The organism is Flagellimonas sp., from assembly GCF_965222555.1.
Taxonomy (GTDB): domain Bacteria; phylum Bacteroidota; class Bacteroidia; order Flavobacteriales; family Flavobacteriaceae; genus Flagellimonas.
Genome location: NZ_CBDCUG010000005.1, coordinates 1,383,502 through 1,441,172, shown reverse-complemented (window position 1 = coordinate 1,441,172; position 57,671 = coordinate 1,383,502). Strand labels below are relative to the sequence as shown.

At 39.6% G+C, this 57,671-nt stretch carries 54 protein-coding genes and 1 tRNA gene (2 of these 55 only partly in view); 28 read left to right on the top strand and 27 right to left on the bottom strand.

What is annotated here, in order from left to right:
• The 3 genes from ACOQO1_RS14860 to ACOQO1_RS14850 form a co-directional block, all read right to left on the bottom strand.
• Window positions 1-1,482, bottom strand: partial view of a RagB/SusD family nutrient uptake outer membrane protein gene (locus tag ACOQO1_RS14860; RefSeq protein WP_420603666.1) — the 5' portion only. Its footprint begins 57 nt before the window's first position; 1,482 of the gene's 1,539 nt are visible here — the first part of the coding sequence; its start codon is at window positions 1,480-1,482; the stop codon falls past the left edge of the window.
• A gap of 18 nt (window positions 1,483-1,500) precedes the next feature.
• Entirely contained in the window at window positions 1,501-4,875 is a 3,375-nt protein-coding gene (locus tag ACOQO1_RS14855) for a SusC/RagA family TonB-linked outer membrane protein (RefSeq protein WP_420603665.1), read from the bottom strand.
• A gap of 88 nt (window positions 4,876-4,963) precedes the next feature.
• Window positions 4,964-5,887 (bottom strand): FecR family protein, encoded by a 924-nt coding sequence (locus tag ACOQO1_RS14850; protein WP_420603664.1) that lies wholly within the window; start codon window positions 5,885-5,887, stop codon window positions 4,964-4,966.
• Window positions 5,888-6,266: 379 nt separating this feature from the next.
• Between ACOQO1_RS14850 and ACOQO1_RS14845 the strand changes: the two genes are divergently transcribed.
• The 5 genes from ACOQO1_RS14845 (at window position 6,267) to ACOQO1_RS14825 (ending at window position 11,014) form a co-directional block, all read left to right on the top strand.
• Window positions 6,267-6,851: an RNA polymerase sigma factor gene (locus ACOQO1_RS14845; RefSeq protein ID WP_420603663.1), complete on the top strand. Its 585-nt coding sequence runs from the start codon at window positions 6,267-6,269 to the stop codon at window positions 6,849-6,851.
• An 849-nt stretch (window positions 6,852-7,700) separates the two neighbouring features.
• Window positions 7,701-8,081 carry a helix-turn-helix domain-containing protein gene (locus ACOQO1_RS14840; RefSeq protein ID WP_420603662.1) on the top strand — a complete coding sequence of 127 codons (381 nt, stop codon included), beginning with the start codon at window positions 7,701-7,703 and terminating at the stop codon, window positions 8,079-8,081.
• 94 nt (window positions 8,082-8,175) lie between these two features.
• Complete coding sequence (locus ACOQO1_RS14835) at window positions 8,176-9,870, top strand: serine hydrolase domain-containing protein (RefSeq protein ID WP_420603661.1); 1,695 nt, start codon at window positions 8,176-8,178, stop codon at window positions 9,868-9,870.
• Window positions 9,871-9,940: 70 nt separating this feature from the next.
• Window positions 9,941-10,495, top strand: coding sequence for a hypothetical protein (locus tag ACOQO1_RS14830; protein ID WP_420603660.1), 555 nt, complete (start codon window positions 9,941-9,943; stop codon window positions 10,493-10,495).
• A gap of 12 nt (window positions 10,496-10,507) precedes the next feature.
• Window positions 10,508-11,014, top strand: a complete 507-nt coding sequence (locus ACOQO1_RS14825) for a hypothetical protein (RefSeq protein ID WP_420603659.1) — start codon at window positions 10,508-10,510, stop codon at window positions 11,012-11,014.
• A 97-nt stretch (window positions 11,015-11,111) separates the two neighbouring features.
• Here ACOQO1_RS14825 and ACOQO1_RS14820 read toward each other — a convergent pair whose 3' ends face one another.
• The 5 genes from ACOQO1_RS14820 to ACOQO1_RS14800 form a co-directional block, all read right to left on the bottom strand.
• Complete coding sequence (locus ACOQO1_RS14820) at window positions 11,112-12,257, bottom strand: efflux RND transporter periplasmic adaptor subunit (RefSeq protein WP_420603658.1); 1,146 nt, start codon at window positions 12,255-12,257, stop codon at window positions 11,112-11,114.
• Between the two features lie 10 nt (window positions 12,258-12,267).
• On the bottom strand, window positions 12,268-16,599 hold the full coding sequence (locus ACOQO1_RS14815) for a CusA/CzcA family heavy metal efflux RND transporter (RefSeq protein WP_420603657.1): 4,332 nt from the start codon (window positions 16,597-16,599) through the stop codon (window positions 12,268-12,270).
• 77 nt (window positions 16,600-16,676) lie between these two features.
• Complete coding sequence (locus ACOQO1_RS14810; protein ID WP_420603656.1) at window positions 16,677-17,135, bottom strand: hypothetical protein; 459 nt, start codon at window positions 17,133-17,135, stop codon at window positions 16,677-16,679.
• A gap of 243 nt (window positions 17,136-17,378) precedes the next feature.
• Window positions 17,379-17,455 (bottom strand) — tRNA-Ala (locus ACOQO1_RS14805).
• Between the two features lie 64 nt (window positions 17,456-17,519).
• Complete coding sequence (locus tag ACOQO1_RS14800; RefSeq protein WP_420603655.1) at window positions 17,520-18,314, bottom strand: universal stress protein; 795 nt, start codon at window positions 18,312-18,314, stop codon at window positions 17,520-17,522.
• A 53-nt stretch (window positions 18,315-18,367) separates the two neighbouring features.
• On the opposite strand from ACOQO1_RS14800, the gene ACOQO1_RS14795 reads away from it, so the two are divergent.
• From ACOQO1_RS14795 to ACOQO1_RS14770, 6 genes are all read left to right on the top strand, one after another.
• On the top strand, window positions 18,368-18,868 hold the full coding sequence (locus tag ACOQO1_RS14795; protein WP_420603654.1) for a GNAT family N-acetyltransferase: 501 nt from the start codon (window positions 18,368-18,370) through the stop codon (window positions 18,866-18,868).
• Window positions 18,869-18,880: 12 nt separating this feature from the next.
• The gene (locus ACOQO1_RS14790) at window positions 18,881-20,215 is read left to right on the top strand and encodes an MATE family efflux transporter (protein ID WP_420603653.1); all 1,335 of its coding nucleotides are present in this window, start codon (window positions 18,881-18,883) and stop codon (window positions 20,213-20,215) included.
• A gap of 180 nt (window positions 20,216-20,395) precedes the next feature.
• Window positions 20,396-21,163 carry an enoyl-CoA hydratase/isomerase family protein gene (locus tag ACOQO1_RS14785; protein ID WP_420603652.1) on the top strand — a complete coding sequence of 256 codons (768 nt, stop codon included), beginning with the start codon at window positions 20,396-20,398 and terminating at the stop codon, window positions 21,161-21,163.
• Window positions 21,164-21,332: 169 nt separating this feature from the next.
• Window positions 21,333-21,782 carry a 6-pyruvoyl trahydropterin synthase family protein gene (locus ACOQO1_RS14780; RefSeq protein ID WP_420603651.1) on the top strand — a complete coding sequence of 150 codons (450 nt, stop codon included), beginning with the start codon at window positions 21,333-21,335 and terminating at the stop codon, window positions 21,780-21,782.
• 45 nt (window positions 21,783-21,827) lie between these two features.
• Window positions 21,828-22,595, top strand: coding sequence for a UDP-2,3-diacylglucosamine diphosphatase (locus ACOQO1_RS14775; protein WP_420603650.1), 768 nt, complete (start codon window positions 21,828-21,830; stop codon window positions 22,593-22,595).
• Window positions 22,592-22,936: a cupin domain-containing protein gene (locus ACOQO1_RS14770; protein ID WP_420603649.1), complete on the top strand. Its 345-nt coding sequence runs from the start codon at window positions 22,592-22,594 to the stop codon at window positions 22,934-22,936. The genes ACOQO1_RS14775 and ACOQO1_RS14770 overlap by 4 nt, the downstream gene beginning before the upstream one ends.
• 6 nt (window positions 22,937-22,942) lie before the next feature.
• Here ACOQO1_RS14770 and ACOQO1_RS14765 read toward each other — a convergent pair whose 3' ends face one another.
• The 5 genes from ACOQO1_RS14765 to ACOQO1_RS14745 all read right to left on the bottom strand — a co-directional run bounded on the left by ACOQO1_RS14765 (window position 22,943) and on the right by ACOQO1_RS14745 (window position 28,794).
• Window positions 22,943-24,199 (bottom strand): MFS transporter, encoded by a 1,257-nt coding sequence (locus ACOQO1_RS14765; protein ID WP_420603648.1) that lies wholly within the window; start codon window positions 24,197-24,199, stop codon window positions 22,943-22,945.
• A 6-nt stretch (window positions 24,200-24,205) separates the two neighbouring features.
• Entirely contained in the window at window positions 24,206-25,894 is a 1,689-nt protein-coding gene (gene recJ, locus ACOQO1_RS14760) for a single-stranded-DNA-specific exonuclease RecJ (RefSeq protein ID WP_420603647.1), read from the bottom strand.
• Window positions 25,895-25,951: 57 nt separating this feature from the next.
• Window positions 25,952-26,305 (bottom strand): four helix bundle protein, encoded by a 354-nt coding sequence (locus ACOQO1_RS14755; RefSeq protein ID WP_420603646.1) that lies wholly within the window; start codon window positions 26,303-26,305, stop codon window positions 25,952-25,954.
• A gap of 148 nt (window positions 26,306-26,453) precedes the next feature.
• The gene (locus ACOQO1_RS14750; protein WP_420603645.1) at window positions 26,454-28,367 is read right to left on the bottom strand and encodes a peptide-N-glycosidase F-related protein; all 1,914 of its coding nucleotides are present in this window, start codon (window positions 28,365-28,367) and stop codon (window positions 26,454-26,456) included.
• A 7-nt stretch (window positions 28,368-28,374) separates the two neighbouring features.
• A complete protein-coding gene (locus ACOQO1_RS14745; protein WP_420603644.1) occupies window positions 28,375-28,794 on the bottom strand; it encodes an OsmC family protein in 420 nt (139 codons plus the stop codon).
• A 55-nt stretch (window positions 28,795-28,849) separates the two neighbouring features.
• Here ACOQO1_RS14745 and ACOQO1_RS14740 point away from each other — a divergent pair, with 55 nt between their 5' ends.
• The 3 genes from ACOQO1_RS14740 to ACOQO1_RS14730 all read left to right on the top strand — a co-directional run bounded on the left by ACOQO1_RS14740 (window position 28,850) and on the right by ACOQO1_RS14730 (window position 31,998).
• On the top strand, window positions 28,850-29,452 hold the full coding sequence (locus ACOQO1_RS14740; RefSeq protein ID WP_420603643.1) for a carboxymuconolactone decarboxylase family protein: 603 nt from the start codon (window positions 28,850-28,852) through the stop codon (window positions 29,450-29,452).
• 143 nt (window positions 29,453-29,595) lie between these two features.
• The gene (locus ACOQO1_RS14735) at window positions 29,596-31,125 is read left to right on the top strand and encodes a dienelactone hydrolase family protein (protein WP_420603642.1); all 1,530 of its coding nucleotides are present in this window, start codon (window positions 29,596-29,598) and stop codon (window positions 31,123-31,125) included.
• 303 nt (window positions 31,126-31,428) lie between these two features.
• On the top strand, window positions 31,429-31,998 hold the full coding sequence (locus ACOQO1_RS14730; protein WP_420603641.1) for a DinB family protein: 570 nt from the start codon (window positions 31,429-31,431) through the stop codon (window positions 31,996-31,998).
• A 23-nt stretch (window positions 31,999-32,021) separates the two neighbouring features.
• Here ACOQO1_RS14730 and ACOQO1_RS14725 read toward each other — a convergent pair whose 3' ends face one another.
• Window positions 32,022-32,984: a hypothetical protein gene (locus ACOQO1_RS14725; RefSeq protein WP_420603640.1), complete on the bottom strand. Its 963-nt coding sequence runs from the start codon at window positions 32,982-32,984 to the stop codon at window positions 32,022-32,024.
• Between the two features lie 175 nt (window positions 32,985-33,159).
• Window positions 33,160-34,086, bottom strand: coding sequence for a hypothetical protein (locus tag ACOQO1_RS14720; RefSeq protein WP_420603639.1), 927 nt, complete (start codon window positions 34,084-34,086; stop codon window positions 33,160-33,162).
• A 286-nt stretch (window positions 34,087-34,372) separates the two neighbouring features.
• Between ACOQO1_RS14720 and ACOQO1_RS14715 the strand changes: the two genes are divergently transcribed.
• Window positions 34,373-34,651, top strand: coding sequence for a hypothetical protein (locus ACOQO1_RS14715; protein ID WP_420603638.1), 279 nt, complete (start codon window positions 34,373-34,375; stop codon window positions 34,649-34,651).
• Window positions 34,652-34,787: 136 nt separating this feature from the next.
• Here ACOQO1_RS14715 and ACOQO1_RS14710 read toward each other — a convergent pair whose 3' ends face one another.
• Complete coding sequence (locus ACOQO1_RS14710; protein WP_420603637.1) at window positions 34,788-35,324, bottom strand: GNAT family N-acetyltransferase; 537 nt, start codon at window positions 35,322-35,324, stop codon at window positions 34,788-34,790.
• Window positions 35,325-35,500: 176 nt separating this feature from the next.
• On the opposite strand from ACOQO1_RS14710, the gene ACOQO1_RS14705 reads away from it, so the two are divergent.
• Entirely contained in the window at window positions 35,501-36,085 is a 585-nt protein-coding gene (locus ACOQO1_RS14705; RefSeq protein WP_420603636.1) for a Crp/Fnr family transcriptional regulator, read from the top strand.
• Here the strand turns inward: ACOQO1_RS14705 and ACOQO1_RS14700 are convergent.
• The 8 genes from ACOQO1_RS14700 to ACOQO1_RS14665 all read right to left on the bottom strand — a co-directional run bounded on the left by ACOQO1_RS14700 (window position 36,082) and on the right by ACOQO1_RS14665 (window position 40,918).
• On the bottom strand, window positions 36,082-36,657 hold the full coding sequence (locus ACOQO1_RS14700; protein WP_420603635.1) for a uracil-DNA glycosylase family protein: 576 nt from the start codon (window positions 36,655-36,657) through the stop codon (window positions 36,082-36,084). The genes ACOQO1_RS14705 and ACOQO1_RS14700 overlap by 4 nt on opposite strands.
• 81 nt (window positions 36,658-36,738) lie before the next feature.
• Window positions 36,739-37,203 carry a YHS domain-containing (seleno)protein gene (locus tag ACOQO1_RS14695; RefSeq protein WP_420603634.1) on the bottom strand — a complete coding sequence of 155 codons (465 nt, stop codon included), beginning with the start codon at window positions 37,201-37,203 and terminating at the stop codon, window positions 36,739-36,741.
• A 32-nt stretch (window positions 37,204-37,235) separates the two neighbouring features.
• Window positions 37,236-37,595 carry an SPW repeat domain-containing protein gene (locus tag ACOQO1_RS14690; protein WP_420603633.1) on the bottom strand — a complete coding sequence of 120 codons (360 nt, stop codon included), beginning with the start codon at window positions 37,593-37,595 and terminating at the stop codon, window positions 37,236-37,238.
• 1 nt (window position 37,596) lies between these two features.
• Window positions 37,597-37,950 carry a hypothetical protein gene (locus tag ACOQO1_RS14685; protein ID WP_420603632.1) on the bottom strand — a complete coding sequence of 118 codons (354 nt, stop codon included), beginning with the start codon at window positions 37,948-37,950 and terminating at the stop codon, window positions 37,597-37,599.
• Window positions 37,951-38,043: 93 nt separating this feature from the next.
• Window positions 38,044-39,096, bottom strand: coding sequence for a helix-turn-helix domain-containing protein (locus tag ACOQO1_RS14680; protein WP_420603631.1), 1,053 nt, complete (start codon window positions 39,094-39,096; stop codon window positions 38,044-38,046).
• A 55-nt stretch (window positions 39,097-39,151) separates the two neighbouring features.
• Window positions 39,152-39,823: a 16S rRNA (cytidine(1402)-2'-O)-methyltransferase gene (rsmI, locus tag ACOQO1_RS14675; protein WP_420603630.1), complete on the bottom strand. Its 672-nt coding sequence runs from the start codon at window positions 39,821-39,823 to the stop codon at window positions 39,152-39,154.
• 9 nt (window positions 39,824-39,832) lie between these two features.
• Window positions 39,833-40,189 (bottom strand): DoxX family protein, encoded by a 357-nt coding sequence (locus ACOQO1_RS14670; RefSeq protein ID WP_420603629.1) that lies wholly within the window; start codon window positions 40,187-40,189, stop codon window positions 39,833-39,835.
• A gap of 54 nt (window positions 40,190-40,243) precedes the next feature.
• Window positions 40,244-40,918, bottom strand: a complete 675-nt coding sequence (locus tag ACOQO1_RS14665; RefSeq protein ID WP_420603628.1) for a hypothetical protein — start codon at window positions 40,916-40,918, stop codon at window positions 40,244-40,246.
• 159 nt (window positions 40,919-41,077) lie between these two features.
• Between ACOQO1_RS14665 and ACOQO1_RS14660 the strand changes: the two genes are divergently transcribed.
• The 7 genes from ACOQO1_RS14660 (at window position 41,078) to arfB (ending at window position 48,273) form a co-directional block, all read left to right on the top strand.
• Window positions 41,078-41,722: a thymidine kinase gene (locus ACOQO1_RS14660; RefSeq protein ID WP_097044247.1), complete on the top strand. Its 645-nt coding sequence runs from the start codon at window positions 41,078-41,080 to the stop codon at window positions 41,720-41,722.
• Entirely contained in the window at window positions 41,715-42,821 is a 1,107-nt protein-coding gene (gene alr, locus ACOQO1_RS14655; protein ID WP_420603627.1) for an alanine racemase, read from the top strand. The genes ACOQO1_RS14660 and alr overlap by 8 nt, the downstream gene beginning before the upstream one ends.
• 76 nt (window positions 42,822-42,897) lie before the next feature.
• Window positions 42,898-43,305, top strand: a complete 408-nt coding sequence (mscL, locus tag ACOQO1_RS14650) for a large-conductance mechanosensitive channel protein MscL (RefSeq protein ID WP_420603626.1) — start codon at window positions 42,898-42,900, stop codon at window positions 43,303-43,305.
• Window positions 43,306-43,493: 188 nt separating this feature from the next.
• A complete protein-coding gene (locus ACOQO1_RS14645) occupies window positions 43,494-44,507 on the top strand; it encodes an aspartate-semialdehyde dehydrogenase (protein WP_420603625.1) in 1,014 nt (337 codons plus the stop codon).
• A gap of 171 nt (window positions 44,508-44,678) precedes the next feature.
• On the top strand, window positions 44,679-46,832 hold the full coding sequence (locus ACOQO1_RS14640) for a prolyl oligopeptidase family serine peptidase (RefSeq protein WP_420603624.1): 2,154 nt from the start codon (window positions 44,679-44,681) through the stop codon (window positions 46,830-46,832).
• Window positions 46,833-46,895: 63 nt separating this feature from the next.
• Window positions 46,896-47,891, top strand: coding sequence for a sulfate/molybdate ABC transporter ATP-binding protein (locus tag ACOQO1_RS14635; RefSeq protein WP_420603623.1), 996 nt, complete (start codon window positions 46,896-46,898; stop codon window positions 47,889-47,891).
• Window positions 47,854-48,273 carry an alternative ribosome rescue aminoacyl-tRNA hydrolase ArfB gene (gene arfB, locus ACOQO1_RS14630; RefSeq protein WP_420603622.1) on the top strand — a complete coding sequence of 140 codons (420 nt, stop codon included), beginning with the start codon at window positions 47,854-47,856 and terminating at the stop codon, window positions 48,271-48,273. The genes ACOQO1_RS14635 and arfB overlap by 38 nt, the downstream gene beginning before the upstream one ends.
• A gap of 1 nt (window position 48,274) precedes the next feature.
• On the opposite strand, the gene ACOQO1_RS14625 is transcribed toward arfB, so the two are convergent.
• Genes ACOQO1_RS14625 through ACOQO1_RS14615 form a run of 3 tightly spaced genes read right to left on the bottom strand, consistent with a single transcriptional unit; the run spans window position 48,275 to window position 51,446 of the window.
• Window positions 48,275-48,727 carry a 3-oxoacyl-ACP synthase gene (locus tag ACOQO1_RS14625; protein ID WP_420603621.1) on the bottom strand — a complete coding sequence of 151 codons (453 nt, stop codon included), beginning with the start codon at window positions 48,725-48,727 and terminating at the stop codon, window positions 48,275-48,277.
• A complete protein-coding gene (locus ACOQO1_RS14620) occupies window positions 48,724-50,082 on the bottom strand; it encodes a sensor histidine kinase (RefSeq protein ID WP_420603620.1) in 1,359 nt (452 codons plus the stop codon). The genes ACOQO1_RS14625 and ACOQO1_RS14620 overlap by 4 nt, the downstream gene beginning before the upstream one ends.
• Window positions 50,082-51,446, bottom strand: coding sequence for a sigma-54-dependent transcriptional regulator (locus ACOQO1_RS14615; RefSeq protein ID WP_420603619.1), 1,365 nt, complete (start codon window positions 51,444-51,446; stop codon window positions 50,082-50,084). Before ACOQO1_RS14615 ends, ACOQO1_RS14620 begins: the two co-directional genes overlap by 1 nt.
• Window positions 51,447-51,647: 201 nt before the next feature.
• Between ACOQO1_RS14615 and ACOQO1_RS14610 the strand changes: the two genes are divergently transcribed.
• The 5 genes from ACOQO1_RS14610 to ACOQO1_RS14590 form a co-directional block, all read left to right on the top strand.
• Window positions 51,648-52,988, top strand: coding sequence for a TolC family protein (locus ACOQO1_RS14610; RefSeq protein WP_420603618.1), 1,341 nt, complete (start codon window positions 51,648-51,650; stop codon window positions 52,986-52,988).
• 8 nt (window positions 52,989-52,996) lie between these two features.
• Window positions 52,997-54,247 (top strand): efflux RND transporter periplasmic adaptor subunit, encoded by a 1,251-nt coding sequence (locus tag ACOQO1_RS14605; RefSeq protein ID WP_420603617.1) that lies wholly within the window; start codon window positions 52,997-52,999, stop codon window positions 54,245-54,247.
• Window positions 54,248-54,504: 257 nt separating this feature from the next.
• Window positions 54,505-54,750, top strand: a complete 246-nt coding sequence (locus ACOQO1_RS14600; protein ID WP_420603616.1) for a hypothetical protein — start codon at window positions 54,505-54,507, stop codon at window positions 54,748-54,750.
• A gap of 8 nt (window positions 54,751-54,758) precedes the next feature.
• Window positions 54,759-55,454 carry an ABC transporter ATP-binding protein gene (locus tag ACOQO1_RS14595; protein ID WP_420603615.1) on the top strand — a complete coding sequence of 232 codons (696 nt, stop codon included), beginning with the start codon at window positions 54,759-54,761 and terminating at the stop codon, window positions 55,452-55,454.
• A 41-nt stretch (window positions 55,455-55,495) separates the two neighbouring features.
• Window positions 55,496-57,671 carry the 5' portion of an ABC transporter permease gene (locus ACOQO1_RS14590; protein ID WP_420603614.1) on the top strand. The gene runs 209 nt beyond the window's last position, so the window shows 2,176 of its 2,385 coding nt (coding positions 1-2,176); the start codon lies at window positions 55,496-55,498; its stop codon lies beyond the right edge, outside the window.

Below are 57,671 nucleotides of genomic sequence, written 5' to 3'. Positions count from 1 at the left end.
TATGGGCCATACGTGATAGATGCTGGCATCAAACTGAGGTCTGGCCGGCCATACTTCCTCAACAACAAAAGGAGAATCTGGATCTGATTTGTCAGAATGTATGCGACCATGGAGTGCATTGGGAATTACTGTTGCCGCATCCCCCCATCTTATCAAATCTTCATATCTGCCAAACAATTCGCCAGCAAATTCTGCCCTTCTTTCATATTTAAGGTCTGTCAAGGTAGCTTCGGATATAGATGAAAGCCCTGCTCGCTGTCTTACCTCATTTAAGGCAGCATCACCGTTTTGACCCTGCATAATCTGCGCTTCTGCTTTCATCAACAGGACATGGGAATAGCGCAGCAAAGGAAGGTTCAGATCCGTTGTGGGATGATCTCCATTTCCATTTAAATGTTGGGCGTCTGGATAACTATAGGGCTCCATATATTTTTTAAATTGAAACCCTGTTAAATTGATTGTGGACCAATATCTTCTACTCTCTCCAAAATAGGTGAAGGTATCTCCAAATTTTAGTATAGTGGCTTCCCTTCTAGTATCCCCGGGAAGATATGATTCATACAATTCCAATGTTGGAGCAAAATACCCCCAACCATTATACTTTCCCCAGCCTTTGTTCTCTAAAGATGCTCCAGGGAAAATACTACCACCTTCCTTATTACTAGGTACGGACCACAGATATTCAGGACCCCAGTTGTTTGCAATCTTAAATGCATCCTCAAAAATAGGTTCCAAGGCATTTTTTCCAGAATTTATGACCTGATTACAAGCTTCTACTACTTTACCCCATGATGTGGAATCATATTGCGCATTATGAAGATGAGTTCTTGCCAAATATCCATATGCGGCGTTTTTATGGGGTTTTCCATAATCATCCTGACTGATTTGGTCGAAATAGGGTAATAATTCGGCAGCTTTTGAAAAACTATCGGCCGCAAAAGCATAGCTCTCGCTAACATGTACAGGTCTTTCAATAAAAAACGATTCTGTGTTTTCATCAACAATGGGTATACCTGCCCTTTGATCACCATATATCACCGACAATTGAAAATAAGCGAGCCCTCTCATAAAATAAGCCTGCCCTAGTGCAAAGTTTTTAAGGTCACTACTGATGTCCATATCGGGAACATTAACGATAATATCATTGGCCCTTTTAACCACCTGATAATGCATTGCCCAAATGTCTCTGGTATATGAACCGGACCCATCGGTAAAAAAATTCTTGATGTCCTCAATTTGTCCCTTGGATTTACCTACAACAAAATCATCACTTGGAATTAGGGAATAAAGGTGTATTCCTCTACCATAAATCCCCTGAAAGTCATTCAACAAGTATAATCCATTGGTTGCAGCGATAACGTCCGCTTCCGATTTCCAAAAAGTAGCTAGGGTAGGTGCTCCTTCTGGTTCTAGTTCTAAAAAATCTTTTCCACATCCTATAAGGATGAAAAGCATTGCAAATGCACTTATAACTTTTTTCATAATTGTCTTTTTTCTTGTTTAAAATGATAGATTAAGTCCAAGAGTGAATACCCTGGAAACAGGATATTGGCCACCATCAATTCCTTTATTGGCGACTTCGGGGTCCAAGCCAGAATAATTTGTTATGGTGAACAAATTCTGGGCTGAAGCATAGGCCCTTAACCTATCGAAAATCTTTACTTCTGAAAATGTATATCCTATGACCAGGTTTTTCAACCTTAAATAATCCGTGCTTTCCAACCAAAAGTCAGATGGCCTTAAATTATTATTAGGGTCATTTAATGAAAGTCTAAAATTGGTTCCACTGGTATTTCCCGGATGCCAGGTGTTTATCGCTTCCGCCGATAAGTTTGCCCCCGCAACAGAAGTTTGGGCCGGATAAACCGTGGTAATATTGAACCCATTATAGGCGGTTGACCCACTTACCCCTTGGAAGAAAAAGGAAAAATCAAAATTCTTGTAATTGAAATTTGCATTTAGTCCATAAGTAAAATTGGGAAATGAACTGCCCTTGTACACTTTGTCGTCTCCGTTTATTTCCCCATCTCCATTTTGATCTTTAAACCTAAGGTCACCTGCAACAGCATTGGGTTGCGCTGTATAGGCCGAAGCCTCTGCATCTGACTGAAATATGCCATCCGATTCCAATAAATAGAAAGAAAACAGAGGCTGACCTATTACTGATTCAATGGGAAAATGGGTTGCCACCTGGGTATTGTCCAGAATTGTATTGATTCCGTTGCCCAAGGCTACCAATTCATTGTCTATTTTGGAAATATTTCCTGAAATATTATAGGTAAAATCACCTTCAAACTTTGCATATGACATGGACACTTCTATCCCTTTATTTCGAACCTGCCCGGCATTTACAAACGGAGCATTGCCCACACCGGCAAGTGAACTTATAGGTAATGGAAGAATCAAGTCCTTGGTATCCTTTATAAAATAGTCAACGGAACTGGTAAACCTGCTATTGAACAGGGAGAGATCCAGTCCAAAATTCAACTGCTCCGTAGTTTCCCATGTAATATCCGGGTTGGAAATACCATCCAACGCAAAACCACTTACCGGAGTGGTTGCCCCAAGGATTACCCTAGTCTCGGAGAGTGGCACATTGGTGGGGTAGTTGCTCAAAGAGGAAATATTACCTATTCTTCCCCAGCTAGTACGTATTTTAAGATTGTTAATGGATTTGCTTTCATTGAGAAAATTTTCCTCTGACATTCGCCAGGCCAGTGCCACTGACGGAAATGTACCCCACCTATTGTCGTCTGACAATTTGGAAGTTCCATCTCTCCGTATACTTGCAGTTAGAAGATATTTGTTGTTGAAGGTATAATTTAACCTGCCAAAGTATGATGACAGTCTATTTTCCTCTTTTCCACTTAATGGTTTATCGAATAATGTAGCATTGATCAAAAACCTTGAGCTTGGATCTTCACTGGGGAGGTTTCTTCCGATTATCGAAAATATCTCTCGCGAAAAACTTTGTTGCGTAATACCTCCCAATAAGGTCAGTGCATGAATTTCGTTAAAAGTCTTGTTGTAGGTAAGCGTATTTTCAAAAGACCAATCTTCTTGTTTTATCTCAGCTACTTGAAGACTATTGGTTGTTTTTTGCGTTTTTGAAACTTCGGGCACCCTTGGATCAAACTCTTTAAACGATTCTGTTTTTAAGTTGATTCCAAAACTGGACTTAAACTTTAATCCCTTAGCAACGGTATAATCCAAATATAAATTTCCGAACACATCCGTTACCGGATTGTCAATATCAATCCTTTGCAAGGTAGCAACCGGGTGAATGGTAAGTCCATATCCCGCATCTGGCATATTGGAGTAATTTCCATTTTCATCAAATACCGGCACATGGGGCGGAGCTTTAATGGCTTGCGCAATGATCCCGTTATAATTGGTCTCTCCATTGGTGGCCTGTGTTCCTGTAAATGCACTGTTACCGTTGGTTCTTGTATAGGAAACATTTTCTCCGATCTTTAATTTTTCATTTACCCTGAATTCAGAGTTCATCCTTACACTTATTCGGGTAGCCTCTGTATTTAGTAAAGTTCCTTCCCTTTTGTTAAAACCCAAAGACGAGGAAAAGGTGATTTTTTCATTTCCTCCCCGAACTCCAATATCATAGTTTTGAATCATCCCAGTTCTAAAAATTTCATCTACCCAATTTGTTCTGGTAATCTGTCCATCAGGGTTTTGCGAAGCATCATGGACCGGGTCTCTATTAACACCGGTATTGTCGGCTGCAATGTTATAATATTCTGCCTGTTGTGCTGCATTTAATGCACCTGGTTTGTTCCAAACACTTTGCATGCCGGTATAGGTGTTGAAATCGAATGTCAACTTTCCATCTTTTCCTTTCTTGGTAGTAACCAAAATTACCCCTCCAGCTGCTCTTACTCCATAGATTGCCGTGGCGGAAGCATCTTTTAACACCGTTATTGATTCAATATCGAATGGATTCAACGGGCCTCCATAATAAGGAACACCATCAACCACCCATAAAGGAGATTCATCCGAAGTTGTTCCAACACCCCTGATCCTCACTTTTGGCACACTTGTGGGATCACCTCCATCTGCAACAATGGTAACACCGGCAACATTCCCCTGTAGAGCCTCTTCGGTATTTGTTACCGATCTGTTATCAATGTTTTCAACCTTGGTAATGGCACCGGTCAAATCTTTTTTGGTCACACTTCCATAACCAACAAGTACCACCTCATCCAGTTTGGCAGCATCTGGTTGCAATTGAATATTTATCTCGGACCTTTCTTCAAGAAGAATTTCTTGCGTAGTATACCCTATATAGGAAATCACCAATGTTGCATTACCATCGGCAACTTCAAGGGCAAAGTTTCCATCAAAATCAGATTGCGTACCATTGGTAGTTCCCTTTTCAAGAATGTTTGCCCCTGGCAAAGGCCCTCCATTTTCATCAGTTATGTTCCCGCTAATTTGTAACTGGGTATTTTCCTCTAAGGCCCCATCTTTATCCTTATCTTCTGTACTTTTTGGCTTTCTTTTGACCACAATGGTATTGTTACCGGTAAACTCATAGGTGAAATCAATTGGTGATAGGCAATCGTCCAATAATGTTCTTGTCTTTATAGTTCCCTTTTTCAATAAGATCTCCGGTGCGCTCTTTACCAGATCGTGTCTATAAATAAATTTATAGTTCGCCTGTTTGTTGATAAGCTTGAAGACCTGTTTAACGGTCATCTTTCGGTCCTTGTCTATGGTGATGAAAGCATCCTGGGAGTGGCCGATTTTAGGGCCAAACGCAAATACAATCGCACAACATAAAAAGATAAAGGTTTTCATAATGGTTTTCAGGAGCAGCTTCCCTATACAGGAACACTCCTTGGTTAAATCAAATTCCATAAATTTGTTCTGGTTTAGTTAGACATTGTTTTAATTAAGCTGGTGGAAAAAGGCTAATACTGTCCAAGGTGCTGGCCTTTTCCTTTTTTTATTTGATAAATATTGTTTTTCCTTCTATTTCAAATTTGATTTCACCATCGCTGGTTGCAGCAATGAGTTCCAAAATATCCACAAACGATTTTGTTTTCTCCAATACTCCGGTGAAAATAAAATCCTGATGCTCGGCAGATTCAAAAACCACCTCTACATCATACCATCTGGATAAGACTTTCATCATTTCTCCCAAAGATTCTTCATTGAACGTGAACAATCCGTTTATCCACGAAATTGCCTCCGAAGCATCAACATCCACAACTTCTATTAGGTTAAGGTCGGCGCCAATTCGTGACTGTTGGTTTGGACTCAATACTTTTTTGGCTCCTTCTGTTTCAACTACAATCTTTCCTTCAACCAATGTTGTTTCAATTTGACTATCATCTGTGTAAGCCTTAATATTGAATTCAGTTCCCAAAACACCTATCTCTTGAGCCTTGGTTCTCACATTAAAAGCAGCCCCGTTGTGCTCAGAACTTGGGGACACTTTTAAGTAGGCCTCACCATATAATAATTCTATTTCCCGAGTTTCTCCCTCGATAAATTTTGTTGGATATTTAAGTTTGGAATCAGAGTTTAACCAAACTTCAGTACCATCTGACAGCTGAACAAAAAACTGCCCTCCCTTTGGAATCGTCAAATAATTGAAAAGTAATTTTTCTTTGGTGTTGACTTTTCCACTTTGGGAATTATAAACCAGCTCTTCACCATTGCTGCGAACATTTCCCGTTTGGTAACTTTTCCCTTGACCCAATGCAACCTGATTTCCATTTTCCAAGGTCAATATGGCTCTGTCAGAACCAACTTCTATGGTATTTTTGTTATCAACAACGGTTGTCACAGTAGTATCCTTCAACTTAAAAAGTGACAATCCCATTATTAAAAGTATGGAGGCCGCAGCAGCTATTTGTTTATACATAAGCCTTTTCCTTTTTTTCTCGGAACTTCTGACCTTTTGACTAATTGATTTCTTTGCTTTATTTAAATCGTATTCTCCCATGTAAAGTGTAGTAAGATATTCGGTGCGAACAAAACGGTTGAAAACTTGAATGTTATTTTGGTCCTTTAACCAGGATTCCAAGTTTTCCAGCTCATTTTGATTCGCTTCCCTATTAAGGAATTTCACTATTGTAGTATGAATTTTGGAGTCCTTCACGCTATTGCATTATACTAACATTACGTATGAAAATCTGACACCCCTCTACTTTTTTATTCTTTTTTTTTAGATTTGTTCACCATCCATCCGATTTTTTTGAGAATAATTCAGTTTAACTGTGGATTTTGAAAAGAACTTTTTTTTGGCAAACCGATTACGTTCCGGTGATGCCAAAGCATACGATTTTTTGATGGACTCGTTCTACCAAAAACTTTGCACCTATGCCTATACGTTGGCCAAGGACCATAGCAAAGCTGAAGATATTGTTCAAAATGTATTTGTGGGAATTTGGGTAAACAGAAAGAAAATCAACCCTGATTTTTCCATAAAAAACTATCTGTACAAATCGGTTTATAACGAATTCATTGATCAATACAGAAAGAACAAACCTGTGATCTTTCTGGAAAAAAAATACATGGAAGCTATTGATTTGGTGGTGGAGAAAGAGGAGGGAAATTTAGACGAGTTGATGAAACTGGTCAATATTGAAATCAATAACCTCCCTCAAAAATGCAAGCGTATTTTCCTGTTGAACAAAAAAGAAGGTCTGACCCATATTGAAATTTCAGAATATCTTGGTGTTTCAACAAAAACCGTTGAAGGTCATATGACAAGGGCCTTTAAAATATTGGGAGAAAAACTAGGTGAAAAAATGGCCGCTTTGCTTTTCTTGCTTTTTGATTTAAACCTCGAAGTGTCTTTTTTTCAAAAGCCCACTCGAAAATGACAAAAAAAACCTCACATCTGTGAAGGCCTCTATTTATCATAAGGAGAATGCCGGAGTCAGACCGGTGTTAACCTATTCACAAACTTCATTCATACAAGAAAATAACGCTACCCTGTTTATTCTGCTTGACCCAACCCTTCGAAATATGTAAATGACGATGTCAATTTTTATCTTTGATATATTGACTCTATGTCTTTAGAAAATTACATATTGTTTTTTTTTAGTGCCCTAGGAGTATTCAATGGTCTTGTGCTTACCATTTACTTTTTGGTTATTGCCAAGCCATGGCACATTTCAAATGGTTTTTTTGCTTCATTGCTATTAGTATTATGCATCCGCATCGGGAAGTCTCTGTTTTTTTATTTTAATCCCGATCTGGCGAATACCTACATACAACTGGGAATCTCCGCATGCTTTTTTATTGGTCCACTTTTATACTTCTATAGCCTCTCCATTTTTAAATCTAATAGCTTGGTTTTCAAGTATTGGAAATTTCATTTAACCTTATTGGCCCTGATTATTTGTATTGCTGGGTTTTATTTTCCATATAGACAACATCTGGCATTATGGAAAAATTACTTCATGTATATCGTTTACGTGCAGTGGTTCATTTATATGCTGTTAACAGCGTTTATAATTTTTCCAATAATTCGAAAAAAATGGCTTCAAAATGATCAAATACCAACAATAGACTCCTGGGTAATAAATGTGTTTTTGGGAACCCTTGCTGTTTTCGCAGCTTACGTAACTGGCTTTTATACCAGTTACATTGTTGGTGCTCTCAGTTTTTCGGTAATAACTTACTTGTTACTATTGTTTTTCATATTTAACAAAAACAAGAAATCAGTTTTGTACTTAAGTAGTTTAAAACTGGAAAAGCGTAAAATCCCCAACGAAAGAGCTTCCGAACTATTGACAAAGCTTAAACAGCTAATGGATGACGAAAAGGTATATCTAAATCCAAATTTGAAGTTAGAGGATTTAGCAGAAAGACTTGGCATGTCTGTCCACGGACTATCTTCACTGCTCAATGATACCATGGGAAATCGCTTTACGGAAATGGTCAATAATCACCGTATTGAATTTGCCAAGCAGTTGATGCTTTCAAACAAAAATCTAACGCTTGAGGCAATTGGATATGAGTCTGGATTTAATTCCAAGTCTACCTTCTATAATTCCTTCAAAAAAAGTGTTGGTGTCACTCCTGCCATGTATCTAAAACAACTATAGATCTTTGTTCAAACTTATAAATTGATACTTCTTTGGCTCGGAAAAATTAGCTAAGAGATAAAATATATGGCAACTTGGCATAAAAACTCCAAACATGTCTTTTTATCAAAAATGTCTTTATAGTTTATTCTCAATTGTATTTTTTAGTGGATTGCTAAAGGCACAACATCTCAGCACTCAGCAAAAAGAAAAAATAAATTCCATTTTTGACAGCTACAAAAACGCTCCTGGTTGTGCTGTTGGAATATTTAAAAAAGGAGAGGTAATTTATTCCAACGGATATGGGTTGTCCAATATTACCACTCAAGAAAGCATTACTAATGAAACGGTTTTTGATATTGCTTCTGTATCCAAACAATTTACAGCTGCCTGTATTTTTTTGTTGGAAGCAGAAAGCAAACTTTCGCTCGAAGATGAAATACAGAAATATCTTCCTTCTATTCCAAAATATAATGGACAAACGATTAGGGTAAAACACCTATTAAATCATAGCAGTGGTTTACGAAGTTATTTAAAGCTTCTCTTTGCAAAAGGAATTTCTTGGGATTCTAAATTCACAAATCAAGATGGATTGGAGCTTATGGCCGAACAGCGTGGGTCAAACTTTGAACCCGGAAGCAAATTCTCTTATAGCAACACAGGGTATATGTTATTGGCAAGCATAATAGAGATTGCAAGTGGCAAACCTTACCCGGAATATGCCCAAGAAAAACTATTCAATCCCTTGGGAATGGCCAACACCTATATTGGTCAGACCAAAAAGAAGAAAGAAAAAGCTATTGGGTATATAGAAACCGGTGAGGGCTATCAAGAAGAGCATTATGATAACAACACCGTTGTTGGGGATGGTGGAGTGCATTCCACCATTTTGGACTTTTTCAAATGGAGTGAAAATTTCAAGACCGGAAAGGTTGGGGGGGAATTGCTCATAAAAAAAATGACGACCTCTGGATATTTAAAGAACAACCGCCCAACCAATTATGGCGGAGGACTCTTTTTAGGGGATTATCAAAATACACCAGGCCTATATACCATTGGACATTCCGGCGAATGGGGAAGCTTTAGGTCTTTGTTTTTCAAATTTGTTGAACAAGATATTGCCTTTGTACTGTTAAGCAACAATGCCAATACCAATGTTTGGGCTTTATTAGATCAATTGGTTGGTAATGTAATGCAAATGGAGGTTGAAGAAGCAAGGAACGCCCTAATGACAAATGAAATAAAAAAACCAAAAGAAGCATCCGCAGTTGTAATTGGCAAAAAAGAGCTCTCTACATTTTTAGGCCATTATTTTAACCCGGTTGAAGGAAATACCAGAACCATAGGCATTGAAAACGATACATTGGTTTATCAGCGATCAAATGGAGTTGGAACCAAACTTATCCCTATGGAAAAAAACAGTTTTCATTTCATGGGCATGCCCCATGTAACTGTAAAGTTTGATATGGGTTCCCTACCATACAGCTTGTCTTTGGACATAAATGGTCGTACATCCTTTCAGTTTAATAAATATACCCCACTAGAATACGATTCCAAGGAGATCAAACAATTTACAGGAAACTATTATTCCGATGAATTGGATACAACTTATCAAATAAAAAGTGAAGGGAAACAGCTATTGGTTCTCATAAAGGATTCAGATACAATTACGTTAAACCCGGTAATGAAAAACATATTCAATGAAGTTCACTTTGGATATTTAAAATTTGAAACAAACAAAAAGGGAAGAATAAATGGTTTTACGGTGAATGACGAACTGATCAACAACATTTATTTTGAAAGAATATAATTCATAATGGTTATCTAAAAAGTCCTTTAGGATGTTAGAGAAATTATCATAAAAGTGTAAAAGCTATGCCATGCATGAATTTAGATTACATCTATTGATCCTTATCTTGTTTTGCGCATGCCAACCTCAAAACCATACTAATGAAGGCTGGCAGAAAGTGTATCAAAATGATGCATTGGGAAAAACTACATTTGGAGACAAATCACAATTGATCGATGCTGTTCGATTAGGGTATCCTGTCAGAATAGGATGGGGAAGTACTCAAGTGGAACATGTTACGGATGCATCTTTTATTACCATCATACAAGGCAAGGAGGTTTTTGCACAGATAAATACAATTATTGGTCAAGCCCCTCAAATTCAAGGAGGCTCATTCAAAATTGGATTTAGGGCCCAAAACTACTGGACCAAAATTGCAGGAACCAACGGATATTCTACAAGTCTGGCAACAGACTATTTTAAGGACTCTATCTTAGGAGGGAATTCGGATAACGCTTCGGCAACAACCTGGTATGTTTTCTATCCACGCCATCAATCTAAAATGGAAGCATTGCCCCTTTGGAAAAAAGAATCACCAAACTGGAAAGCATGGAACAATACCAAAGAAAAGGATGCTGCTCCATAAATTCAATTAATTATGAAAAAGATTTTTTATACGCTTTTGGTTTCAATTTTGTTTATTCCCACAAGCTGTCAAAAAAATTGTAATACCCCAGTTTGGGCAGTTGCAATGAAAACCGCTAAAAATGGTGAAATTGTTGAAGGTTCAAAAAAAGTACTAATAAATGCAATACGAAATGGCGCAGACATTAAAATTGGTTGGGGGTCTAAAGGGAAAAACCATACTATTGAACATTTGGCAACACCTATTTGGTTGGCAATCTTAGATGAAAGTGAGGTACTTGCCCATTTATCTCCCCAAGTTTTGTCCAATATTGATTGGGAACATCTTGAAGCCAACTACGAGAAGAAGGAAATGCTTGGGCAGGAATGGCGTGTTGTAATCACCTCAAAGGGTAGTTTTGATGCCATTTGGTACGACAGAAAGCATGATACTTTAATAAAAAGGATTCCCCAACAACATTCCATGACTTGGTTTGTTAGTTCATCTTTGACCAGAACGAGCAAAAGTCTTTACGAATAGTTCACGAATATCCAAGTGGATAACTCTGAAAGCCACAAAAAGTAATTTCTATTATCATTTAATTACAGCAAGTAACCACTCTTTTCAGCAAATGCGATTAATTTCCCAGCAAACTAAAAGCTCCCTTAGTTAAAAATTGTGTGCTCGGACCAAAGCTCTCAATGTTTTCAATAGCTATATACCCATTCGATCTTGATTTTACCGTAACTTCTTGTTTATAAAAATAATATGTGTCTCCTTCCTTTTTATCCAATACCAATACATAAGGGATTTCATCCACTTCGATAACAGTTTCACTGGGTAATGTCTTTGCAGTTTCATAATCAGTATAAATACTTGCCTCTACAAACATCCCTGTTAAAAAATTACTTTCCGATTCATTCTCTAGGTGTCCGTGTACTTTTATCGTTCGGTTTTCCTCTATTGCTGTTCCTACAAGATGTACTTTGGCTTTAAAAGTGTCCGTAGATGCCTCGGGAATTTTAAAATCGATCTCCTGACCTTTTTTCACCTTCATAATATCTTTTTCAAAAACTGATAACTCCAAGTGAATGTGGTCGTTGTCAATAATCTCCAAAATAGACATTGCTGGCGAAACGTAGGTTCCTTTTGTTACATTCATTTTAGTGATACTGCCAGAAATAGGAGCATATATGGTTACCACAGAACTGAAATTGCCTTGTGAGACATTTGAAAGAGAAATATTAAGCATTTGTAGTTGCTTACCCAATCCTGTGTGCTTTGCTACTGCAGTTTTATAATCGCTTTCGGCCTTTAGATAGCTTTTTTGTGAGGTGATGTTTTCTTCGGTCATGGTTTTCTGTCTTTCATATTCAGCCTTTAAATAGGTGAGTTGCCCATTGACCTCCATATATTCCTGTTGCAGGGCCACAAATTCAGGATTTTCAATAGTGACCAGCACCTGACCTTTACGAACCTTATCTCCAATGAGTAAAGGTGTAGTTTTGACATACCCTCCCATAAAAGCATTTACCACTACCCTGTTGCCCGGAGGCACATCAATCATCCCATTTACATTGATTCTGGCAGGTACATTCTTTTCTTCCATGGTTCCCAAAGTCATTCCACTTTGTTCAAATTGAGCTTGTGTCACTTGTATGCGGCTATCTTTTTGTTCTTCGTTTCCTGATTCGATGCCAGTTGATGCTTTATTTTTTCCGCCACAACTGGATAAGGTAAAAACAAGACTTAATGCTACTATTTTATATAGGTTTTGTATCATAACAATGTATTTATAAGGTTAGGAAATTGATGGCAATAACGGTTTGGTTGTACAGTTGGAGTTTTTCCAAATAATCCAATTTTATTTCATAAGCACTTTCCAAGCTCTGGATGAATTGATAAAAGTCGATTTCTCCGTTTCTGAAACTGCCATTGGCCGTTTTTAAAATTTCATCTGAAAGCGCAGTGCCTTCATTCTCATAATAGTCCAGCGTTTTTTGAAGTTGTGCCAGTTCCATTTTGAGTGTATTCCACTTTGCATTCAGTTGAATTACATATTCATTGGACTCAGCTATTGCGACATCTTCCGCAAAACGAGCTGCTTTTATTTGGGATGATTGGCCTCCGAAGAGAATAGGTACTTTAATTCCCAATTGATATCCGGACAAACTTTCATTGAGCTGTGAATTTGTTCCTTGAAAATATTCAAGACCGATATCCGGCAACAACTGTTGTTTTTTAAAACGCCTTTCCGCTTCAAATAAAGAAACCCTGTTTTGATGGTAATTTATTTCAGGACTACCATCTATATCCAATGCTTTTAGCGGGATTTTGAGTACAAGTTCATCCACTATTTGAATGCTGTCCTCTGATTGAATGATTTTATGCAAATTCCTGTATGCAATGGCAACATCCTTCCTTGTCTGTGCATATTTAAGCTGTATTTGTTTTTGTTTGGATGATGCCGTTATTTTTTCCAAATAATTGGTTTCTCCCAACTCAAATCGTCTGGTGGCCACCCTGGAAAAATTGGAATACAGGCTGTCCAATCTTTGATAGACCCGTTCCTTTTCCCTAGCGATTTGATATTCATAATATTTGGCTGTCACTTTTCTTTCCAATCCTTTTTTATGAATGTCATAGGTGCTGGAAACAACATGGTAACGGGCCTTATTTACCTTCCTTTCTGAAAAATATACGGTAGGAAAGCGAAAATCTTGCTGAATACCAAATACCCTAAGCGGCTCATTGTTCAATGCCAAATTGTTCTCGTCAAACTGATAATAAAGTTGTGTCTTATCAAAGTTGAATGCGCTATTGATCAAGGCATCTGACTGTTCCACTTTTAATTCACTTGCTTTCAACGTCGCATTGTTTTCAATGGCTAAAGGAATGAGTTCTTGCAACGTTTTGGGTTGTTGCTGACCTGTTGCGTTCATGGAGAACAATAACGCAAGTATACTCAATCCGGTTATTGCCCCTTTACTGGAAGTGTTATGTTCTTTTTTGTCCGTATTCAAGTAAGCATAGAGAACCGGCAATACCACTAAGGTCAATAATGTGGCGGTTATCAAACCTCCAATTACAACTGTGGCCAAGGGTCGTTGTACCTCAGCACCTGCATTGGTTGAAATTGCCATGGGCAAGAACCCCAACGCAGCTGCCGATGCGGTTAACAACACTGCTCGCAATCTATCTTTTGTGCCTTGTTTTATCAGGGCTTCCATGCTGTCAAAATTTTGTTGTTTTAGTTCTTTAAAGTGTTCTATCAATACAATTCCATTAAGCACAGCAATACCGAACAGGGCAATAAATCCTACCCCTGCGGAAATACTAAACGGTAGATCCCTAATCCATAACAGTAAAACCCCACCCACAGCAGCCAACGGAATCGCTGAATAAATCATTAAAGCTTCTTTTACAGATTTAAAGGCAAAATAGAGTAGTACGAATATTAAGATCAAGGCGATGGGTACCGCTACCATCAATCTTGATTTAGCGCTCTGCAAATTCTCAAACTGACCACCATAGGTAATGGTATAACCTACGGGCAATTTTATATTTGAATCAATTAACTCCTGTATATCATCAACTACGGATTGTAAATCACGATTGCGCACATTGATTCCCACAACAATCCTTCTACGCGTATCATCACGGGAAATTTTTGCAGCTCCCTTTTTATAACTGATATCGGCCAATTCACTTAGCGGAATCTTTCCACCAGCGGGTAAGTCAACATATAGGTTTTTAAGATTGTCAATGTCTTGCCGTTTTTGTTTATCCAATCGAACCACCAAATCGAACCGTTTTTCACCTTCAAAAACACTCCCTGCTGATTTTCCAGCAAATCCCATGGACACCATATCGTTCAACTCCCGAATATTGAGGCCGTATCTAGCAATTTTAGCACGATTATAACGCACACTCATTTCAGGTAATCCGACTATTTTTTCCACAGTGATATCCGCTGCTCCCCTTATATTTTCAATCAAAGTACCTATTTCATTTCCTTTTTTTGCCAGTACCTCCAAATCCTCTCCAAAAACCTTAATGGCAATATCGGCACGCACTCCTGTAATAAGCTCATTGAATCGCATCTCAATAGGCTGGGTAAATTCAACTTCCATTCCGGGAATAACAGCAAGCGCCTCTTTAAACTTGTCCGCCAACTCATCTTTGGATGATGCAGACGTCCATTCGCTTTTTGGTTTAAGCACAATTATGATATCACTTTCTTCCATGGACATGGGATCGGTTGGAACCTCAGCAGCCCCAATGCGCGTGACAACCTGCTTTACTTCTGGAAATTCTTTTAGCAGTATTTTTTCGATTTCTGTGGTGATTTTTACGGTATTGCTCAATGAGGTTCCCGTTTTCAAGACAGGTTGAATCACAAAATCACCTTCGTCCAAAGTCGGTACAAACTCACTGCCCATGGAAGTATATAGATATATTGAAATGGCCAAAAGTGCCGTAGCGATTCCCAGCACCAACCTCTTACTTTGCAATGCCCAATGGATAACAGGATCATATCCTTTATTGATCCATTTCATTAATCGTACTGATATATTTTTATCGGTTACATTGGACGGTTTTAAGAATATGGATGCCACAACAGGGACATAGGTAAAGCAAAAAATCATTGCCCCAATAAGGGCAAAACTGAAGGTCAATGCCATAGGCTTGAACATTTTTCCTTCTACCCCGCTCAATGATAAAATTGGGATAAAAACAATTAAAATAATGAGCTGACCAAAGATGGCCGAGTTCATCATTTTTGAAGCTCCTGAAAAAGTAATCTTATCTTTTAATTCTTGTTGTTCTGTTTTAGTGAAAGTGTTGATCTCATCTCTTTTCCGGGTAATCTGAAAAGCAATGAATTCAACAATAATTACTGCTCCGTCAATGATGATTCCGAAGTCAATAGCACCCAAACTCATTAAGTTGGCATCTACCCCAAACAAGTACATTAGGGACAAGGCAAATAGCAGACATAAAGGAATAACCGATGCTACAACCAACCCTGAACGGAAATTGCCCAATAACAATACCACCACAAAAATTACAATGAGACATCCAAGAATCAAGTTCTCCGTAACCGTAAAAGTTGTTTTTGCAATAAGTTCGCTACGATCAAGAAATGCATTGATATAGACCCCTTCGGGTAATGATTTTGAAATGGAAGCAACACGTTCCTTAACCGCTTCAATAACTTTTTTGGAGTTGGCATTCTTGAGCATCATAACCTGGCCCAGTACTTTTTCACCTTCACCGTTTCCTGTAATGGCTCCAAAACGCGTAGCACTTCCAAAACCTACTTTGGCAACATCTTTTATATAAATGGGAATCCCTGCGTCATTTTTAACGACAATGTTTTTAATATCCTCAAGTGAAGAAACGAGTCCTTCCCCACGAATGAAAAATGCTTGATTTACTTTTTCAATATACCCGCCGCCTGAAACGCTATTGTTCATCTCCAAAGCAGAAAAAACATCATGCGCGGTGATATTCATCGCATTTAGTTTTTCCGTATTGATGGCCACCTCATATTGTTTTAAGAAACCACCCCATGTATTGACCTCAACTACCCCGGGTATTCCAGAAAGCTGCCGTTTCACTATCCAATCTTGTATGGTTCGCAAATCGGTAGCGGTATATTTGTCTTTAAACTCCGGTTTAACATCCAGAATGTATTGGTAGATTTCTCCAAGACCAGTGGTAATAGGGCCCATTTCGGGTGTGCCAAAACCCTTAGGGATTTTTTCTGATGCAGATTTGATTTTTTCGGCTATGAGCTGTCTGGGCAGGTAGGTTCCCATCTTATCTTCAAAAACAATGGTAACAACAGATATTCCAAATTTGGAAATAGAACGAATCTCTTGTACCCCGGGCAAATTTGCCATTTCCAACTCCACGGGATAGGTGATGAACTGTTCCATATCCCGAGTTGATAAATTTCTGGATGTTGTAATCACCTGAACCTGATTGTTGGTTACATCGGGTACCGCACCAATGGGTATTTGTGATAATGAATACAACCCAAATCCTATAATAAAGGTTGTGAACAACAGAACAATAAACTTGTTCTTTATACTGAATTTAATAATATGTGATAGCATTTTTTCATAATATAATCAACGTGAATCGCACCAAGTCAGTGCTATGACCTAGTGCTAAATGAATTATTCTGATTACTTTATGAAAGCCGAGGTGGCTGAAAGAGTCCTTTAGAGTGAAGGGAGGAGGTAGATGCTTGATAATAAAAATCAGCAGCGCTAAATTCTGAAAATTCAGGAGCCTTAAGCTCGGTAATGTATGTGTTTAAGGTAAAATCTGTAAGACAAGAGGTATGTGATTGATGTTGAAATGGGAGCTCTTCATGTTCTTGCTCCTCTTCTTGATGTTCTTTCTCGTGGTCGGCTTTAAGTTTGCCGTAATGTTTGGAAATAAATACTATGACATTGTCTCCATATTGCTCATTATGAAATTGGGCATGTTCTACAAACTCATCAATCTGCACCAAATCATCAAAGTGCAATCCAAAACTTTGCAACAGGACCAAAAAAGATAACGATATTGAAAATAGTTTGTTCACTACCACAAAGTTAACAAATTGGTTGAGCGTTCTAAAGTCGTAACCAAAATTTAAGTTCACTTTAGCAAATAAGATATAAAATGAAAACGTCTAATGGTACTTTCGCAATATGAGGGGGGGGGTAAGTTCCTTTTCTAAAAAATTAAAAATAACTTCCAAAAAACGCAGATAAAATCTACAATGGTTTGATAGATTTTGGCTCTATTTATGGTCAATTTTACTTGACCTTAAAGAAAAGTGTGGGCAAACTGTACCTTCCAACAAACAAAAAAGCCCTCACATCTGTGAAGGCTTCTATTTACTTGGTGGAGAATACCGGAGTCGAACCGGTGACCTCTTGCCTGCCAGGCAAGCGCTCTAGCCAGCTGAGCTAATCCCCCCTTAGAGCGTCGCAAAGGAAAGACATTTTTACAAAGTTTCAAAATGGAACTTTTTAACTTACTGCTACTTTTTAACGCTTAGCACCAATACCGGAATAGGCACAAAAAATTCGGCCTTTGGAATGGTGTTTTTTTCCCAAAGCTTCTTGAAAAAACCTCTTTTTCGTCTAAACACACATAACATATCTGGGTTTTCCTTCTGAAAATATTCCAAAACACCCAAATACGTTGTTGCTTGTTCAGTAATGGTCAGCTTTTCGCTTAAATCCAAAAGTGCTGTGTTTATCTGAAGATCCTCCTCTGAATATCCTGGTCTTTTCACCAATAACAAGCCTATTTTAGATCTAAATTTATCCTTAACGGCAATCAAAGGGTTCAATATCCTGTTTCTTTTTAAAATTCCCGACCCAAAGGCAGTCATTATTTTTTTGATGGGTTTAAATGTCGTTCCTTTTGGAACTATCAGCGTAGGAAGATTGGTCTGCTTAACTATTCTACCAGAGGTATTCCCCAAATAAAGTCCCTCCTTAATATCATTACTGCGTGGCGCTATTATGATCAGGTCAATCCCCAGTTCTTTGTTAATATCATTAAGGCCATCAATAATATCTCCATTGTAGGTTGCTATTTTTAGCTCCACATTATTGGTGTTCACAGCATCAATAATGTCTTTCAAACGATCTTTGCTGCTTTTGGCCACTTTTTCCGCAACATTGGCAAGACTCCCAGTCCCAGAGGTAACTGAAAAAACATCCATTACAAAAACCTTTGCTCCAAAGTTGGAAGCAAAGTCAATAGCATATTGTAATGTGTCCGATGCGTTAGGAGAAGTTCCAATGGGTACCAGTATATTATTCATTGTTTGGCGGTTATGATTATAGCTTAAATTTACAATTTAATTGAAACCAATGCATGATTAGACCTGCAAAGATATCCGAAATTAAGGATTTACTGGACATTGCCAAGGCGTGTGCCCTTAAAATGGAAGCCAATGGAATTTATCAGTGGAATGAACATTACCCCTCCAAGAATGCATTTTTAAACGACCTAAAAAGAGAAGAACTTTACGTCAAAATATACCAAGAGCAGCTTATTGGGGCCATTGTCATCTCCACACACATGGATGCCGAATACATTCCCATACAATGGCTTACCCCTAATGGGAATAGCACTTACATCCACCGTGTTTGTATCCATCCTGATTATCAGGGTTTGGGATTTGCTCAGGAAATGATGGATTTCGCGGAAGAATTTTCCAGAACAAATGGCTTTAAGTCAGTGCGATTGGATACTTTTTCCCAGAACAAGCGCAATCAACGTTTCTATGAGCAACGGGGATATCAAAGATTGGGCGATATCTTTTTTCCCAAACAAAGTGAACATCCCTTTCATTGTTATGAATTAGTGCTGTAACTTGCATCGACTTTGAGAACAGAAGTCAATTTTAAAACCATAAACCGACTAGCGGTTCCGGCAACCATTTCAGGCATTGCAGAACCCATACTCTCCATTACCGATACGGCTATTGTGGGCAATATTCCTGTAGATGGATTGGAGTCGTTGGCAGCGGCTGGTATTGTTGGTTCCTTTCTCTCCATGCTCATTTGGGTTTTGGGACAAACGCGAAGTTCCATTTCTGCCATTATTTCACAATATTTGGGTGCCGGAAAGTTGGAAGAGGTCAAGAACCTCCCTGCCCAAGCCATTTTCTTCAATATTCTATTGAGTATTGTATTACTGTTATCTACCATTTTTATTGTCGAAGAAATTTTTAGTCTGTTCGAGGCAAGTGGGAAAATATTGGAATACTGCATTTCCTATTATTCCATTCGCGTGTGGGGATTTCCACTGACGCTGTTCACATTTGCCATATTTGGTATTTTTAGAGGACTTCAGAATACATTTTATCCCATGATAATTGCACTAATCGGTGCTGTGCTCAATATTATTTTGGATTTCATCTTCGTTTATGGTATTGATGGTCTTGTTCCAGCCATGTATTTGGATGGAGCCGCGTGGGCCAGTTTGATCTCACAAGCCGTAATGGCCATTTTGGTCTTTATTCTATTGTTGAAAAAAACCGATATAAGTTTAAGACTTGTTTTTCCACTAAACAAGGAGCTCAAGCGTTTGGTTTTCATGAGCCTAAACCTGTTTGTACGGGCTTTGGCCTTGAATGCAGCATTGATCATTGCCGTTCGTGAAGCCACTGCACTTGGAGATCGTTTTATAGGCGCCCATACCATAGCTATCAACCTTTGGTTGTTCGCCGCTTTTTTTATTGATGGATACGGTGCTGCCGGCAACAGCATGGGTGGCAAACTATTAGGTGCCAATGATTATAAAGGGTTATGGAAATTGGCTAAGAAAATCATCACCTATGGAATGATCATCAGTTTTGTATTGATGGTCTTTGGATTTGTTTTCTACAGACCCATTGGTCACATTTTTTCAAATGAAGCTGTTGTTTTGAGCACTTTTTATGGCATCTTTTTTATTGTGATTTTGGGATTGCCCATGAATACCCTGGCCTTTGTTTTTGACGGTCTTTTTAAAGGACTGGGTGAAATGAAGTATTTAAGAAATGTGTTGCTCTCTGCCACTTTTTTAGGTTTTATTCCAACCTTATATCTGGGCAAATATTTGGGTTGGGGGTTTTACGCCATTTGGATTGCTTTTGTGGTTTGGATGCTGATTCGCGGACTTGCTTTGGTATGGAAATTTAGAAGAAAGTTCAAGCCCTTGGTACAAAACAGTTAATTTAGTGTTCTTTAATATAGAGTTCAGAGTTCAGAGTTCAGAGTTCAGAGTTCAGAGTTCAGAGTTCAGAGTTCAGAGTTCAGAGTTCAGAGTTCAGAGTTCAGAGTTCAGAGTTCAGAGTTCAGAGTTCAGACAACTGACAACTGACAACTGTTAATTGATAATTGATAATTGAATCCAATGTCCACAAATCGAGTCAACGGAAGCCTTTACACCAAAATTGAAAATCGGATTGCTACTGTAGAGTTTGGACATCCGGCCAGCAACTCATTTGTATCCGAATTATTGGCACGTTTGGCCAATGAGTTTGATAAGCTTTCAACAAACTCCGATGTTTCTTTGATTGTTTTAAAATCCGAAGGGGAACGTGCTTTTTGCGCTGGTGCTTCCTTTGATGAACTGGTCGCCATATCCAATCTTGAAGAGGGAAAAGCTTTTTTTAGTGGCTTCGCCAATGTGATCAATGCCATGCGAACCTGTGCCAAACCCATTATTGGACGAGTTCAAGGAAAAGCCGTTGGCGGAGGAGTTGGTTTGGCATCGGCATGCGATTATGTTTATGCTACGGAAGCAGCTTCCATAAAATTATCAGAAATCTCCATCGGTATTGCACCTTTGGTCATAGCGCCAGCTGTGGAACGAAAAATTGGAAAAGCAGGATTGGCAGAACTATCCCTCAATCCAACTGAATGGAAAAATGCTTACTGGGCCAAGGAAAAAGGATTGTTTTCCAAAGTATTCGATTCCATTGCTGAAATGGACAAGGAATTGGATTTCCATACCCAAAAATTGGCATCTTACAATCCCGAAGCTCTGACCCAAATGAAGCAGATACTCTGGGAAGGCACAGAACACTGGAATAAATTATTGATAGAACGTGCAGAAGCTTCAGGAAGACTTTCTTTATCTCCAAATACTAAAAACGCACTGGAGAAGTTTAAGAAGTAGTCATGATGGAAATTCTTTCTTTTTTAAATAGTGATGTCGTTCTACCCTTAGTGGCTTTTCTCGTAATAGCCGTTTATCTCATTACCCGGTTTCGCAACAGAAGAAAATTTAAGCGGTAGCCAAAAGATTCCCTTTAACGATTGTTACCTTTGCATTCTAAGGCATCCTAATGGGAAAAATCAGAATCACCAAACAGTTCAATTTTGAAGCGGGTCACGCCCTTTACGGGTACGATGGCAAATGTAGAAATGTGCACGGACACAGCTACAAACTTTCCGTAACCGTTATTGGCACGCCCATTTCTGACGCAGATCATGTAAAACATGGAATGGTCATCGATTTTGGCGACCTTAAAAAAATTGTGAATGAAGAAATTGTGGACCAATTTGACCACGCTACCATTTTCAATAAGAATTCCCCTCACGTAGAACTTGCCAACGAATTATCGGAAAGAGGTCATAGCATTATTTTAGCCGATTACCAGCCCACCAGTGAAAATATGGTCATCGATTTTGCATCAAAAATAAAGGCCCGACTCCCAGAAAACATCCAACTGCATTCCATCAAACTTCAAGAAACGGAAACCTCCTTTGCTGAGTGGTATGCATCGGACAACTGATCCATTGCAACATCCCCAAGAGGTAATTCTTATATTTACAGGCAAATGAAAAACATCACCATTCCATCAGGTAAAAAAGTTTATTTTGCCAGTGACAACCATTTAGGTGCACCCACTGCCAAGGATAGTTTACCGCGGGAAAAAAGGTTTGTGGCCTGGTTGGATTCCATAAAAGATGATGCAGCTGCCATTTTTTTAATGGGTGATCTTTTTGATTTTTGGTTTGAATACAAGACCGTAGTCCCAAAAGGTTTTACGAGAACGCTTGGAAAACTTGCCGAGCTGTCTGACATGGGCATCCAAATCACGTATTTTGTGGGCAACCACGATCTATGGATGAATGGTTATTTTGAGGAAGAACTCAATATTCCGGTGTACCACAAGCCGCAACAGTATAATATCAATGGTACTTCCTTCTTTTTAGGTCATGGTGATGGCTTGGGACCACATGACAAAGGCTTTAAGCGAATGAAAAAGGTCTTTACCAATCCATTGGCCAAATGGTTGTTCAAGTGGTTGCACCCCGATTTGGGCGTACGATTGGGTCAACACCTCTCCGTAAACAACAAAATTATTTCCGGAGATGCAGATGCAACGTTTTTGGGTGAGGATAAGGAATGGCTCATTCTATACGCCAAACGAAAATTGGAAACCGAGCATTACGACCATTTCATTTTTGGACATCGTCACCTTCCTATGGAAATCAAATTGAACGAAAAATCTACCTACACCAATTTAGGCGATTGGATTTCCTATTTTACCTATGCCGTTTTTGATGGGGAAAAACTGTCATTGGAAAAGTTGGAGGGATGATAAAATCAAAAAAGAACAGCGAGCATTATCATTGGGGAGATAATTGTAGTGGTTGGTATATGGTGAACACTGAAAGTCTGAGTATCATTGAAGAATTAATGCCTCCCCATACTCAGGAACAAAAACACTACCATCTGCATGCCCAGCAGTTTTTCAGAATTTTAAAAGGAATTGCAACTTTTGAAATTGAAGATGAGGTCATTCATGTAGAAAATGGGGAAGGAATCCATATCCCTTCGAAAACAAAGCACAAAATTCGGAACGACCAATCGGAAGATTTGGAATTCATTGTGATTTCAGAACCAACAACCCGAGGTGATAGACATCACGAAACCGCTTAATTATCCTTAATCCTTTTCGTGTTCCTCAATATCTTTTTGAAGGTCCAATCTTCTGAATTTGGGGGACACCAATGCTGTTGTTCCCACCGTCAACAAAGTCATACATCCACCAAAAACCACAGCGGGCACTGTGCCCAAAAGCTTTGCGGCAACTCCACTTTCAAAAGCACCCAATTCGTTGGAAGATCCCACAAAAATCGAGTTCACCGAAGCCACCCTTCCCCTCATGTTATCCGGAGTCTTTAATTGCAAAATGGTTTGACGAATAATCATGGAAACACCGTCAACCGCCCCACTTAAAAATAGTGCGGCCACGGAAACCCAAAACAAGGTTGAAATTCCAAAAACAATAATACAAACACCAAAGGCAAATACGGCCAATAGCAGTTTCTTCCCCGCTTTTTTGTGCAATGGAAACCGGGTAGATCCCAGCATAGTGATTGATGCCCCAACGGCTGGAGCTGCCCGCAAAATCCCAAAACCTTCCGAGCCTACATGCAAAATATCTTGGGCGTAAATGGGCAATAAAGCCACGGCGCCTCCAAACAATACTGCAATCATATCCAAAGTCAGGGCACCAAGAATGGCATTACTACCAAACACAAACTTTAACCCATCTTTTAAGCTTTTAAGCACAGGTTCACCAATGTTTGGGTTTAGTATGGGTTTTCTTGAAATTTTTAAAAGAAAGAGCAGTGCAATAAGAGAAAATGCAAAAATGACGCACATGGACCAATGCACTCCGATCCACCCAATTAAAAATCCTGCAATTGCCGGCCCCACAACTGCAGCTAATTGCCATGTGGAACTGCTCCAGGTGGCGGCATTCGGATAAATTTTCTTGGGAACGATCAAAGCAATAAGTGAAAAAACGGTTGGTCCTATAAATGCTCTTACCAATCCGCCCAAAAACACCAAAAAATAAATAGTGTACAAAATTGTTCTTTGGCTGACAGAGGCTTCCAAATCCGGGTCACTGACTAAAAACAGTCCGAAACTGATAACGGAAAAACCCAAAATGCACTTGATCAGCAAATTCCGTTTTTCCTTTTGATCCACTACGTGACCAGCAAACAGGGCCATTCCCACGGCGGGAATTATCTCCATCAATCCAATAATTCCAAGCGACAATGGGTCTTTTGTCATGGAGTACACCTGCCATTCAATCACAATAAATTGCATGGACCAAGCAAACACCATCGCAAAACGAACCACCAAAAAAACGTTGAATTCCTTATACCGAAGTGCTGCGTATGGATCCATATATGCTTATCGAATATCCCGTAGTTTTAGTTGAAGGCTAACCTGACCATTCCATTCGTTTTCATCCAAAGAGAAAACGGCATCAAAGGAATTTTTCTCTTTTACTCTATCCAACTTTTGTCCTAAATTAAAACCTATGGCCCCAATAGCCATTGACCTACTTTGAACAACTGAAAGTTTTAAATGCTTTTCGCCCTCGCCGACACCTTTTCCATAACCAGTGTCATTTAATTTCTCCACCATAAAAACCGGTGTCATGTTGCCCGGTCCAAAAGGAGCAAATTGTTTTAGGATTCGCATCAGCTTTGGGTTGATTTGGTTTAAATCAATTTTCGCATCAATGGCCAATTCTGGTTCCAACAACTTGGGATCTATGGATTCGGCTACCACCTTTTCAAATTGTTGTTTGAAGTTTTCATATTGTTCTTCCAAAAGTGTCAATCCAGCGGCATATTTATGTCCACCGAATTGCTCCAAACAATCCGAACATTTTTCCAGTGCATTGTATACATCAAACCCTTTTACAGATCGTGCTGAGGCCGCCAACTTTTCCCCACTTTTGGTAAATACCAGCGTTGGACGATAATAGGTTTCGGTTAATCGGGAAGCCACAATGCCAATGACCCCTTTATGCCAGGTTTCACTATAAACCACCGATGTAAAACGTTCTTCCTCATCATTTTCTTGAATCTGTTTTAACGCCTCTTCCGTAATTTCTTTATCCAAGTTTTTTCTGTCCGCATTAAATTGTTCTATCTCCGAAGCAAACTTTTGGGCAGCGCCTAAATCGGTTTCTTTTAAAAGATTTACGGCATGTTGGCCGTGCTTCATTCTACCTGCAGCATTGATTCTGGGGGCAATGATAAAAACAACATCTGTTATGGTAAGCTCCTTCTTTTTGATTTGATCAATAATGGCCTTAAAGCCAATTCTTGGGTTTGTATTGATGACCTGAAGCCCGTAATAGGCCAACACCCTGTTTTCCCCGGTTATTGGAACAATATCCGCTCCAATGGCCGTAGCCACCAAATCCAAATAAGGAATCAAATCTTCTATTGTAGCTCCATTTCTTGAAGCCAAAGCCTGAATTAGTTTAAACCCTACTCCACAACCACAAAGTTCCTTGTACGGATATTCACAATCGTTCCGTTTGGGGTCTAAAATTGCCACAGCCTCTGGCAAGGTATCTCCAGGTCGGTGGTGATCACAAACAATAAAGTCAATCCCCTTTTCTTTGGCATAGGCCACTTGCTCGATAGCTTTAACCCCACAATCCAAAGCTATGATCAAGGAAAAATCATTGTCTGAAGCAAAGTCGATTCCTTTTAAAGACACCCCATATCCCTCGGAATAACGATCTGGGATATACGTGGCAACATTGGGATAGTTTTCTTGAAGAAAGGAGGACAAAAGAGCCACCGCCGTGGTGCCATCAACATCATAATCCCCATACACCAAAATATTTTCATTGTTGGTAATGGCGGATTCAATCCGTTCCGCTGCCTTGTCCATATCCTTCATCAGAAATGGGTCGTGCAAATGAGATAATTCTGGGCGAAAGAATTTTTTCGCTTCTTCGTATGTTGAAATCCCACGCTGTAATAAAAGGTGAGCTATCAATGCATCAACATTTAATTCTTTGGAAAGGCGGTCAATTTCATTGGGGTTAGATTTAGGTTTTATGGTCCATCTCATAAGTAAAGTTCAAATACAAGTTCAGGAAAAGCTTAATTCAAAATTTAAGTGCAAAACTCAGGGGGTTTTATTTTTGACAATGGTAGAGATTATTTTAATCAGTTGCTCAATTTCATCCAAAAGCTTGTGTTTGGTTTGTTCGGAACCATAACTGATTTTACCTAAGATTCTCAAATTAACCCTTGATTCCTTCAACTCCTTTAAAACCAGTGATGCTTTAAAACGGTAATCCCTGTTCGTCCTAGTTCCTTGGACTTCACCAAAATTCAACGCTGCACTTCCTCCTGAACGAAGCAATTGATTTCCATAATAATTCCCTGTAAAATCTGATGGCAAACCTTTACAGAATAAAGCGATGTTTGCAGCCAACCCAACAAACCTATCCTCTAAATCAAACTTTTTGTCATTCATAATTTCTATGATTTGATTTTGAGGCTGAAAATATATTTAAATGTAATGTTATTTCCTGTATTTGCGTTTGAACTTGAACTTATTTCTGACTTTAACCTATATCGAAAAATTAATCCCCTTTATTCATCATAAATAGGTGTTCCTTGAATCATTCTTTTAATCGGATTCGGTTTTTGTAGACCTCCTCCCCGTCAATTATCACTTTTAAGTAGTACCGCTGTTTGGGCAGGTATGACAGGTCGTAGGTAAAAAGTCCTTGTTTTAAGGTATGATACGTATGGGATTCCATTATTTTTGATTCATCTTCCTGATCAACGATCAGCACTTTCACCTCAACTTCCGCATTGCTAAAATAGTCCAGGGTCAACGGGCCTTTGGTGCGGGAAGGGAACATAGAGATAAAAGGTTTATCATCCAGCTTGTACGTTTCATTGGACTTCACCACAAAATTCAGGCTTAAGTTCTTGCCGAAATCAGGTTTAAACTGTTTTAAGGCCCTACCCATGGTATCCAGAATCTTGATATTTCCACTTCCTTCTTTGGCCATAAACCAAAACTCCAAACCGTTGTTCCCGGTATCATCCACATTAAAGCGATAACTGCCTTCGGGAAGTTTTAAAGTATCCCTGTGCACCATATCTGGCTTGAGTTCCGTGCTATCCTTTTTAAAAACCTTGTTGCCCTGCACATCTTCAATATAATAGCTGTTCTGTCCCGGTTTTTTATTGGTCTTAAAATATAGGATAAGCTCTTCCGGCAATATTGCGGGTTTTTTATAGATTGATGTTAATCGATTATCATACTTGAAAGCATCCTTTTTCCCGTTGGGCCGCTTGATTGAAACTTCAAAAGTGGATTCCGCTTTGTTGGAATAAATAAGTTCTGGTAACGCAATAAGCGCGTTGCTGTTGAAAGGAATGTTGCCCTCCCATTTAAAAACTTTGGGTTTATCCCCTTCCAGATCATAGGTAATGGTCATCTTTTTCAAAGGTTGACTTCCGTTGTTCTTTACTTGAATGAGCGGCCGGCCTCCAGTTGGGTTTTCCCTCCCATGAATAGGTTTTGTTGAAGGTTTGATAATATCCGTCAATGTCACATCATTTTCCGCATTGATGGCGCCATATTCTATCACGTAGGCCGAAATGAGTTCGTTGGCACTTGGTTTTTCAATTTCAAAAGGCTCCATGTTCACATCTATAGTGAAAGGGGTATTTTTTGATGTCTTTAAAAGCACCTCATCAGGCTGGACCAAGTACCCGGGACACCAATTGGCGCGATCAAAAATCCAGGTGCCTGCTTGAGGGTAAAGTGGATTATCGCCGCACGCCATCCACAAATCCTTATGATCTATAACCGTTCCGTTAAAAACAATATCTCTGTACTTGCTACAAAACTCCCCACATCCATCGGCATCCATGCCATGACCCGTTTGGTGTATTTTCATTTTTGAAAAAGCAGTATTTGAACCCGTGGTAAGGGTAATTGGCTTTAACTGGTCCTCAATGGGTTTCTCTTTATTGCCGTAGGCGTAGTTGCCATCATATATTTTGTGGACTGCTAATGGTTCGGCAACGGGTGTGCCATAGACAATCTCAAAATCCACCGTTACCCGCCATCCTCTGGTCTTGTTGTCTTCGTAACCTGTGTGTATGTAATCTATCTCTATCTCATCTCTTAAAATTGAACTGAAATCTGTAACATCCACTTCCCACTTAAAAATCCAATCTTTTTGAAAAAACCCTCCGTATGGGGTGAGCATCCGGGCTATTTCATAGGTTTCATTGCCATTTTTTGGTCGGGCTTTTATATGGTCCACATAATCCCAATCCGCGCAACGCATACCATCTTTGTCAGGGCACTCAAAAGTGAGCAATAACTTAATTTGACGAATTGATCTATCCTTTGAAGGAAATACAACCGTGTTTTTGTAACTGTTTGCTCCCTTGCTGGGGTCCGTCACAATGGTTTCTTGATCATGGGAAATTACATGGGTGATTTCTTGCGCTTGGGAGCAAAAAACCATGCCCAAAAATAGACATAGCGAACAAGCCAGGTGTTTCATCAAAAAGCTATTTATTAAAGTGAAGGGTTACATTAAGTTCGGCGAACCTTCTAAACATTTCCATGACACCGCAGTATTTTTCAATGGAAAGATCTACTGCTTTTTTTAGCTTGGCCTCATTTAAGTTAGAACCATAAAAATGGTATTCAATGGTAACGGAATCGTAGTATTTTGGATGCTCATCGGTTAGGTTGGCAATGGTATCAATAGAGAAATCATCCACTTCCAATTTCATTTTTTTAATGAGCGAAGCTACGTCCAATCCAGAGCAGCCTGCCAAGGCAGAAAGCATCAACGCTTTGGGTCTAAAACCCTCTCCTTTGCCACCATCATCGGGGCCTGCATCAATTTTTAAATTATGTCCAGAGGGGTTGTTACTTTCAAAGGCCATTCCGCCCAACCATTTGGTAGTGATATGATTTGTCATGCTATTAAATTTTTGTTTCTTGTAGCAATCAAAAATACGATTTAAAACCGCACTTATGGCATTAGTAAAACCGCTTGACCCCAACCATGATCCAGAGACCAAACAGCTGGCTGAATTCTTTAATGAAACCCTTGGATTTTGTCCAAATTCGGTGTTGACCATGCAGCACAGGCCCGCTATCTCCAAGGCATTCATTAACCTTAACAAAGCCGTTATGGCCAATGAGGGAAGGGTTACCTCGGCACTAAAACGTATGATTGCCTGGGTGAGCAGTAATGCCACCGGGTGCCGTTATTGCCAGGCCCATGCCATTAGAGCTGCTGAACGCTATGGTGCGGAGCAGGAACAATTGGACAATATTTGGGAGTACCGAACCCATGCAGCCTTTTCAGAAGCGGAACGTGCTGCCCTTGATTTTTCATTGGCGGCCTCACAGGTTCCCAATGCCATTGATGCCGATATCAAAGCGCGTTTGTACGAACACTGGAACGAAGGTGAAATTGTGGAAATGCTCGGGGTGATCTCCCTATTTGGATATCTAAACCGTTGGAACGATTCCATGGGTACCTCCATTGAAGATGGTGCCGTGGAAAGTGCAGAGCAATATCTGGGAAAAACCGGTTGGGAAAAAGGGAAGCATGATGGGTCTAGATACTAGATGTCTGATGTCTGATGTCTGATGTCTGAAAGTAAGATTTCTTGATTTACGTCAACATTTATTACCGGCTATAACCGAACAATAATTAGTAGACTGTAACAAGTGACAAAAAACGTTATCTTTTTGGAAACAAAGTTTCCAATATGCCGTTTCGAGTCGCCATTTTTCTCATACTGCTTCAAGCTGATTTTTTATTTGGTCAGACCTCCTTACAACAAATAGGGCTTAACAATGGAAAACACAAAGTAGGGTTTCTCCATTATACCGCTTCGGATAGTACCAGAACCTATAGTAGAATCTATGATTATAGCAATACGAAAATAGCAAGACCAATCCCTATAAGCATATGGTATCCTGCCCATCAGAACGAAGAGGATTCCATACCGCAAAAGGTTCTGGATTACCTAAGAATTTTAAAGGAAGAAGAAGAGTGGGAACACCTTCCTGATGAGCACATATTGAATTGGTTTTATTATGCAAATACCCCTGCAAACCAAAATCATCTCAAAGAAAAAACAACCGCTTGCCCAAAACTAGCATTTGCCAATGGCAAATTTCCCGTGGTGGTCTATGCACCAAGTCTCCTAGCCTCTTCCATAGAGAATTTTGCCCTGTGCGAATATTTGGCCAGCCATGGTTTCATTGTAATAGCAAGTCCCAGTAGAGGAACTGAAAATAGATGGTTCAGCAATAACGGCGCTAAAGAAATGGAAACCCAAGCAAGGGATGTAGAATTTTTGATAAAGGAGGTCGCTCAACTCACCAATGCCAACACGGATAAAATTGCGGTAATGGGGTTTAGCCTTGGTGGGCCTGCAAACATACTTGCCCAAACAAGGAACAAGAACATTAAAGCCGTTGTAAGTCTGGACGGTTCGGAAAGGTATCGGTATCCTCTTCTAAAAAAGTCCCCGTTCTTTGCTGCGGACAGAGTGGATGTTCCATACATCCATATGGCACAAAAAATCATTCCTGAAAAAGTGCTGAAAGAAGATAACATTGACCCTGCGCTCAATACCAAATTTGACCTATATGACAGTATTTCCAAAAGCAGGGCGTTCCGATTAAGATTTCATGACCTGACCCATTCCTATTTTAGCACGCTGGGGGTTCTTTTTCAGAATAGGGATAAAAGGCAGGACAAAAGCGATGCTGAAATCATGGAATCGTATAAATGGGTTTCCGTTTATGCCCTAAACTTTTTAAATGCCTTTTTAAAGGATGATGATACCGCTTTGGACTTCATTGAAAACCAACCTTCGGACAACGGAATTAAGGAGGGTTTAATTTCCCATACCTCCAAGCAACCCAAAAGGGATGCATTTTCCTTTCAGGATTTTAATGATCTGGCAGCAAAGCAGCACTATAAAGACCTTATGGAATTATATCTCGCGATCAAGGAAAAAAATCCTTCTTTTCAACTCCCGGAAGGTAATTTAAACACGCTTGGATTGCAATTGGTCATAAATCCTGAAACCTCTGAACAAGGAATACCAGTCCTTTCATTGGCAACGGAACTCTACCCAAATTCAGCAAACCTTTTTGATAGTTTGGCCGAAGCGTATCTGTTTCTTGGAAATACGGAAAAAGCGATTGAAAATTTTGAAAGATCCTTGGAGTTGAATGCCCAAAACCAAAATGCGATCATGCGATTAAAACAACTTAAAAAATAGCGTTGACTTGACTGGGAAAAAGGGAAACATGATGGCTCTAGATATTAGAAGTTAGGACGCTTCGCTTTTAGATATTATGCTGTAGTTCATTTTAATGAAATTCGTCAGTTTGAGTGAATTTTCACGATTGAAATGAGTGAAATTTGTATCGAAAACGAGAATTTCAACGCTACGGTGGTTCTCGATACAATTTTTCGTTCCTCAAAATCACTCGAACCGACGTTTTATGGTATTTCTTGACCTACATCAACATTTATTGGTTGTGTATAGCTGAACTTTGACCCAATCAAACAACGAGCAGTTATGGCAAGCTTACTTCTTAGCCCGGAAAACCAAATTCAGCGCCTGAACCATATTGTCAACAAGGTGAAAAAGCTGCAAGCATTGGAGCTTTCGCAATTGACCACACCTCCAAACCCAAAATCTTGGAATGTTGTTGAGGTCCTGGAACATTTGAACATTGCCTACGGTATTTATATGCCCAGACTGGATGATGCCTTTACCAAATTACCGGATGTAGATTCCGGTCCTTCGGAATTTAAGGCCCGATGGTGGCAAAAAATTGTGATTGCAGGGCAACGGCCCAAAAACGGGGTGCGAAAATGGAAAATGAAAACATTGAAACGTTTTGAGCCCTTGTTGGAGAATCAGCAACTGACTCAAGAAAAAATAGACACCGTTTTTGAGACCTTTTTTACCCGACATGCACATTTAAAGGAGGCCATCCTAAAAAGTAGAAACAAGGATGTGACCCAGGTAAAGATCATCTCGGCCATTGGGCCATTAGTAAACTTTTATTTACCGGAGTGTTTTGAGTTTTTGCTCTGCCATTTGGAACGGCATATGGTGCAGATTGAGGAAGTTTTGGAATAATACTAAACGACCATGAAATTACCTCAATAATTATTTTCCTTTCTTTTTTTATTGCGGTATGCATCTCCAATATTCCATAATATTTGTTCTTCAATTTTTTCCCATGTTGGATTCAGCCTTTTGTTTACTGAATAAAACTTTTCATTTGGAATCAATTTAGAAATTGAAATTGCCAGTTCAGGGTTGTAAGTCTTTAGAGAATTAATTTCAAAGGGAACTTGAAAAAAATTTTGACCACGAGACGTAACTTTAATAGAGTCTGGACTTTTCTTTACAATGATGATCTCCATATATGGGTAAGTGGTAAAATTTCTGGATAAAAGGGTTGAGAAAAAGGTTTTCTTAAATAATTTGAAGTCTTTTAATGCAATCAAAACGTTATTTTTGGAGCTGTTTTTTGCATTAGGAAACATTCTGTTCCATTTTTCATATAATCTATCAACATTTTTTTTGAGCCAAATACTATCAATACCTTTTGTATTGAGATAGGGGTATGGTGAAAGACTCTTTGAATTCAAAGTTGACAAAAAGACTTGGATAGCCTTTTTGTCAATTTGGCCCAAATCTTTTTTCCCATTCCAATTTTCTGGTCTTTTAGAGGTTCCCCAAGCAATAGTATCCATCTTTTCTTTAATCATTGAGCGCTTTTTATTTCTTTCATTTATTTGCGCAGTCATTTTTTTTGCTTTCGATTTTGAAATCCCCTTGGACTTAAGAATTTTCAGGGAATCAAACTCTATTTCGTCAACATCAAACTCATAATTTTTATAATATTCCTCTAGCTGATAAAGTCTGAACATGTTCGTATGGAATTCAATTACATACCTTCTGCCCCAAACTCTTTCATAGTTGTCATTATATGCATCAAGGATAATTATTTTTTTTATCGAATCGATTTCAATTTTTGGGATTGGTTGTTTTGGTATTTGAGAGTTCCCTAACAAAGGAAGTACTAACAAACACCATATACGGATTGGGTTTTTCATAAGTATTACAAACTCATTTATACCTCAATTTACCCTTTTTACACAATTAACCTTTGGTTGGGAGCCGAAAAGGCATAAGGTACAGACTGATGAGATTTTGGGGTGGCACAAAACCACAATGAACTATACCCATTGTTAGGCACAGGTAATAATCCTAATTAGACCACACAAGCATTTATACAGATTTCTTAATGACTTCTGAAAAATAAGAATTCGGGATAAGCCTATCTACCCGATTTGTATTAACGATTCCATAATCTTTGCGGAAAATATCATTTACGAATTCTTCTATTACTCCACTATTATTTAAATCATCAATTACTCCTTTATCATTTAATAGTTCCAGATATTTGACTTTATCTTCGCGTTCTGCATAAATCATCACCTGAGCTAGACAATGAGTGGTCACTTGAATGTGGGTTGTAGGTAATCCAACACATTTTTTTAAAAATTCAACCAGAAAATCGATTTTATTGAAATCAAAATTAATCCAATAACAACTAGCGGTGTACCATAAGAATATGCTTTTTTGTTCAAGAGAATATTCTGATTCATTATTCAAAACTTGTTCTAAAAAAAGTCTAAAGTTTTTATTATTCTCAAGATTTGAAAAATATTGAATTACTTGAGAAACATTAGAGCTAAATTTTTCTTCTCTCATTTTTTTAACATCTGTTTTAAGAAAATCGATTATAACTTTTTCTTGTTCAGAAGTTGGTATGTCTGGAATGGGCAATCTATTTATCCGATTTCGATTTGATTTGATTCTGTTGCTCAATTCTCTTTTAAGTGCTTCAGAACTTTTATTTCTGGAAGAAAAAAAATATATAAATGTTAATAGAATTATTATTAGGAACATACTACCAATGATAGCAATGGTGCTGCCATCCGCATAAACAATCTTGATAAATTGCGCTCCATATCCTTTCCAATTGTCATTATTGTTCGCTTGAATTTTATCACAAAGCTCAACTAGCTCCTGATTTTTCCCTATAAGAGCTAATTCACTTAAGAAAAAAGCAACAGTAAAATATAAACAGCTTTGAAGCGTTTTTTTTCGAAAAATATAGTCCGTAAGTTTTTGTAAAAACTCCTTTATCATTTATGGATTGCTTGTGCCTAACGTTTAAGATATTGCTCGTTTTGAAAAGTTATATCATCCGATAAGTGAAGTTACCCCTTTTTGACTTAAAAATCCCACCATTTTATTATAAGCTGTATCTTTGGGTTGCTACACTTATTGTTTTACAGTTTGCTGTTCCCAACCTCATTTGATTTTAAAGATTTGGACAGGCAAAAGGTGAAAGTCCCTAGACCATTTTCAGTTTAACTGTAATGAGTGTAGCAAGTGACCTGTCCTCTTTTGTTTAACCATTAAATCTTTTGTTATGCTACACTCAAAAGGTCGGTCATGCCCGCATTGTAATGCGCCCATGGCTACGGATAATGCACGACACGCATTAAAAAACTCCCAAACGCTTACCCCAGCGCAGTTAAAATTGTTGCAATATGTAGATGCCCTTGATGGCCCCGATCGGGTAAAGGCCCTAAAATGGGTGCACGACATTGCAATCTACGAATCCAAAGAACCCTTGTACGAAGAAGAAAAAGAGGCCCTGTACCAAGTTAAGGTGCTTTGGCAGCTTATTGAGGGGACTTTAGAATAAACTGTCACACTGAGCCTGTCGAAGTGTGTTTAGAATTTAAAACATCCTTCGACAAGCTCAGGATGACAATGAAGGTGGCTTTCACCCAAAGGTGAACAACACCTTTCCCAAAATACGGGAAAGAGCTTATATCATATCAGTTGTCAGTGCCTTTTTGGTCTGGATTCAGGTTAATTTCAAACAAACAGGCCGGGGCCTTCCCATAATGGTCCGGCAATCCATCCGTATTCTTTAAATCAAACATCCCCAAAAATTCAAAACCCGAATTGACATAGTGTTTGATCAGCCTTTGATTGTTTCCCAAAGTATCCAATCGTACATAATCCTTATTAAGTTTTGTGGCATACGTTTTTGCCCATTCCACAATAATGGCAACAAAATTGTTCCCCCTAAAATCAGGATTGGTGGCAATTCGATGAATGTAAATAGCGGCATCAGCATTCTTTTCTTCCCAGATTTGCTCATCACTGAATGCAATTGCCCAAACACAGGCAATTTGATCGTCTATAAGCAATTTCCATTGGCGGTTTTCATCAATTTCAGTTGCTACAAGTTCTCTTTTAAACGTAGGCCAAACCACTACTCCCTCTTTTGATTTTTGATACTCAGATGCCAGACCGTACAACCGAAATATTTCATCAACGTCGTTTGCTGTAGAATTTTTAATTTCCATGGGAATAGTTTTCAATGATGCTATTGTACAAATATCGAGAGTGTTCGCCAGTTCTTCAACCCGAAACTTGCTATTTCCTCCTGCTGATTTTTGTTTGAAAATCTGACCAATGAGGCTTAACACGGCTTTACTTCCTAAATCAGAATGGCTATTTTTAAAGAAATTTCGCTGCTAGTATGGATGATGAAACATTCCTTCGCCTAAAGGCATTTTTTCCACATGTTGCCTTTGATAAAGAAGAGGAACACCATTTTAGGTCTTTATGGTCCATTAAAACTTTTAACCAATACGATTTGATCACCGAGGCCGGGAATATTGAGCGATATTTTTATTTTGTGCTGGAGGGTGTACAGGCCATTTACATTTTGAACGAGAAGGGCGAGAAAGTGGTGCTTGGCTTTTCGTATTCGGGAAGTCCCTCCGGAGCTTTTGATTCTTTCATTAAAAAACAACCTTCCGATACTTTTCTGGAAGCATTGAAGCCTTCAAAAATGTTGGCCATTTCGTTCAAGGATTATCAAAGCTTGTTTAAGAAATATCCCAATTTTTATGTCTGGGGGCATGAGTTTTTCCAAAACATATTGTTTGGAAGGTTGAGCAGGGAGGTTGAACTGTTGACACTTTCTGCGGAGCAACGCTATATTGCCTTTATGCAACGTTGCCCCGATGAGCTAAAAGTGATTCCACAAAAATATTTGGCATCTTACCTCAACATGAAACCTGAAACGTTTAGTCGGTTACGGTCTGGCATTTCCTATTAAAGATTCAATGCTCTTGAAATTCGATGCTGAAATTTAGGTATCACCTCTTTTTCAAACCAAGGGTTTTTGCTCAGCCAAAATCGGTTTCTAGGAGAGGGATGTGGCAATACAAAATAGTTTGGTGCGTAGTTGCCATAATTTCTAACCGTCTCTGTCAGGTTTTTTTCCATTTTGTTTCCCAAATAATGGCGTTGGGAATATTGCCCGATCAAAATGGTCAATTTAAGGTTTGGCAATCTGTCCAATAATTGCCTGTGCCATTGGGGAGCGCATTCAGGCCGCGGGGGCAAATCGCCAGACTTTCCCTTTCCGGGATAACAAAACCCCATGGGCATTTGGGCAATTTGGGTTTCGTCATAAAAGGTTACATCGGTAACCCCCATCCATTTTCTGAGTTGTTTCCCGCTCTGGTCATCCCACGGAATTCCTGTTTGGTGCACTTTGGTACCCGGAGCATGTCCTATGATCAAAACCTTGGCATCGGAATGTGCAGCAACAATGGGCCTGGGGCCCAAAGGTAAATTGGTAGAGCACAAGGTGCATTTTCTAATCTCCGAAAGTAGTTTTTCCATTACTTAAAGATAAAAACTAAAGCACATCAATTTAAATTGACATGCTTTAGATCATGAAAAAGCATTCAATAGCCTAGCGTACTATTTGGTGCTCAAATTTTTCCAATTCTTGTTTGCCGTGGCCAATAATTTTGACTCATTTTCGGCAATCCACAATTGTTTGGCGTCCACTTCAACATCGTTCAAGAACAGATAATATTTACCATTGCTCACAACAAATTTGGTGGGATCCACCCTGAATTTTGCCCCGGCATAAACTCCAAAGGCACAAAAACCACCGTATTGCGGCATATATTTTCCAGGATTTTTCTCAAACTTTGATTTCTGCTCTGCCGAAGTAAAATAATAGGCAATGTCCTTGTGAATAGCCTTGTATTGCTTGGAACCTCTTTGTGCCAAACCAAGGTCCAAATAAGACACCGGGCTATATCCGTGCAAGCCAATCTTGCTGTCATCAATGTTATTTGCTTTTTTATCTTGCCCAAAGGTTATTGAGCTTATTGCCAAAGCAAAAAGGATTACTGTTGTTTTAATTGAATTCTTCATTGTTCTATTTTTTTAATAATTGTTTTATGTGTTTATAATTCTTCTTTTGTTGCACTTAGGGAAACCACGGTAAAAACCACCGCTGCATTGACCCAATAATAGTGCGCATCCAACCCTTGAAAACCAAGGGCAAAGGGGATAACCATAAAGGCTATGGCCACCGCTAGATCAATGGTCAAATGACCTTGGAACGGGATAGTGCGAAGTGCTCCCAGTCTATAATCCGTTAAGGCACTTACCACCAAGACCGCCGTTCCTGTGATCACCGATATCCAGAGGGCCAAATTGTTGGTCCCACCTAGCCCTAGTAAAAAGGGAGCCAAAATCAAACCGATTCCGGCTGAATAATCGGCTACGCCGTGTAGTGTTGGAGAAATACATCTGAACCTCATTTTACTGTGCATTAAAATATTCTTCCTGTACTACTTCTCCGTTATCGTTCCAGATACGTCGAATGATCTCGTGCCAGTAAATTTTACTGTCGTCCTTCATGTTGAAATCGAAAGTGAATTCCGATGCAGACACATTTCCATCCACAATAGTGTGGTGATGGGTAATGCCGTTCACTTGGGCAATAGCACCTGCAAAGCCTTCCATTTTTTCAACCATTTGTTGTTTGTTGGTCGTTGCTACGCCATTGTAGTCAGCTGTGGTCGCATCCTCTGCAAAGAACTGTTTTACAGCATCCACAATAGCGCCTTGGGCAACTATACCGTCCATTTTCGTGGCTAATGATTTAATATCCATTACTTTTATTTTTTAATGATTAAACAAATTTTAGTTTGTAATTACATTGCAAATTTCAGCATGGAATGGCCGTTAAGACCTACAAAAAAGACGCTAAGAATTGTACTTTTTGATTCTGTAATCGGAGGGTGTTGTTCCGGAATAATTTTTAAAGAAGTGGGAAAAATGATTGGCTTCTTCAAAACCTAGGGCAAATGCCACTTCTTTTATCGGCGCATCTTGGTCCAATAGTTTTTTTGAAGTGGAAATCACCTCGTTTCTAATCAATTGACCCAGAGAAGCATTCATTTTTGTCCTGGTTTTTTTGGAAAGGGCTTTTACGGAGAGATTCATTTTATCCGCATAAAAAGCAAGGGAACGCTGCTCGGCATGATGGATTTTTAATAACTCGATAAGGTTTTGGGCAAAGGTGTCCCTGTTTTCATAATCAAAGTCGTTACGAAATTCGGAGGGAGTCATCCCCGTGGTACTTTTAAATACACGATTGAAGTAGGCAGGATCTTTGTAACCAGTTTCATAAGAAACCTCTTGAATGCTCTTGTCCGTAAAAACGATTTTCTTTTTGCCCTCCATCAGCCTCTTGTTTGATATCAAATTTTTGATGGACAGTCCAATTTTATCCTTGACCAAGGTCTGAGCTTCATACCCATTTTCGGTCATTAACTGGGTGAGGTCATTGTTATTAAAATTACCGTAGTAGTTTTCATCAATAATGTCCTTAACATCAAATATGATCTGGTACTCTTGCTTGCTGGCCTTGAACGGATTTTGCCAATACCATTGTTTTGAAGAAATGTCGATGATTTCGGAAGTATTCTCAGAAAACACCGTGTTGGTCAGGTATCTTTTGCACTCCTCACATTCGTTAAAGTTGATGTAGCCCAATGAAATTAAATGCTTAAAAAGCACTCTTACTTCCTTCTTTTCAAAAATGGTCTTGCTGGGGAATTCTATTTTTCTGACCACAAAATCATCCGAAAAGAATTTGATGTACTGCCCTTTTTCCAGATAGATGGCCTTGTCCTGCCAATCGTTATAGTTTTTAAAATCGACTTGGATGGTCCCCGAGCCTGAAATAATGTGTAGCAGGGTATACTTGTTGATAAAGTACACTTTGTTGATCTCCGGATGTAGTTTTTGTACCACTTTGGCTTTTGGTTATTGCCAAAATAAGTCGGAAATGACGTGGTTTACTAACAGTTTATGCCTTTCCGCCTACCACAATAACAAATTCACCTTTAGGTGGTTTTGCAGTAAAGTGCTCCATGACCTCAGCAACGGTTCCCCTCACGGTTTCCTCGTACATTTTGGTCAATTCCCGTGAAACTGAAACGGGTCTATCTTCTCCAAAATATTCAACAAATTGGGTAAGGGTCTTGATTAATTTATGAGGTGATTCGTAAAAAACCATGGTTCGAGATTCCTCCGCGAGCTGTTTTAACCGAGTTTGACGCCCTTTTTTTATGGGAAGAAATCCTTCAAAAACAAATCGATCATTGGGGAGCCCACTGTTCACCAAAGCGGGCACAAAAGCTGTGGCCCCAGGTAAACATTCTACCTCAATATTGTTTTGAACACAGGCACGGGTCAATAAAAACCCTGGGTCGGAAATGGCTGGGGTCCCGGCATCGGAAATCAACGCCAAAGTGGCTCCGCTTTTCAATTTTTGCACCGTTGCATCCAACTGTTTGTGCTCATTGTGCATGTGGTGGCTCTGCAAGGGTGTGGCTATTTCAAAATGCTTGAGCAATTTTCCGCTGGTGCGGGTATCTTCCGCCAGAATTAAATCGACCTCTTTTAGCACTTTGATAGCCCTGAGGGTGATGTCCTCCAAATTTCCTATCGGTGTTGGAACCAAAAACAGTTTTCCCATGGGCCAAAGTTACGGCCTTACTTGCTTTCCTGTAAAATAAGAGATCAAAACAAAAACAAGTCCCATTGCAGCACCTCCTTGACTACCATCACCAATCATGTAATGGGCGAAAAACGCCAGAAGGGTATTAAAGAAAAAACCGGCATAAGCCCATTCTTTCAACCATTTTGAAAAATTGCCCCAAATGGCAACCAGGCCCAATAGTTTTGCTATCGCCAATGGATAAATAATATAGGTGGGATAACCCATGGCCTCAAAAAAACCGGTAATGGTTTCATGATTGAAAAAGTAGTTGTAAACGGAAAAGCACATCAGTGCTGTTAGCAAAGCGGTGGATGCCCAAAAAGCAATCTTCTTGATTTTCATGTTGGTATTTTTAGGATGTGTTCCTTAAAATATAAAAAGTAAATGGAAAACCGTTTAAGCAAATCTGCGTTCCACCAAGGCCACAAACCTTGCTTCGTAATCCTCCTTGCCTTCCCAATTGTTATATTCCGGCTTTACCATATTGTTGATGAACGAAATAGAGCGTTCTTCGGTATCAATAGTGTTCAATTGTGATAACACCCTGGTGTAGTCGTTCATGTTGTCATCGAACAAGTGTTTCACAAAGGCCAATTTATCATTGAGTCCTACCTGAATATCTTTTACAAAAGTATCGTTCAATGATTTGGGTTTCACATTTTCCGAAGGAGACAAAATTTCCTTTTCATTCTTCATGGTCTCCGGTTTGGCCACAAACTCGGTAAAAACCTGTTCCAAAGCGGCCTCAGTAGGCATTTCCGAAACCATGTCCTTTATAGTGTCCATCCCAGGTGTAATCAAATCGTCCTCATCTTCATGAGGGTTGCTCTCTGGCACTGCAATGTTTCCGCTGAGCACGGCATTGGCCATTTTTTCAAATCGTGTGGCGATTACATTTTTGGATACATCGACCTCAATGTCGCTTAACTTCTCATCTATAAATTTGAGTACGGCAAGTTTTTCGTAGATTCCCTTTGCCTTATCGTACAGTTCTATCAACTCCTTATCTTCCCGTGCAGTAATAATATCCGTGGATAATTTTACCAACTCTTCCCTTAATTTCCTTATCATCGCTATTAATCTTTACTATAAAAATAAAATCATTTTAAATACACCACTACGAACAAAAGGTTAAATTTTAATCCAAAATTGGGGCATATTTTTTTAGTAGTTTTGTGCTTTCTCATAATAAAAACGAAAAAACCACTCAATTTCGTTTAAAAGTACATTATGTTTCTCGAAAACACGGTAAACCCTAAAGAACAATTTGGATGGATAGAAGTTATCTGCGGTTCCATGTTCTCTGGAAAGACCGAGGAACTCATACGAAGATTAAAGCGTGCGCAGTTTGCCAAACAAAAGGTTGAGATTTTTAAACCTATTGTAGATACCCGCTATAATGAGGAAATGGTGGTCTCCCATGATGCCAATGAAATTCGTTCTACACCCGTTCCGGCTGCTGCCAATATTCGTTTGTTGGCAGATGACTGTGATGTTGTTGGAATAGACGAGGCCCAATTTTTTGATGATGAGATCGTATCGGTGTGCAACGATTTGGCCAATAGAGGTGTAAGAGTGGTCGTAGCTGGTCTGGATATGGATTTTAAGGGGAATCCCTTTGGCCCCATGCCTGCATTAATGGCCACGGCCGAATATGTGACCAAGGTACATGCCGTATGCACACGAACAGGAAATCTTGCCAATTACAGCTTTAGAAAAGCCAATGATGATAAGCTTGTACTACTTGGTGAAACCGGAGAATACGAACCTCTGAGCAGAGCGGCATTCTACAAGGCCATGCTCAAGGAAAAAGTAAGCCAAATGGATGTGGAAGCTGAGGAAGTACAAGCCAAAAAGAAACCTGCCAATGGATAAAATTGGTGAATCCACACTTTTTATCGACCTGTCTGCCCTTGAGCACAATTACAGGTATTTAAAATCCAAAATAGCTCCAGAAACCAAATTTTTGGGTGTTGTAAAAGCCTTTGCCTATGGCAGTGATATGGTTGTCGTTGCTCAAAAACTGGAAAGCTTGGGAGCAGATTATTTAGCGGTTGCCTACGCAAAAGAGGGTGTTTTGCTGCGAAAGGCAGGCATTGAAATGCCCATTTTGGTGTTGCATCCCCAACCGGTAAACTTTGGGGAAATCATACATCATGATTTGCAGCCCAGCTTGTATTCCCCAAAAATTCTACGAGAATTTTTAGCAGAGGCAAAGCAAAGACAATTGGAAAACTTTCCAGTCCACATCAAATTCAACACCGGATTGAACAGGCTTGGTTTCTGGGAAAGCGATGTGGATTATATCCAGCAACAATTGCAGGGACGAAATGAATTGAAGGTAATTTCCATCTTCTCCCATCTGGCCGCTTCGGAGGATGAAAACGAAAGGGAATTCAGCCAAACGCAAATTTCCACTTTTGAAAAAATCAGTAAGGAAATTGACCAAAAATTGGGTTATGCTCCGTTCCGACACATGCTGAACACTTCAGGGATCATCAATTATCCCGAAGCACAGTTTGAAATGGTTCGAAGCGGGATAGGACTTTATGGGTATGGCAACGATGCCCAAGTTGATGCTGAACTTAAACCGGTGGCCACCCTCAAGACGGTGATTTCGCAAAAGCATAAAATTGAGCCCAACGAAAGTGTCGGCTATAACCGGTCATACAAATCTGACGGGTACAGAATTACCGCCACCCTTCCCTTGGGTCATGCCGATGGCATTGGTCGCCAATACGGAAATGGAAAAACCTATGTTTCCATCCAAGGAAAAAAAGCACCAATTATTGGCAATGTCTGTATGGATATGATCATGATTGATGTCACGGATATTGATTGCTCAGCGGGTGATGAAGTAGTTGTTTTTGGTAAAAATTGCTCCGCAGAAGATTTTGCCGCTACGGCCAGCACCATTTCCTATGAAATTCTCACCGCTATTTCTTCCCGGGTTAAACGAGTGGTAATCCAATGATTTTTAGGTCTTCCAATTGAAAAAAACCTTTTTTTAGTTAAATTGTAATCCTATTAACTAACTAAAAAGCTATAACATGGGATTTTTAAAGGAATTTAAGGACTTTGCAATGAAAGGAAACCTGGTGGATATCGCCGTAGGTTTCGTAATGGGTGCAGCATTCAATAAGGTGGTTGCCTCTTTTACAGGAGGAATTGTATCTCCCTTGATCGGCCTCTTGTTCGATGCAGATTTCAAAGATTTAAAATATACTATAACCGAAGGAACTATGAACGATGCAGGAGAAAAAGTAGGGGAAGTCGCCATTATGTATGGTGAATTCTTGACCAATGTTATTGATTTCCTCATTGTGGCCTTCGTAATGTTCATGGTTGTAAAAGGAGTGAACAAGATGAAGAAGAAAGAAGAGCCAGCTCCTGAAGCTCCAAAAGGTCCGACTACAGAGGAGTTGTTGACTGAAATTAGAGATGCTCTAAAGAAATAAAAACCGTTTGCCCATAAGGGCAGCCGCTACATCACAGTAGTCCAATTAAAAACCGTCAGTTTGTTTCGCTAACATTCTGACGGTTGTTTTATTTATAACATTTTGTTATTTTATGATTATAGTGTGATAAAATGCTTGCTTAAAAGCTATTCTGCCCTAACTTTGTCCCTTCATTAAAGAAAATTAAAATGAAAGTAGCAGTTGTAGGTGCCACAGGAATGGTTGGCGAAGTGATGTTGAAAGTATTGGCAGAGCGCAATTTTCCAATAACGGAGTTGTTGTTGGTTGCCTCTGAGCGTTCCGTGGGTAAAAAATTGACCTACAAAGGAGAAGCATACACTATTATTGGCCTAGCAGATGCGGTAGCGGCACAACCTGACATTGCCATCTTTTCCGCAGGTGGCGGAACTTCCTTGGAATGGGCTCCAAAATTTGCAGAAGTAGGTACAACGGTGATTGACAACTCATCCGCTTGGCGTATGGATCCTACCAAAAAATTGGTGGTTCCGGAAATCAACGCCCATGAATTGACTCCTGAGGACAAAATCATAGCCAATCCCAACTGCTCTACCATTCAAATGGTAATGGCACTTGATCCATTGCATAAAAAATACCAAATGAAGCGTGTGGTGGTTTCCACTTACCAATCCGTTTCAGGAACTGGAGTAAAAGCTGTTCAGCAATTGGAAAATGAAATTGCAGGGATAGAAGGTGAAATGGCCTACCCTTACCCTATTGGCAGAAATGCATTGCCCCACTGCGATGTGTTCATGGAAAACGGCTATACTAAAGAAGAAATGAAATTGGCTCGTGAGCCACAAAAAATATTGAACGACCGAACGTTCTCTGTTTCGGCAACAGCGGTTAGGATTCCAACTGCTGGAGGTCACTCAGAATCTGTGAATGTGGAGTTCCATAACGATTTTGACCTATCCGAAGTACGAACATTATTGAGTGAGACCCCAGGGGTAACGGTTCAGGACAATCCGGATACCAACACCTATCCCATGCCCATTTATGCGCATGACAAGGACGATGTGTTTGTAGGTCGCATCCGCAGGGATGAAACCCAACCCAATACGTTGAATATGTGGGTGGTATCGGACAACCTTAGAAAAGGGGCCGCCACCAACGCCGTTCAGATTGCGGAATATTTGGTGGAAAACAGTTTGGTTTCCTCTACCTCTGAAGCTATTTCCTAGAAAACACTAAACATCCTTAACGTCATTCCGAATTTATTTCGGAATCCCGTGTGTTTTGAATTGGATATGATGAGAACCGGAATCTAGTTCAGGTTGACGCTTGTTTTGTAATTGGCTTCTAGTATTAAAAAATTTATTTATGGTATTTTTATCAGAATCAATCTGAAAAAAATGCGAAAAATAAGTCTAATAGCTGCTGTAGCCATAGTTGCTGCCTGCGAAACCACAACAAAAAGAGAGCCCATTTCCGTGAATTATCCCGTTACGCAAAAAGTTGACACCGTTGACACCTATTTTGGAACAGAAGTTGAAGATCCTTACCGATGGTTGGAAGATGACCGAAGTCCTGAGACTGAAGCTTGGGTCAAAGAGCAAAATACCGCCACTTTTGGCTATTTGGATCAAATCCCTTTCCGAGAAGATTTGAAAAATCGTTTGGAAAAACTATGGAACTACGAGAAGTTGGGTTCCCCTTTTAAAGAAGGTGATTATACCTATTTCTATAAAAATGATGGGTTGCAGAACCAGTACGTGGTCTACCGAAAAAAAGACGGTGGTGAGGAAGAAGTGTTCCTGGACCCCAACACTTTTTCGGAGGATGGGACCACTTCCCTAATGTCTTTAAGTTTTACCAAGGATGGTTCCAAAGCGGCCTACCTCATTTCCGAAGGCGGAAGTGATTGGCGTAAGGGAATCGTGATAAATGCGGAATCCCGTGAAATTGTTGAAGACACTTTGGTGGATATCAAATTCAGTGGTATTTCCTGGAAAGGAAACGAAGGTTTCTTTTATTCCAGTTATGACAAACCGGAAGGAAGTGAACTTTCTGCTAAAACCGACCAGCATAAATTGTACTACCATAAATTGGGAACATCCCAATCTGAAGACAAGATTGTTTTTGGAGGTACTCCAGAAGAAAAACATCGTTACGTTGGTGGTTATGTTTCGGAAGATCAAAAATATTTGTACATCACGGCATCAACCTCTACATCAGGCAACAAATTGTTTTTAATGGACCTTACCCAACCTGATAGTGGTTTGATTACCGTTTTGGACCATACCGATTCAGACACTTATGTAATTGAAAATGTAGGTTCCAAATTGTACATGGTCACCAATATGGATGCTCCCAACAAAAAAATTGTGGTGACAAATGCCGCCACCCCCACCGCTGAGCACTGGGAAGATTTTATTCCCGAAACAGAACATGTGCTTACCACTGGAACCGGAGGAGGTTACTTTTTTGCAGAGTATATGGTGGATGCCATTTCAAAAGTGTTGCAATATGACTATGACGGCAACTTGGTACGCGAGGTTGAACTGCCCGGTGTAGGGAGCGCCAACGGTTTTGGCGGCAAAAAAGATGAGAAAGAATTTTATTTTTCCTTCACCAATTATAACACCCCAAGTTCTTCATACAAATACAATGTAGAGACTGGGGCCTACGAGCAATACTGGAAGCCTGAAATTGATTTCAATCCAGAGGATTACGAATCTACCCAAGTGTTCTATACCTCAAAAGATGGAACCAAAGTACCTATGATCATCACCCATAAAAAAGGAGTGGAGCTCAACGGAAAAAACCCAACCATTTTATATGGTTATGGCGGTTTCAATATCAGTTTAACACCCTCTTTTAGCATTGTAAATGCCGTTTGGATGGAACAGGGAGGGATTTATGCCGTTCCAAACCTAAGAGGCGGAGGTGAATATGGAAAGAAATGGCATATTGCCGGCACCAAACAACAAAAGCAGAATGTTTTTGATGACTTTATCGCTGCCGCTGAATACCTTATTGAGAACAAATACACTTCGAAAGAATATTTGGCCATTCGTGGTGGATCCAATGGTGGGCTTTTAGTGGGTGCTACCATGACCCAACGCCCAGATTTAATGCAAGTAGCGCTTCCAGCTGTTGGGGTTTTGGACATGCTCCGCTATCATACGTTTACAGCAGGTGCGGGCTGGGCATACGACTACGGAACCGCTGAAGAAAGTGAGGAGATGTTCAACTACTTAAAAGGTTATTCGCCCTTACATAACATTAAAGAAGGGACATCCTATCCTGCAACCTTGGTTACCACAGGCGATCATGATGATCGGGTAGTGCCCGCTCATAGTTTTAAGTTTGCAGCGGAGTTACAAGAAAAGCAAGCAGGGGATAATCCTACCTTGATTAGAATCGAGACCAATGCAGGGCACGGGGCCGGCACCCCGGTTAGCAAAACCATTGAACAATATGCCGACATTTTTGGTTTTACCTTTTTTAATATGGGATATGACAAGTTGCCTAACCAAGCAGTTTTAAAAGAATTCAAGGATTAGGAATACTTCAATCGGTCTAAAATCCGTTTCAATAGAAGCGGATTTTTATTTTTCAACTTCAATATGCTTAAAGTTCATATCGATTCCTTTGCCTATGCTTCCAAAAGCACCCTGAAAGCTATTTCCTTTGAGGTGGAGAAAGGGGAGCATGTGGCTTTAATGGGCGAAAGTGGTTCGGGAAAAAGTACATTGCTTAAAATCATCTACGGCCTTTTACATATTGAAAGCGGTTCCATTTTTTGGGATGACAAACAAATCCTAGGCCCCAATTTCAATTTGATTCCAGGAGAGTCTTACATGAAATACCTTTCCCAAGATTTTGATCTGATGCCGTTCACTACTGTTGAAGAGAATATTGGACAACATCTTTCTGTATTTGAAATGGAAACCCATCAACAGCGCATTCAGGAATTATTGGAACTTATAGAACTTCAGGATTATGCCAAGACCAAGGTCAAAAACTTGAGTGGCGGACAACAGCAACGGGTGGCTTTGGCCAGGGTATTGGCGCAAGAACCCGAAATATTGTTGTTGGACGAACCCTTTGGGCATATTGATAATTTTAAACGAACCTCTCTCCGAAGGAATCTGTTCCATTATTTAAAGGAAAAAGGAATAACAGTGCTTACCGCCAGCCATGATCCCAATGATGTATTGCCCTATGCCAATCGAACCATAGTATTGGAAAATGGCAAAATCATCGCGGATGAAAAAACCAAAAAACTGTATAAAAATCCGCCAAATTATTATACGGCCTCGTTGTTTGGTGAGGTCAATGAGGTTCCCATAAAACTACTAAAATCCTATGCGGCAATAGATCGTTCGGTACTGGTATACCCACACGAGTTTCAACTATCAAAAGGCTCTGGACTGGAAGTAACGGTAAAAGAGTCCTTTTTTAAGGGAAGTCATTATCTAAATGAAGCAGCTGCGGAAGAAGGCACCGTTTTGTACTTTGTCACTTCCAAAAAACTAAAACCCGGCGATACCGTTTTCCTTAATGTATCTTTGGACACCATTAATGCACGCCTCCACGTTGAACAAAGAGCAGATTCTTAAGGAACTCAAATTTAAAGCCATACGAAGTAGCGGTGCGGGCGGACAACATGTAAACAAGGTGTCCTCCAAGGTAGAGTTGTCATTTCCCCTACAATCTTCTGAAGGACTCACACATACCGAAAAAGAGCGATTACTTTTAAAACTGGATGCACGACTCAACAAGGAAGGGGTTCTTATACTGCAATGTGACGAAGCCAGAAGTCAACACAAGAACAAACAAATTGTGATTAAACGTTTTTTTGAGGTGTTGAAAAAGGCATTGGAGGTTCCTAAAAAGAGAAAAGCCACCAAGCCCTCAAAATCTTCCATTGAAAAACGGTTAAAATCCAAAAAGAAAGCTGCAGAAAAAAAGGCGGGGCGTAAAAAACCGGATTGGGATTAACCTACATCACCTCAAGAACATTGATTTGTTTGCCATTGAAAACAATGCTATCCCCTTTTTCTTTTCCCAACAGCAATTGTGCAATGGGCGCTCCGGGTGAAATACAAAAAACAGTGATTCCCTCTTTGGCATACATTCCAGTTGAAACGGCTATAAAATAATTGGCGGTTGAAGTTTTTACAAGACTTCCCAATATAATTTTTGAAGAGTCTTTGGCCACATCCACTTTTTGAAGTGTTGCCTTTGTTCTGTCCAACGCTACAAGTTGCTTTCCCAGCTTTTCCTGTTCCAATTGTACCATGGCCCGGCCAGTTTCATGCTTGTCGCCAGCACTACTTTTTGTTTCGGAGCCAAGGGATTCCTGTAGTTCCTCACTTCGCTTTTTTAGGCGAGCTGTTTTTTCGTCAATGCTTTCCCAGCAGAATTTTAGAAGTTGTTCTTTGATGTTTGTCACTTACTTTGGTTGAAGGTCAATCTAAAAACGGTTTCCCTATTTGGAACGGAGTGCACTTTTAGGTTGCCCCCATGCATTTGCATTACCCTCTTGGAAAGACTAAGTCCAATCCCGGTACCTTCATTTTTAGTGGTGAAAAAAGGAACAAAAATTTCATCCATCAAATCTGGTGGAATTCCCGGCCCATTGTCCCTCACCTCAATATATTTTATGCCTTCGGCATCAATCCCTGCAATCATATGCACTTGACCATTTTCGGTTTCTTTTACGGATTGAAGGGCATTTTTTCCCAGATTGATCAACACCTGCGTTATCTGCTTTTCGTCAATAAAAAATTCAAGGTCCTTTGGAGAACAGCTCACCGAAAACTTTGTATCGGTAGCCAAGCGTGCCGACATCAACACATCTATCTTTTCCAACAATCCCACGCCATCAATAATGGCCCTGTTAGGTTCTGGAACATTCAACAGGCTCCGGTACGATTGCACAAAATCCATCAAGTCTCCTCCTTGCTCCTTAATCACTTCCAAACCTTTGAGCGTGTTCTTGATTTGGCTTTCATCCAATTTTTCCAAAGGAACTATCTCACCGCCTTTTCTGTAATACTTGATTATGGAATCTGAAATTGAGGCAATGGGTGTTATGGTATTCATGATTTCGTGCGTGAGTACACGAATCAGCCGTACCCAAGATTCTGTTTCCTTTTCATCCAGTTCTTGATGAATATCCTGTACCACCACCAACAATAATGACTGTCCATCCAAAGTTAAAGGCGTAGATTTCAATGCTAATTGAATCTGTTCCCGTTCATTGGTCAATTGGAACAGTTTTCGTTCAAACGGTTGAAAAGTTTTAAAGACCTCGTATAATTTTTCATCTACCTGGGCCAACTGTTTTATATGGTTAAGGGGGGTATAGTTCAGTAATTTTTCCAGCGTTGGGTTGGCAAAAAGAATATGGCCCTTCTCATTAAAAGTCATAATACCAATGCTGGCCTGCTTAAGAATTTCCTGATAGTATTGCTCTTTGACCTGCAGCTGTAAATGAACCTCCTGGATCAGGTCATTTACCCTGTTCAAACTCTTGTTAAGTTCTTCAAAGGATTCTATGGACACCCTTTCTGGAAATCGCAATGTAAAATCTTCATTGCGGATGGCGTCAAAAAAATAGGCGATCTTACGGTTGGTGCTATTGATGAATTTAATTAGAAAATGTACCTGTGCCCAAAGAAAAAAGGCAGCAAATGCCAAGGTAAAATACCATTCCCAAACAATGGAAAAAGCCAAGGCCAAGGCCGTTAGGGCAATCAAAAGCACCCTGAAAATCAGCTGGAAATAAAAATTTCTACTGGCCATTATTTACTCTTTTTCTTCAGTTTGTTGTACAGCGTCTGACGCGAAATGCCCAACTGCTCCGCTGCAGCACTATAGTTCCCGTCATGTTGATCCAGCGCTTTTAAGATCATCTGTTGTTCCATTTCGTCCAAAGTGGCCGGACCATGCTCAAATGACTGTGAGGGCTTACTGTGCAATAAAAAGTCGGAAGGTTTTAATACATTTCCTTCGGAAAGAATAACCGCCCGCTCCATGGTATGTTGCAGTTCACGCACATTACCGGGCCATTGATAGTCCATCAGTTTTTCTTGTGCCAAATTGTTGATGCGCAAACCTTGCTTGTCGTATTTGTTGGCGAATCGCTTTAAGAAAAAATCGGCCAAAATAAGGATGTCGCCTTCGCGTTCCCGTAGCGGTGGCACTTCTATATGAATGGTATTGATTCGATATAAAAGGTCTTCCCTAAAAAGTCCGTCTACCACCATTTGTTCCAAATTGCAATTGGTGGCACAAATCAATCTAATATCAACATTAATAGGTTTATTGGATCCAACCCGGGTAACCGATTTGTTTTGGATGGCCGACAACAATTTGGCTTGCATTTGCAAGGATAGGTTGCCCATTTCATCCAAAAACAGAGATCCTTGGTTGGCAGCCTCAAACTTTCCAGCGCGATCCTCCTTGGCATCGGTAAAGGAGCCTTTAATATGTCCGAACAGCTCACTTTCAAACAAGTTTTCGGCTATTGAGCCCATATCAACCCCAATAAAAACCTCATCTTTTCGGGATGAGAGTCGATGCAGTTCTCTGGCAATCAATTCTTTTCCCGTACCATTTTCACCAGTAATCAAAACATTCACGTCTGTTTTGGCAACCTTTCTTGCAAGATTCAGCACGGATGTCAATGCTTTGGAATTGCCAATAATGAAATTCTTGTCATCATTGATCACCTGTTTTAAATGGCTCTCTTTCTTCTTAAGATTGCTGATTTCCAGTTTTGATTTTCGGTATTCGTAAGCAGATTTTACCGTGGTCAACAAACGTTCGTTGTTCCATGGTTTTAGAATAAAATCGGAAGCTCCTTGTTTCAATGCCGTGACCGCAAGATCAACCGCTCCGTAGGCGGTCATCATGATTACAGATGTATTCGGGGATTTCTTTTTAATCTCATTCAACCAAAAGAGTCCCTCGTTCCCCGTGTTTACCCCGGCCGAAAAATTCATGTCCAAAAGCACGATATCAATTTCATCCAAATTGGGAAAGGAAGAAATTTGGTTGGGATTAAAAATGGTCTGAACACTTTTGTATTCAAACTGCAATAGAATCTCCAATGCGCTCAGGACACTTTTATTATCGTCTACCACCAAAATCTTGGCATCAGTCATAGGGTTTCAAAACTTATATGGTTAAAGCTACAAATTGAAATCATAAATTTTTTGCAAGTGTAAAATAATTGGACATTTTTTGTACAAAAATTTTACACTCCTTCTCTGCTGATTTTCCTAAAAACAATGTAACAATATGATTATCAGCATATTGATTATTTGGCACAAGAATGGCAAATAGTTTGGCACAGTATAAAGACCATGACATTTAAAACATACATAACGGCACTTGTTTTTCTAATTTCCGTCGCTGGAATTTCCCAAAAGGTTTGGACATTGGACGAGTGCGTTGCCTATGCCATTGAACATAATCTTCAGGTAAAAAATACCTCGTACACCAAAGATTCCAGCAAAGAAACCTACAGACAGTCCGTACGAGATTTATTGCCCACCATAAGCGGTTATACAGATTATAGGATTCAGTTTGGTAGATCAGAAGATCCCAACACCAATGATTTTGTAAACACAGAGTTCTTCAGGAACAATTATTCCCTAGGCTCCAATTTGGATATCTTCCAAGGTTTTCAAAAATTGAATTCCATAAAAGCATCCAAGTTCATTTATAAGGCCACCCAGGAGGATGTATTGCAGGAAAAGTTTTTGCTGGCATTCCGAGTGATGAGTGCTTATTATGACATTAAGTTTTATGAAGGTCTGGTGGCCAACTCCTTGGAGCAACAGGAAATTTCGCAATCCAATTATGACCTGGTGCAAAAACAAGTGGATTTGGGAATGATGGCCGGAGCGGATCTGTACGAAGCCGAATCCAATCTGTTGGGGGACAAATTTTTGGTGACACAAAACAAGAATTTGCTTGCAAATGCCAAGCTTACTTTGCTTCAGGAAATGAACCTAACCGAAGAAAACGATATCAATCTGCAACCCAGCTTGGATGCTACAGAAGAAATTATCGATAAAGAAATTGAACTCGATTCTCTTTATACTGTAGCGAGAGGTTTTGTGCCTATTGTAAAATCGCAGGAGTATAGGGTTAATGCGGCCAAAAAACAACTGCAATCCATCCGCGGAGGGCTTTATCCTTCCCTTTCATTAATTGCAGGTATCGGAACCAGTTACTTTGAAACCAATGTGGATGCCGATGGAAATCTTATCCCGTTCAGAACACAGATTAAGGACAACACTTCAAAATTTGTAGGTGCAGAACTCAGTATTCCCATTAGCAATGGATGGTCCAATCGGTCGAGGGTAAAACAACAAAAAATAGCCTATTTACAGGCCAAGAACAACCTTGAAATCCAAGAGCAGGAGCTCTTTCAACTACTGCAACAATTGGTACAGACAAACCGTGCACTGACAGACGAGTTTCAGCAGAGCAAAAAAAAGGTGCAGGCCCAAGAGTTGGCCTTTGCCATAGCGCAAAAACGGTATGAAAAAGGATTGATCAATGCCTTGGACCTTTTTCAGGCCAAGAACTTGTTCGGCGTTGCACAAAATGAGAACTTACAGGTGGGCCTAAGGCTTAAAGTGAACAAAAGCACGATTGATTTTTACAACGGCCTGCCCATTTTTAACATCAACTAAAAAGAACCATGGATATACAATTAGAAAAAAAGAAAGGACTTAAACCAAAACATTACGGCTATATAGCTTTAGGCCTCTTGGTATTGTTCACGGGCTATAAGTTGATTTTTGCAAGCTCCGTTTCTACGTACAGAACAGAAAAAGAACGCCTTTCCATTGCCCAAGTTACAGAAGGAAAGTTTGACGACTATATTACCATTAATGGTAATGTGGCTCCTATTGCCACCATTTATATGGATGCCTATGAAGGAGGAAGGGTTTCAGAAAAATTGATTGAGGAAGGTACCATGGTAAAAAAGGGAGACATCATCCTGAAACTGGAGAACACCAACCTCTACGAGCAGATCCTTTCCAGCGAAAGCAATATGGCGTTAAAGGAAAATAACCTGCGCCAGACACGCCTCGATTTTGACTCGCGCCAGTATGATGGTCGTAGAGCCTTGGCTACGGCGGCCAATGAACTGCAACGGCTAAAGCGGAACTACGAACAGAACGAGGCCCTTTACCAAGAAGAACTCATTTCCAAGGAGGCATATCTTACCTCCAAAGAAAACTACGAACTTTCCCAAAAACAATACGAAATCGTTAAGATTCAAACGGAAAACGATAGTAAAATGCGAACCACTTCCTTAACAGGTCTTGACACGGATCTTACACGAATGAAAAAAACATTGTCCATGGTTTACGAGCGATTAGACCATCTAAATGTTAGGGCACCGGCCGATGGCCAATTGGGTTTTTTGGATGCCGAGATTGGACAGAATATTTCACAGGGAGAGCGTATTGGACAGGTAAATGTTCTGACCGATTTTAAAATCGAAGCAGAAATAGACGAACATTATATTGATCGTGTTAAACGTGACCTATCTGCAACTTTAGAGCGGAACGAAAAAGAATATGGACTGCGATTACGAAAAGTTTATCCCGAAGTACGAAATGGCAGGTTTAAAGTGGATTTGGTTTTTACGGGTGAAAAGCCTGAGACTATTAGAGCAGGTCAAAGCTATAATATACGATTGCAATTGGGCGCTTCAAGTGATGCCATGTTACTGCCCAAGGGTGGATTTTTCCAAAGTACCGGAGGTCAATGGGTCTTTGTAGTTGGAACAGATGGCAATGAGGCCCTAAAGCGAAACATCAGAATTGGCAAACAAAACTCCAGATACTATGAAGTATTGGAAGGATTGCAGCCAGGTGAAAATGTAATCACCAGTAACTATGACAGCTTTGGAACCGCAGAAAGAATTGTATTGAAATAATTTAGAGAAAAACCATGATGCTAGTAGCATCATGGTTTTTCAGAAACAGAAATGATGAGTCTAATTACTGTAATGGAACAATACGATAAAGTTATGTGCAAAAGAAATGGAAATGGTTCGAGAAGAATTATTGCAAGTCCAAAACAGAGAAAAATAACCAGGAGGACATTGATTTAATACGTGTAAAATGTAACAAACACTTTGAAAACCTTGTCTTTATGTATCCAAGATCTACGTATTCTAAAAAACAGCAAGTCATGGATATAAAGGCGGACAAAATTGAAGATTTGCTTTCCAATGAGGAGTTTAGGGATTGGGTGTTGAAGCCTGATACAGCTAATCAAGCCTTTTGGTTGGAATGGATGAAAAGTAATCCCTGCAAAAAGAAAGTCGTGTTGGCAGCAAAAGATATTATATACACTCTCGGACAAAGAAATGTCAATGATAAAATAACCAATAAAGAAAAAGAAGAATTATTAAATAGAATACTAAACAAATATTAAGCTAAAAAATGATACAGATACAGAACCTTAAAAAGAGTTTTAGAACAGAGGAGGTAGAAACACTTGCTCTTAACGGGGTAAATCTCAATGTGGCCGAAGGGGAATTTGTTGCCATTATGGGGCCATCCGGATGTGGAAAATCAACATTGCTCAACATTATTGGAATGCTGGACAATCCAACGGAAGGCAGTTATCAATTTGCCGGCCATGAGGTCAGTGGGCTTAAAGAAAGCCAACGTACCCAGTTGCGAAAAGGAAATCTGGGCTTTGTTTTTCAAAGTTTTAACCTCATCGATGAACTTACTGTTTATGAAAATGTGGAATTGCCATTGATCTACTTAAAAATGAGCAAATCGGAACGCAAAAAGAAGGTTAAAGCTGTTTTGGAGCGTATGAAAATTGCCCATCGCGAAAAGCATTTCCCCCAACAACTTTCTGGTGGACAGCAGCAAAGAGTTGCTATTTCAAGAGCGGTGGTCACCAATCCTAAATTGATTCTAGCTGATGAGCCAACAGGTAATCTGGACTCCAAAAACGGAATCGAGGTTATGAACCTGCTTACCGAACTAAACCAAGAAGGAACCACCATTGTAATGGTTACGCACTCCGATAGGGATTCACATTATGCCCACAGAGTGGTGAACCTATTTGATGGTCAAATTGTAACCGAAAGCAAGAACCGAGAGATAGGCGCCATGGTATAATCGAGTTTATTCATCAATCATAACAATCAAAAAACGAAACCATGTTTAAGAATTATATTAGAATCGCCTGGAGAAATCTTTTAAAAAGGAAAGTATTTACCGCCATAAATATTCTGGGACTTGCCATTGGGTTTGGCAGTAGTGTTCTAATTTATCTGTTCTTAAGCTACCATCTTTCTTTCGATAATTTCCATGCAAATTCGGATAGAATTTATAGAATGGTCACGGAAGAGCACAGGGACTTTGTTGAATATGATCCCAGTGTTCCTCCCGCATTTGCCAAGGTGTTTAGGGAAGATTATGAGTATGCCGAAAAAGTCGCCAAAATTGTTGTTCAAGATGGCTTTGTCCTACATTCAAAAAAGAATGGGGACATTGACAAGTTCAAACAAAATGTAGCCTTTGTGGAAGAGGATTTTTTTAAGATCTTCAATTACCCTTTATTAAGTGGCGGTAATAATGTTTCACTTACGGCTCCCAATACCGCATTGATTACTGAAGATCTAGCCCAAAAAATGTATGGTAAAACAGCGGTTGTCGGAGAGACTTTTGTCCTTGAAAACGACAAGACCATCCAGATTACCGGAGTTTTAAAGAGCCTTCCAAAAACTACTTTCTTAAAATCAGAGGTTTTCGTTTCTTTTCAAAATTTGGAAGATTTTTTTGAGTTTGCCGCCACAGAAAACTGGAATGGCATTACCACCAATCTACAATGCTTTTCTCTTTTAAAACCAAACCAAAATATAGATCATATTGAGACTGCACTTTTGGAGCTTCCAAAAAAACACAGACCCACAACCAAGAATAAACATGTTTATAAATTACAGTCCCTTTCCATTATGCACTTTGATCCGCTTTATGGGGGGCTTGATCCCACGCTCCTTTGGGTCTTTGGTATCATTGGGCTTTTCTTGATCGTCATAGCATGTATTAATTTTATCAATATTTCAACGGCGCAAGCTTTTTATAGGTCTAAAGAAATTGGGGTTCGTAAAGTGCTTGGAAGTTTTAAGCAACATTTGTTCTGGCAGTTTTTATCGGAGACCTTTGTAATAAGCCTTTTTGCAATTTTGATAGGCTTAGGACTTGCTATTCTCTTTCTTCCTTCTTTCAACGAGCTATTTCAAATAGAGCTATCGGTATATCATTTATTGAACCTCCGCTTTTTTGCATTTCTCATCCTGGTCTTGGCAATGGTTTCCTTTCTATCGGGGAGCTATCCCGGAATATTAATGTCACGTATAGTTCCTGTATTAGCGCTAAAGGGGAAACTGAGTCATAATGATACCGGAGGCAATACTACAAGAAAGGTACTGGTTGTAGCTCAATTTGCAATTTCCATTACCCTTATAGCGGCAACACTGATTATTTCAAGACAAATTGACTATGCGGTAAATACGGATTTGGGCTTTAATAAAGAGTCCATAGTAATGGTAGATATTCCAACAGAAATGGAACCTGTTCAACTACAAGGATTAAAAGACAGGTTCAACCAAATTCCAGGGGTACAAAGTACTACTGCCTGCTTAAGCAGCCCAGGAGGGGCCGACAGTAGTTGGGGCACCAGTATAAAATATCATAATAGACCTGAACCGGAAGAATTCAGCATTGAGTTAAAGGCCGGTGACATTGATTTTATAAACACTTTTGACATACCGCTTATAGCAGGTCGGAACTTTTTTAAAAATGACTCCCTAAGCGAAGTTTTGGTCAACGAAAAATTTGCCCAAAAACTGGGCTTGGCATCTTCAGAGGAATTACTAGGAAAAAAAATAGAGGCCAGCGGTGGCAGTGTCAAAGCAACTATAGTCGGGGTGGTCAAAAATTTTCATAATGCCGATTTTACAGAAGAGATAAACCCCATATTCATTGGAGCCAAAAATAGCTGGTATGCTGAATTGGCTTTTAAAATTAACATGCGCAACACCGCATCCACATTAGACCAAATTGAACAGGTGTGGACCGATGCTTTTTCAGATTATATCTATGAGTATCACTTTTTGGACGAAAGGGTAGCACAACAATATGAAGCAGAACAGCGGTATCTCTCCCTTTCAAAAGTATTCTCCGCCTTGGCCATTTTAATTGGCTGTTTGGGGCTGTACGGTTTGATATTGTTTTTTGTTGGACTTCGTACCAAGGAAATTGGTATTAGAAAAGTATTGGGAAGCAACGTTGCCAATATCCTGGCCCTTTTTACAGCAGATTTTTTCAAAC

Excerpts from the sequence above, each read along its gene's own strand:
- ACOQO1_RS14855 (WP_420603665.1), bottom strand. The coding sequence starts at position 4,875 with ATGGAATTTGATTTAACCAAGGAGTGTTCCTGTATAGGGAAGCTGCTC.
- ACOQO1_RS14850 (WP_420603664.1), bottom strand. The coding sequence starts at position 5,887 with ATGTATAAACAAATAGCTGCTGCGGCCTCCATACTTTTAATAATGGGA.
- ACOQO1_RS14835 (WP_420603661.1), top strand. The coding sequence starts at position 8,176 with ATGTCTTTTTATCAAAAATGTCTTTATAGTTTATTCTCAATTGTATTT.
- ACOQO1_RS14830 (WP_420603660.1), top strand. The coding sequence starts at position 9,941 with ATGCATGAATTTAGATTACATCTATTGATCCTTATCTTGTTTTGCGCA.
- ACOQO1_RS14825 (WP_420603659.1), top strand. The coding sequence starts at position 10,508 with ATGAAAAAGATTTTTTATACGCTTTTGGTTTCAATTTTGTTTATTCCC.
- ACOQO1_RS14820 (WP_420603658.1), bottom strand. The coding sequence starts at position 12,257 with ATGATACAAAACCTATATAAAATAGTAGCATTAAGTCTTGTTTTTACC.
- ACOQO1_RS14815 (WP_420603657.1), bottom strand. The coding sequence starts at position 16,599 with ATGCTATCACATATTATTAAATTCAGTATAAAGAACAAGTTTATTGTT.
- ACOQO1_RS14800 (WP_420603655.1), bottom strand. The coding sequence starts at position 18,314 with ATGAATAATATACTGGTACCCATTGGAACTTCTCCTAACGCATCGGAC.
- ACOQO1_RS14795 (WP_420603654.1), top strand. The coding sequence starts at position 18,368 with ATGATTAGACCTGCAAAGATATCCGAAATTAAGGATTTACTGGACATT.
- ACOQO1_RS14785 (WP_420603652.1), top strand. The coding sequence starts at position 20,396 with ATGTCCACAAATCGAGTCAACGGAAGCCTTTACACCAAAATTGAAAAT.
- ACOQO1_RS14780 (WP_420603651.1), top strand. The coding sequence starts at position 21,333 with ATGGGAAAAATCAGAATCACCAAACAGTTCAATTTTGAAGCGGGTCAC.
- ACOQO1_RS14775 (WP_420603650.1), top strand. The coding sequence starts at position 21,828 with ATGAAAAACATCACCATTCCATCAGGTAAAAAAGTTTATTTTGCCAGT.
- ACOQO1_RS14770 (WP_420603649.1), top strand. The coding sequence starts at position 22,592 with ATGATAAAATCAAAAAAGAACAGCGAGCATTATCATTGGGGAGATAAT.
- ACOQO1_RS14765 (WP_420603648.1), bottom strand. The coding sequence starts at position 24,199 with ATGGATCCATACGCAGCACTTCGGTATAAGGAATTCAACGTTTTTTTG.
- recJ (WP_420603647.1), bottom strand. The coding sequence starts at position 25,894 with ATGAGATGGACCATAAAACCTAAATCTAACCCCAATGAAATTGACCGC.
- ACOQO1_RS14755 (WP_420603646.1), bottom strand. The coding sequence starts at position 26,305 with ATGAATGACAAAAAGTTTGATTTAGAGGATAGGTTTGTTGGGTTGGCT.
- ACOQO1_RS14750 (WP_420603645.1), bottom strand. The coding sequence starts at position 28,367 with ATGAAACACCTGGCTTGTTCGCTATGTCTATTTTTGGGCATGGTTTTT.
- ACOQO1_RS14745 (WP_420603644.1), bottom strand. The coding sequence starts at position 28,794 with ATGACAAATCATATCACTACCAAATGGTTGGGCGGAATGGCCTTTGAA.
- ACOQO1_RS14740 (WP_420603643.1), top strand. The coding sequence starts at position 28,850 with ATGGCATTAGTAAAACCGCTTGACCCCAACCATGATCCAGAGACCAAA.
- ACOQO1_RS14735 (WP_420603642.1), top strand. The coding sequence starts at position 29,596 with ATGCCGTTTCGAGTCGCCATTTTTCTCATACTGCTTCAAGCTGATTTT.
- ACOQO1_RS14730 (WP_420603641.1), top strand. The coding sequence starts at position 31,429 with ATGGCAAGCTTACTTCTTAGCCCGGAAAACCAAATTCAGCGCCTGAAC.
- ACOQO1_RS14725 (WP_420603640.1), bottom strand. The coding sequence starts at position 32,984 with ATGAAAAACCCAATCCGTATATGGTGTTTGTTAGTACTTCCTTTGTTA.
- ACOQO1_RS14720 (WP_420603639.1), bottom strand. The coding sequence starts at position 34,086 with ATGATAAAGGAGTTTTTACAAAAACTTACGGACTATATTTTTCGAAAA.
- ACOQO1_RS14715 (WP_420603638.1), top strand. The coding sequence starts at position 34,373 with ATGCTACACTCAAAAGGTCGGTCATGCCCGCATTGTAATGCGCCCATG.
- ACOQO1_RS14710 (WP_420603637.1), bottom strand. The coding sequence starts at position 35,324 with ATGGAAATTAAAAATTCTACAGCAAACGACGTTGATGAAATATTTCGG.
- ACOQO1_RS14705 (WP_420603636.1), top strand. The coding sequence starts at position 35,501 with ATGGATGATGAAACATTCCTTCGCCTAAAGGCATTTTTTCCACATGTT.
- ACOQO1_RS14700 (WP_420603635.1), bottom strand. The coding sequence starts at position 36,657 with ATGGAAAAACTACTTTCGGAGATTAGAAAATGCACCTTGTGCTCTACC.
- ACOQO1_RS14695 (WP_420603634.1), bottom strand. The coding sequence starts at position 37,203 with ATGAAGAATTCAATTAAAACAACAGTAATCCTTTTTGCTTTGGCAATA.
- ACOQO1_RS14690 (WP_420603633.1), bottom strand. The coding sequence starts at position 37,595 with ATGAGGTTCAGATGTATTTCTCCAACACTACACGGCGTAGCCGATTAT.
- ACOQO1_RS14685 (WP_420603632.1), bottom strand. The coding sequence starts at position 37,950 with ATGGATATTAAATCATTAGCCACGAAAATGGACGGTATAGTTGCCCAA.
- rsmI (WP_420603630.1), bottom strand. The coding sequence starts at position 39,823 with ATGGGAAAACTGTTTTTGGTTCCAACACCGATAGGAAATTTGGAGGAC.
- ACOQO1_RS14670 (WP_420603629.1), bottom strand. The coding sequence starts at position 40,189 with ATGAAAATCAAGAAGATTGCTTTTTGGGCATCCACCGCTTTGCTAACA.
- ACOQO1_RS14665 (WP_420603628.1), bottom strand. The coding sequence starts at position 40,918 with ATGATAAGGAAATTAAGGGAAGAGTTGGTAAAATTATCCACGGATATT.
- ACOQO1_RS14660 (WP_097044247.1), top strand. The coding sequence starts at position 41,078 with ATGTTTCTCGAAAACACGGTAAACCCTAAAGAACAATTTGGATGGATA.
- alr (WP_420603627.1), top strand. The coding sequence starts at position 41,715 with ATGGATAAAATTGGTGAATCCACACTTTTTATCGACCTGTCTGCCCTT.
- mscL (WP_420603626.1), top strand. The coding sequence starts at position 42,898 with ATGGGATTTTTAAAGGAATTTAAGGACTTTGCAATGAAAGGAAACCTG.
- ACOQO1_RS14645 (WP_420603625.1), top strand. The coding sequence starts at position 43,494 with ATGAAAGTAGCAGTTGTAGGTGCCACAGGAATGGTTGGCGAAGTGATG.
- ACOQO1_RS14640 (WP_420603624.1), top strand. The coding sequence starts at position 44,679 with ATGCGAAAAATAAGTCTAATAGCTGCTGTAGCCATAGTTGCTGCCTGC.
- ACOQO1_RS14635 (WP_420603623.1), top strand. The coding sequence starts at position 46,896 with ATGCTTAAAGTTCATATCGATTCCTTTGCCTATGCTTCCAAAAGCACC.
- arfB (WP_420603622.1), top strand. The coding sequence starts at position 47,854 with ATGCACGCCTCCACGTTGAACAAAGAGCAGATTCTTAAGGAACTCAAA.
- ACOQO1_RS14620 (WP_420603620.1), bottom strand. The coding sequence starts at position 50,082 with ATGGCCAGTAGAAATTTTTATTTCCAGCTGATTTTCAGGGTGCTTTTG.
- ACOQO1_RS14615 (WP_420603619.1), bottom strand. The coding sequence starts at position 51,446 with ATGACTGATGCCAAGATTTTGGTGGTAGACGATAATAAAAGTGTCCTG.
- ACOQO1_RS14610 (WP_420603618.1), top strand. The coding sequence starts at position 51,648 with ATGACATTTAAAACATACATAACGGCACTTGTTTTTCTAATTTCCGTC.
- ACOQO1_RS14605 (WP_420603617.1), top strand. The coding sequence starts at position 52,997 with ATGGATATACAATTAGAAAAAAAGAAAGGACTTAAACCAAAACATTAC.
- ACOQO1_RS14600 (WP_420603616.1), top strand. The coding sequence starts at position 54,505 with ATGGATATAAAGGCGGACAAAATTGAAGATTTGCTTTCCAATGAGGAG.
- ACOQO1_RS14595 (WP_420603615.1), top strand. The coding sequence starts at position 54,759 with ATGATACAGATACAGAACCTTAAAAAGAGTTTTAGAACAGAGGAGGTA.